This is a genomic window from Methanobrevibacter sp. TMH8, assembly GCF_020148105.1.
Taxonomy (GTDB): domain Archaea; phylum Methanobacteriota; class Methanobacteria; order Methanobacteriales; family Methanobacteriaceae; genus Methanobinarius.
In genome coordinates this window covers 1-57,671 of the sequence record NZ_JAHLZE010000023.1, presented here as the reverse complement: position 1 = coordinate 57,671, position 57,671 = coordinate 1, and the positions used below count along the sequence as shown (strand labels likewise).

At 23.8% G+C, this 57,671-nt stretch carries 45 protein-coding genes; 17 read left to right on the top strand and 28 right to left on the bottom strand.

What is annotated here, in order from left to right; translation table 11 throughout:
- Window positions 1-129: 129 nt before the first annotated feature.
- Window positions 130-1,917: an excinuclease ABC subunit UvrC gene (gene uvrC, locus KQY27_RS05015; protein ID WP_224425481.1), complete on the top strand. Its 1,788-nt coding sequence runs from the start codon at window positions 130-132 to the stop codon at window positions 1,915-1,917.
- A 128-nt stretch (window positions 1,918-2,045) separates the two neighbouring features.
- On the opposite strand, the gene KQY27_RS05010 is transcribed toward uvrC, so the two are convergent.
- Window positions 2,046-2,738: a DUF169 domain-containing protein gene (locus KQY27_RS05010; protein ID WP_224425480.1), complete on the bottom strand. Its 693-nt coding sequence runs from the start codon at window positions 2,736-2,738 to the stop codon at window positions 2,046-2,048.
- 1,115 nt (window positions 2,739-3,853) lie between these two features.
- Between KQY27_RS05010 and csa3 the strand changes: the two genes are divergently transcribed.
- The 4 genes from csa3 (at window position 3,854) to KQY27_RS04990 (ending at window position 10,342) form a co-directional block, all read left to right on the top strand.
- Window positions 3,854-4,447 carry a CRISPR-associated CARF protein Csa3 gene (gene csa3, locus KQY27_RS05005; protein ID WP_224425479.1) on the top strand — a complete coding sequence of 198 codons (594 nt, stop codon included), beginning with the start codon at window positions 3,854-3,856 and terminating at the stop codon, window positions 4,445-4,447.
- 804 nt (window positions 4,448-5,251) lie between these two features.
- A complete protein-coding gene (gene uvrA / locus KQY27_RS05000; RefSeq protein ID WP_224425478.1) occupies window positions 5,252-8,221 on the top strand; it encodes an excinuclease ABC subunit UvrA in 2,970 nt (989 codons plus the stop codon).
- Window positions 8,222-8,282: 61 nt separating this feature from the next.
- Complete coding sequence (locus tag KQY27_RS04995; RefSeq protein ID WP_224425477.1) at window positions 8,283-8,963, top strand: DNA alkylation repair protein; 681 nt, start codon at window positions 8,283-8,285, stop codon at window positions 8,961-8,963.
- Window positions 8,964-9,523: 560 nt separating this feature from the next.
- Complete coding sequence (locus KQY27_RS04990; RefSeq protein WP_224425496.1) at window positions 9,524-10,342, top strand: DUF368 domain-containing protein; 819 nt, start codon at window positions 9,524-9,526, stop codon at window positions 10,340-10,342.
- 97 nt (window positions 10,343-10,439) lie between these two features.
- Here the strand turns inward: KQY27_RS04990 and KQY27_RS04985 are convergent, their stop codons facing one another.
- Together KQY27_RS04985 and KQY27_RS04980 are read right to left on the bottom strand one after the other, a co-directional pair.
- Window positions 10,440-10,910: a hypothetical protein gene (locus tag KQY27_RS04985; protein WP_224425476.1), complete on the bottom strand. Its 471-nt coding sequence runs from the start codon at window positions 10,908-10,910 to the stop codon at window positions 10,440-10,442.
- Between the two features lie 1,281 nt (window positions 10,911-12,191).
- Window positions 12,192-18,479, bottom strand: a complete 6,288-nt coding sequence (locus tag KQY27_RS04980) for a DUF4011 domain-containing protein (protein ID WP_224425475.1) — start codon at window positions 18,477-18,479, stop codon at window positions 12,192-12,194.
- A gap of 762 nt (window positions 18,480-19,241) precedes the next feature.
- Between KQY27_RS04980 and KQY27_RS04975 the strand changes: the two genes are divergently transcribed.
- Entirely contained in the window at window positions 19,242-20,315 is a 1,074-nt protein-coding gene (locus KQY27_RS04975) for a Coenzyme F420 hydrogenase/dehydrogenase, beta subunit C-terminal domain (RefSeq protein ID WP_224425474.1), read from the top strand.
- Window positions 20,316-20,650: 335 nt separating this feature from the next.
- On the opposite strand, the gene KQY27_RS04970 is transcribed toward KQY27_RS04975, so the two are convergent.
- The 3 genes from KQY27_RS04970 to KQY27_RS04960 all read right to left on the bottom strand — a co-directional run bounded on the left by KQY27_RS04970 (window position 20,651) and on the right by KQY27_RS04960 (window position 24,132).
- Window positions 20,651-20,989, bottom strand: coding sequence for a P-II family nitrogen regulator (locus KQY27_RS04970; protein WP_224425495.1), 339 nt, complete (start codon window positions 20,987-20,989; stop codon window positions 20,651-20,653).
- A gap of 281 nt (window positions 20,990-21,270) precedes the next feature.
- Entirely contained in the window at window positions 21,271-22,482 is a 1,212-nt protein-coding gene (locus KQY27_RS04965) for an ammonium transporter (protein ID WP_224425473.1), read from the bottom strand.
- 621 nt (window positions 22,483-23,103) lie between these two features.
- Entirely contained in the window at window positions 23,104-24,132 is a 1,029-nt protein-coding gene (locus KQY27_RS04960; RefSeq protein WP_224425494.1) for a M42 family metallopeptidase, read from the bottom strand.
- Between the two features lie 267 nt (window positions 24,133-24,399).
- Between KQY27_RS04960 and KQY27_RS04955 the strand changes: the two genes are divergently transcribed.
- The 3 genes from KQY27_RS04955 to KQY27_RS04945 all read left to right on the top strand — a co-directional run bounded on the left by KQY27_RS04955 (window position 24,400) and on the right by KQY27_RS04945 (window position 26,313).
- A complete protein-coding gene (locus KQY27_RS04955) occupies window positions 24,400-25,149 on the top strand; it encodes a 4-phosphopantoate--beta-alanine ligase (protein ID WP_224425472.1) in 750 nt (249 codons plus the stop codon).
- A 180-nt stretch (window positions 25,150-25,329) separates the two neighbouring features.
- The gene (locus KQY27_RS04950; RefSeq protein WP_342765743.1) at window positions 25,330-25,878 is read left to right on the top strand and encodes a nucleoside monophosphate kinase; all 549 of its coding nucleotides are present in this window, start codon (window positions 25,330-25,332) and stop codon (window positions 25,876-25,878) included.
- A gap of 153 nt (window positions 25,879-26,031) precedes the next feature.
- Window positions 26,032-26,313, top strand: a complete 282-nt coding sequence (locus KQY27_RS04945) for a DUF4491 family protein (protein WP_224425470.1) — start codon at window positions 26,032-26,034, stop codon at window positions 26,311-26,313.
- Window positions 26,314-26,394: 81 nt separating this feature from the next.
- On the opposite strand, the gene KQY27_RS04940 is transcribed toward KQY27_RS04945, so the two are convergent.
- The 15 genes from KQY27_RS04940 to hdrC all read right to left on the bottom strand — a co-directional run bounded on the left by KQY27_RS04940 (window position 26,395) and on the right by hdrC (window position 44,526).
- Window positions 26,395-27,075: a TIGR00289 family protein gene (locus KQY27_RS04940; protein ID WP_224425469.1), complete on the bottom strand. Its 681-nt coding sequence runs from the start codon at window positions 27,073-27,075 to the stop codon at window positions 26,395-26,397.
- A 2-nt stretch (window positions 27,076-27,077) separates the two neighbouring features.
- Entirely contained in the window at window positions 27,078-27,875 is a 798-nt protein-coding gene (locus KQY27_RS04935; RefSeq protein WP_224425468.1) for a hypothetical protein, read from the bottom strand.
- Between the two features lie 200 nt (window positions 27,876-28,075).
- On the bottom strand, window positions 28,076-28,438 hold the full coding sequence (locus KQY27_RS04930; protein WP_224425467.1) for a hypothetical protein: 363 nt from the start codon (window positions 28,436-28,438) through the stop codon (window positions 28,076-28,078).
- A 347-nt stretch (window positions 28,439-28,785) separates the two neighbouring features.
- Window positions 28,786-30,129 (bottom strand): A24 family peptidase, encoded by a 1,344-nt coding sequence (locus tag KQY27_RS04925; RefSeq protein WP_224425466.1) that lies wholly within the window; start codon window positions 30,127-30,129, stop codon window positions 28,786-28,788.
- Window positions 30,130-30,474: 345 nt separating this feature from the next.
- Window positions 30,475-32,079, bottom strand: coding sequence for a CTP synthase (glutamine hydrolyzing) (gene pyrG / locus KQY27_RS04920; protein ID WP_224425493.1), 1,605 nt, complete (start codon window positions 32,077-32,079; stop codon window positions 30,475-30,477).
- A 628-nt stretch (window positions 32,080-32,707) separates the two neighbouring features.
- Window positions 32,708-33,925: a cofactor-independent phosphoglycerate mutase gene (locus KQY27_RS04915; protein ID WP_224425465.1), complete on the bottom strand. Its 1,218-nt coding sequence runs from the start codon at window positions 33,923-33,925 to the stop codon at window positions 32,708-32,710.
- A gap of 32 nt (window positions 33,926-33,957) precedes the next feature.
- Window positions 33,958-34,977, bottom strand: coding sequence for a homoserine dehydrogenase (locus KQY27_RS04910; protein WP_224425464.1), 1,020 nt, complete (start codon window positions 34,975-34,977; stop codon window positions 33,958-33,960).
- 36 nt (window positions 34,978-35,013) lie between these two features.
- Complete coding sequence (locus KQY27_RS04905) at window positions 35,014-35,499, bottom strand: amino acid-binding protein (protein WP_224425463.1); 486 nt, start codon at window positions 35,497-35,499, stop codon at window positions 35,014-35,016.
- Window positions 35,500-35,747: 248 nt separating this feature from the next.
- Window positions 35,748-35,963 carry an Asp-tRNA(Asn) amidotransferase subunit GatC gene (gatC, locus tag KQY27_RS04900; protein WP_224425462.1) on the bottom strand — a complete coding sequence of 72 codons (216 nt, stop codon included), beginning with the start codon at window positions 35,961-35,963 and terminating at the stop codon, window positions 35,748-35,750.
- Window positions 35,964-36,268: 305 nt separating this feature from the next.
- Window positions 36,269-37,840: an asparagine synthetase B gene (locus KQY27_RS04895; RefSeq protein ID WP_224425461.1), complete on the bottom strand. Its 1,572-nt coding sequence runs from the start codon at window positions 37,838-37,840 to the stop codon at window positions 36,269-36,271.
- 89 nt (window positions 37,841-37,929) lie between these two features.
- Complete coding sequence (gene cysE, locus KQY27_RS04890; RefSeq protein WP_224425460.1) at window positions 37,930-38,571, bottom strand: serine O-acetyltransferase; 642 nt, start codon at window positions 38,569-38,571, stop codon at window positions 37,930-37,932.
- A gap of 171 nt (window positions 38,572-38,742) precedes the next feature.
- Window positions 38,743-40,212, bottom strand: a complete 1,470-nt coding sequence (locus KQY27_RS04885) for a homoserine O-acetyltransferase (protein WP_224425459.1) — start codon at window positions 40,210-40,212, stop codon at window positions 38,743-38,745.
- Window positions 40,213-40,666: 454 nt separating this feature from the next.
- Window positions 40,667-41,965 (bottom strand): O-acetylhomoserine aminocarboxypropyltransferase/cysteine synthase family protein, encoded by a 1,299-nt coding sequence (locus tag KQY27_RS04880; RefSeq protein ID WP_224425458.1) that lies wholly within the window; start codon window positions 41,963-41,965, stop codon window positions 40,667-40,669.
- A gap of 506 nt (window positions 41,966-42,471) precedes the next feature.
- Window positions 42,472-43,725: a methanogenesis marker 16 metalloprotein gene (locus KQY27_RS04875; RefSeq protein ID WP_224425457.1), complete on the bottom strand. Its 1,254-nt coding sequence runs from the start codon at window positions 43,723-43,725 to the stop codon at window positions 42,472-42,474.
- Window positions 43,726-43,938: 213 nt separating this feature from the next.
- Entirely contained in the window at window positions 43,939-44,526 is a 588-nt protein-coding gene (gene hdrC, locus KQY27_RS04870; protein WP_224425456.1) for a ferredoxin:CoB-CoM heterodisulfide reductase subunit HdrC, read from the bottom strand.
- A 351-nt stretch (window positions 44,527-44,877) separates the two neighbouring features.
- Here hdrC and KQY27_RS04865 point away from each other — a divergent pair, with 351 nt between their 5' ends.
- Both KQY27_RS04865 and KQY27_RS04860 read left to right on the top strand, forming a co-directional pair.
- Entirely contained in the window at window positions 44,878-45,630 is a 753-nt protein-coding gene (locus KQY27_RS04865; protein WP_224425455.1) for a HesA/MoeB/ThiF family protein, read from the top strand.
- 116 nt (window positions 45,631-45,746) lie between these two features.
- The gene (locus KQY27_RS04860) at window positions 45,747-45,947 is read left to right on the top strand and encodes a MoaD/ThiS family protein (protein ID WP_224425454.1); all 201 of its coding nucleotides are present in this window, start codon (window positions 45,747-45,749) and stop codon (window positions 45,945-45,947) included.
- 274 nt (window positions 45,948-46,221) lie between these two features.
- On the opposite strand, the gene KQY27_RS04855 is transcribed toward KQY27_RS04860, so the two are convergent.
- The 6 genes from KQY27_RS04855 to KQY27_RS04830 all read right to left on the bottom strand — a co-directional run bounded on the left by KQY27_RS04855 (window position 46,222) and on the right by KQY27_RS04830 (window position 51,061).
- Window positions 46,222-46,734: a ferritin gene (locus KQY27_RS04855; protein WP_224425453.1), complete on the bottom strand. Its 513-nt coding sequence runs from the start codon at window positions 46,732-46,734 to the stop codon at window positions 46,222-46,224.
- Window positions 46,735-46,927: 193 nt separating this feature from the next.
- Window positions 46,928-47,086 carry a rubredoxin gene (rd, locus tag KQY27_RS04850; protein WP_224425452.1) on the bottom strand — a complete coding sequence of 53 codons (159 nt, stop codon included), beginning with the start codon at window positions 47,084-47,086 and terminating at the stop codon, window positions 46,928-46,930.
- 142 nt (window positions 47,087-47,228) lie between these two features.
- Window positions 47,229-47,390 carry a rubredoxin gene (locus KQY27_RS04845; protein ID WP_224425451.1) on the bottom strand — a complete coding sequence of 54 codons (162 nt, stop codon included), beginning with the start codon at window positions 47,388-47,390 and terminating at the stop codon, window positions 47,229-47,231.
- Window positions 47,391-47,713: 323 nt separating this feature from the next.
- Window positions 47,714-48,250: an AbrB/MazE/SpoVT family DNA-binding domain-containing protein gene (locus KQY27_RS04840; RefSeq protein WP_224425450.1), complete on the bottom strand. Its 537-nt coding sequence runs from the start codon at window positions 48,248-48,250 to the stop codon at window positions 47,714-47,716.
- A gap of 469 nt (window positions 48,251-48,719) precedes the next feature.
- Window positions 48,720-49,115 (bottom strand): universal stress protein, encoded by a 396-nt coding sequence (locus KQY27_RS04835; protein WP_224425449.1) that lies wholly within the window; start codon window positions 49,113-49,115, stop codon window positions 48,720-48,722.
- Between the two features lie 179 nt (window positions 49,116-49,294).
- Entirely contained in the window at window positions 49,295-51,061 is a 1,767-nt protein-coding gene (locus tag KQY27_RS04830) for an ATP-binding cassette domain-containing protein (RefSeq protein WP_224425448.1), read from the bottom strand.
- Between the two features lie 444 nt (window positions 51,062-51,505).
- Between KQY27_RS04830 and KQY27_RS04825 the strand changes: the two genes are divergently transcribed.
- Both KQY27_RS04825 and KQY27_RS04820 read left to right on the top strand, forming a co-directional pair.
- Window positions 51,506-52,039: a nicotinamide-nucleotide adenylyltransferase gene (locus KQY27_RS04825; protein ID WP_224425447.1), complete on the top strand. Its 534-nt coding sequence runs from the start codon at window positions 51,506-51,508 to the stop codon at window positions 52,037-52,039.
- A 588-nt stretch (window positions 52,040-52,627) separates the two neighbouring features.
- Window positions 52,628-53,080, top strand: coding sequence for a molybdenum cofactor biosynthesis protein MoaE (locus KQY27_RS04820; protein ID WP_224425446.1), 453 nt, complete (start codon window positions 52,628-52,630; stop codon window positions 53,078-53,080).
- A 66-nt stretch (window positions 53,081-53,146) separates the two neighbouring features.
- Here KQY27_RS04820 and KQY27_RS04815 read toward each other — a convergent pair whose 3' ends face one another.
- A complete protein-coding gene (locus tag KQY27_RS04815) occupies window positions 53,147-53,356 on the bottom strand; it encodes a TOBE domain-containing protein (RefSeq protein WP_224425445.1) in 210 nt (69 codons plus the stop codon).
- Window positions 53,357-53,858: 502 nt separating this feature from the next.
- Between KQY27_RS04815 and KQY27_RS04810 the strand changes: the two genes are divergently transcribed.
- The 4 genes from KQY27_RS04810 (at window position 53,859) to KQY27_RS04795 (ending at window position 57,275) form a co-directional block, all read left to right on the top strand.
- Window positions 53,859-55,106: an HD domain-containing protein gene (locus tag KQY27_RS04810; RefSeq protein ID WP_224425444.1), complete on the top strand. Its 1,248-nt coding sequence runs from the start codon at window positions 53,859-53,861 to the stop codon at window positions 55,104-55,106.
- 176 nt (window positions 55,107-55,282) lie between these two features.
- Complete coding sequence (locus tag KQY27_RS04805) at window positions 55,283-55,831, top strand: UbiX family flavin prenyltransferase (protein WP_224425443.1); 549 nt, start codon at window positions 55,283-55,285, stop codon at window positions 55,829-55,831.
- 110 nt (window positions 55,832-55,941) lie between these two features.
- Window positions 55,942-56,502: a precorrin-6Y C5,15-methyltransferase (decarboxylating) subunit CbiT gene (gene cbiT / locus KQY27_RS04800; RefSeq protein ID WP_224425442.1), complete on the top strand. Its 561-nt coding sequence runs from the start codon at window positions 55,942-55,944 to the stop codon at window positions 56,500-56,502.
- A 14-nt stretch (window positions 56,503-56,516) separates the two neighbouring features.
- Window positions 56,517-57,275 carry a hypothetical protein gene (locus KQY27_RS04795; RefSeq protein WP_224425441.1) on the top strand — a complete coding sequence of 253 codons (759 nt, stop codon included), beginning with the start codon at window positions 56,517-56,519 and terminating at the stop codon, window positions 57,273-57,275.
- Window positions 57,276-57,671: the final 396 nt, after the last annotated feature.

Sequence of the window (57,671 nt, the reverse complement as noted above, 5' to 3'; positions counted from 1 at the left end):
TAATGTATAACTAGAATTTTTATTAATAAAAAATAATATAATATATAAATAAAGCATTTAACTAATTTTTTAAGAGAATAATACAATTAAAAATAAGATATCTGTATGGAATTATAAAAAAGTTAAATTATGTCAACTAAAGTTAAATCACCAGAAGATCTTCCAAAGAAACCTGGAATATACATAATGAAAAACTCTGATGATGAAATAATATACATTGGAAAATCAAAATCATTACAAAATAGAGTGAAATCTTATTTTAAAGATAAATATGATACTCCTAAAACAAAAATTTTAATGAGCCATTTCAATAGCTTAGAGTATATAATCACAGATAGTGAAAAAGAAGCACTTATTCTTGAAGCAAATCTTATTAAAAAACATAAACCTAAATATAACATCAGACTTAAGGATGATAAACGATATCCTTATGTTAAAATAACTAATGAAGATTTCCCACGTCTAATTATAACAAGAAACATAGGGAAAACAGGTAGCTATTTTGGACCATTTACTGATGTTGGTTCCGTTCGTCAAACTGTTAAATTTTTAAAATCATTATTTAAAATTAGAACTTGTCGTAGGATGGATGGTCCATGTTTAAATTGTCAAATTGATTTATGCTATGGTCCTTGTGCAGGTAATATTAGTAAAAATGAATATAAAAAATTAATTAATAAAATCGATCTTTTTTTCCAAGGCAAATATACTGAAATAATTAAAAACTTGGAAAAAGAAATGAAGGAATCATCCAAAAATTTTAACTTTGAAAAAGCAGCTGTACTTAGAGATCAAATAGCTTCAATAGCTGAAGTAATGGAAAAACAATTTGTTGATTTTGCAGATGAATTAGATCAAGATGTTATAGCTATGTCCTTTGATGGAGATTCAGCTATTGTTGTGGTTTTTTCAATTAGAAATGGGAAAATCAATGGAAAAGATGATTTTTTAATGAGTGGAGCTAAAAATAACAAATCTAATGAAGTTATATCTGCTTTTATACAACAGTATTATGGTATTAATAGGCATGTTCCTAAAGAAATTATTCTCGAAGAAAAAATTAAAAATAAAGAAGAATTCATATTAATTGTAGATTGGTTAAGTGATTTAAGAGGAGATAAAGTGGAAATTTCTGTTCCTTTAGAAGGAAGTAAACTTAGATTAATTCGAATGGTTGCAAAGAATGCTGAAATCATTAAAAAACAGAAGAAAAAAATGAAAAATGCTATGATCGAATTGAAAAAATATTTAAAACTTCCAAAACTTCCAAGAATAATTGAAGGATATGATGTATCAAATATTTCTGGAAAATTAGCTGTTGGATCAAAAGTTTCATTTTTAGATTCTAAACCTAATAAAAAACAATATAAAAGATTTAAACTAGAAACTCCAGGACCTAATGATTATGAGATGATGAGAGAATTATTAAGTAGGAGATTGAAACCTTTAGCTAATTGTACTGATGATGAAGAAGGAACTATAAAATGTGAAAAACCTGACCTTATACTTATTGATGGGGGTAAGGGCCAATTAGGGATAGCTACAGAAGTATTGAAAAAATACAATCTAGAATATATTCCTATAATTGGTTTAGCTAAAGAATTTGAGGAAATATTTGTTCCACAAAGTTCAAATCCAATTAAAATTCCTCAAAATAATGAAGGACTTCATTTACTTCAAAGAGTAAGAGATGAATCACATAGATTTGCTGTAACTTACCATAGAAAATTAAGATCAAAAAATATTGAAGGATCAGAACTTGACGATATTGTAGGTGTAGGAAAAACTAGAAAAATAAATTTATTAAAACATTTTGGAGATATAGAAAAAATAAAAAATGCTACTATTGAAGAAATATCGGCTGTTAAAGGACTTAATAAGAAAGTAGCTAAGGCAGTTTATGATAATTTTCATTAAAATAAATTAAAATATTAAAAAGGATTATTAAAAATAATATAAGCATTAATACTATTTAAATTAAGTAATAAAAATATTAAAAATAATAATAATAATAATATTTTTAAAAATATCTATTTATAATATAATTAAATACTATTTAAAGCATTTACTGTACAACCTAAATTTTCTCCATTTAATCCTATTATAAGTTCTTCATTTTTAATGTCTGCATTTTGTCTAGAACCACTACAACCCATAGTTATATTGGCTCTTTTACTAATAAAGGGTCTTGCAACAGCATCGGCACATACTGATTGAATTCCTGAAAAGTCGGATTCAACTCTTCCACCTAATGTGTAAACTATAGCCTGAGTAATTTTCATGGCTTGAACAGGGCTTCCAATAATAACAACCACATCTGGGATAAAATCAGCTTTTTCTAAAGGCATATAAATTATTGCATAAACATTGAGATTAATTTTAGGGACTGAATCAATGGTTCTTTTTGCAGATCCTAATGATTTAAATCTTCCTAAATTATAATAAAATTCTCCAGAATCGAGTTTTTCAGGTAATTTTTCTAATCCAATAGCTGCAGACCCTCCTTTACATAATTGTTCAGATGAAGTACTATAAAATATAGCTCCATTTGCAGCTTTTTGAACCATTTCACAATGTCTCATTTTTTCCCCAATTTTTTCAATTTTTTGTGGAATATCTTCTTTATGTAGTATAAATTTTATAGCTACAGGACTAGTTTTAATATTCAAATCTTCTTTTAACATTTGAGAAAAATATTGGTTATTTTCAAGTTCATTTGTTTTAATACTCTCTTCCATATCCATCACCTTAAAAATCAATAAAATATTATATTTTTAATTATTTATATTTAATTATTAATATAATTTCTAATTATTTTAAATTATATAAAAATGATTAAATTATTCTAATTAGTTATAGTTAGTTATAGTTAGTTACTATTAGTTATTTTTGTTATAACTTTTATTTGATTAAATTTTTTTAATAGTTTTTAATAATTCTTAATAATTTTTTATATTATTAATATTCAATTGTATATTTATTTGTTTTATATTTTAAATAATATATAATTTCAATAAAATGTATATATTTACAGAATATTTAAAAATTATCATATTAATTGATAAAAATTATATTAATATTTAGTTAAATCTTATTAATAAAGCATAAATTATATCAAATAATTTTATTTATTTAACATTATATATTTTACATTGAACAATAAATTTATATATTAAATAAAACAAACAAACTATCGTTATTATAGAATGTATATAGACTTATCAATTATTTTATTCATTATTTAATAAAAACAATTTACATTTATCGATAACAAATTTTATTAAATTGACAATATATTTTAACAAAAATAGGTTTTACTATAATCTTTGATTAGACAATATCTTTATATATGATTAAACTATATATATAGTTTAATATGTGGTCTGTGGGGGGTCAATATGAAGAATGAAAACATATATCTATTGACTTTAATATTAATATTAGGTAGTCTACAAAGTATTCTTAAATAAACAAAATGAAATTTTACGTTTATATATAAAATATCATTTGTTTAATTTATATATAATAAATTAAGATTAAATATTTAATATTAAGAATTAATATTTTATCAAGTCATTTATTAATACGGAGTTCTAATTTAAGAGATATTATAAAAATGATATATAAAATAGATATATTAATGAAGAAAAAGTATGGTAAACTAGTATAATACAACTTAAAAATGGTATTTAATTTAATTAATCTATTATATTATATATTAATTATATGAATTTTAGCTATATGATTAAATATTATAAGGTAATTTAGTAAAAATAAAAAATAATGAATAAAATATATAAAAATAATATTTTAAATATGAAAAATATTACAATAAAAATTAAGGGGTGGTAAGATGGAGACAACTCTTATATCCACAATATATGATGTAGAACCAGTAATGATATGTATAACTAAATTCTCTCCAAAAAGAGTTTTACTTTTAACTGAAGATAATGCTTCTGATGTCATGAAAGAAAGTGAAGAAACTTTAGCAAATGCTTTCGGAAGATTTATTGATATTAAATCACATGAAACCGATTCTAATGATCCAGTGAAAATTGCTGGAGCTGTTGCAACAACTATAGAAAAAGAAAAAGATCGTGGAAACAAAATTGTTGTTAACATTAGCGGTGGAGAAAGACCTCAAGCTTTAGGAACATTATTTGGAGCATATGGCAAACACCAATTTGTTGATAGGATTGTATTTGTAGATAATTCTAAAAAAGAAGTAATTGATTTACCTATTCTTAAATACGGAATATCTTCTACTAAAAAAGATATCTTAAAATGCTTAATAGAAGGTTGTAATTCAGTTAAACAATTATCAACTGAAATAGATATCAGTAGAGGCATGACATACAATCATATCAGAGAATTAAGGGATATGGGCCTTATAGAAAAAGATAATTTAGAAATTACTACAGCTGGAAGATTAGCTATTGTATAATCTTTTAATGATTAATATATAACAAATGGTTTTATTTAAAACCATTTGATTGCTTTTTTTAATTAAATAATAATTAATAATAAAAAATACTTTTTTATATTTTATATAAGATAAATACTAATTGATTCTTTGATTTTAATTCTATGCATTTTAACTTGATTTATTTAAATTTGATGTAATTAAATATATGTATTTTATTTCTATGTATTTTAATTATATGTATTCAATCAAAATTTTAATCCTTTGAATATCGTGAATTAAATTTTATTATATTACTTTTCATTAGCTACCTCAATATTATTATATTGAATAATATAAACTAATATTATTGAATATATAATTTGATAAACTTAAATTATTATAAATAAAATAATCTTAGATTAAATATTTATCAATTATTCACTTTATATAGAAAAGTTTATAATGTTTGTATTATATAATATTATATACTATTTTACAAATATTATTTTTTTATATTATAATTGAATATTAAATTATATATTATTTATTAATCGTTTAATATCCCTAATATCAATAAATTATATCATAAATTAAAAAGATAAGTTAAATTATAACTTAAATAATGAATTAAATAATAATTTTAATAAAAATTAAATTATATAATAACTGATTAAACATCTATAAATTACTTATATTTTTATTTTGAAAATGGTTTTTATTAATATAGGTTTTAGAATAATAATAATAATAATAATAATAATGGTAGAATAATAATATATTTTAATATAAAATCTTATAATAATTATATTAATAAGCTAATTAAGAAAAGGAAGGAGAAGAATAATGAATAAAAACTCAAATAAAAAGGAGATTATATTAAAAGGTGCTAGGGAGCATAATCTCCAAAATTTAGATTTATCTATTCCTCGGGATGAATTTGTAGTTATCACTGGATTAAGTGGTTCTGGAAAATCTTCATTAGCATTTGACACTATTTATGCTGAAGGACAGCGTAGATATGTTGAATCTTTATCTGCTTATGCAAGGCAATTTTTAGGACAGATGAAAAAACCAGAAATTGATTACATAGAAGGATTGTCACCAGCAATATCTATTGATCAAAAAACCACAAAAATGAACCCTCGTTCAACTGTTGGTACAATTACTGAAATATATGATTATCTTCGTCTTCTTTTTGCAAGAATTGGTACTCCTCATTGTTATAAATGTGGAAAAGAAATTGCTCCACAAACCATAGGTCAAATAGTTGAAAATATTATTGAAGAAAGTAAAGACTCTGAAAAAGTTAAAATTCAAGTTTTAGGTCCTATAATAAAAGATAGAAAGGGAGAACACAAAAAAATCTTTGAAAATCTTAGAAATAAAGGTTTTGTTAGAGTAAGAATTGATGGGGAAGTTAAAGATCTTGAAGATGATATTAAGTTAAATAAAAATACTAAACATACAATTGAAGTTGTAGTTGATAGACTAATAATTAGAGAAGATGTTGAATTTCAAAGACGTTTAGCAGATTCTTTAGAAACTGCACTTGAATTTGGTGAAGGTATCGTTAATGTTCTTTTTGATAAACAATCAGATATAGAAAATAATGATTCAAATGAAAGCACAAACAAAAAAACTAATTTAAAAACTCAAAAAAGTCATTACGAAAAAGTTTTCTCAGAACATTTTGCATGTGTTGATTGTGGAATAAACTTTGAAGAACTTACTCCTAGAATGTTTTCTTTTAACAGTCCTCAAGGTGCTTGTCCAGAATGTAAAGGCATTGGTAGTAAAATGGAAATGGACCCTGATCTTATTGTTCCTCGCCCTGAACTTTCTATAAATGAAGGAGCTATAGTTCCATGGAGTAGATCAAAGGGAAGTAAGGATAATTATTATCACCAAATGCTCTCTTCAGTAGCTAATCATCTTGGATTTTCGATGGACACACCATTTAAAGACTTAAAAAAAGAAGAACAAAATGCAATTCTTTATGGTACAAAAGATAAAATTTCATTTAATTTTAAACGAAGAAATAAATCATATAGGGTTAATAGGAAATTTGAAGGCGTAATTAATAGGATGGAAAGACATTATTTAGAAACTAAATCTAATTATTCTCGTAGTTATATCTCAAAATTTATGAGTGATCATGCTTGTCATGTATGTAAAGGAAAACGTCTTCGTCCTGAAGCTTTATCTGTAACAGTTGCAGATAAATCAATTTCTGAAGTAGTTTCTATGCCTATAAAAGATTGTTATAAATTCTTTAAAACCATAGAACTCAATGAAAGAGAGTTATATATTGCTAAAGAAGTTTTAAAGGAAATAAGAGAAAGATTAAAATTCCTTGTGGATGTTGGTCTTGATTATATTTCAATGGAAAGATCTTCAGGAACTTTATCTGGAGGTGAAGCTCAGAGAATTCGATTAGCCACACAAATTGGATCAGGATTAGTTGGGGTTTTATATATATTAGATGAACCTAGTATTGGTCTTCATCAAAGAGATAATGTTAAACTAATCGAAACCCTAAAAAGACTTCGAGATATAGGAAACACTCTAATTGTAGTTGAACATGATGAGGAAACTATCCTTTCAGCAGATTATATAGTTGATATTGGTCCTGGTGCAGGAGAACATGGTGGAAAAATTGTTGCTCAAGGTACACCAACTGAAATTATGGAATCTGTTGATTCTGTTACTGGTAAATATTTATCAAGAAAAGAAGCAATTCCTATTAATAATACTAGACGAAAAGGTAATGGTAAATTTATTTCAATTAAAGGTGCAACTGAAAATAACTTAAAAAATGTTAATGTTGATATTCCTCTTGGAGTATTTACTTGTGTAACTGGTGTTTCTGGTTCAGGTAAAAGTTCTCTTATTAATCAAGTTTTAAATAAAGGTTTAAATGGAATTTTAAACAATAAACATACTTATGCAGGAAAACATGATAGCATTGAAGGTGCTGAAAATATTGATAAAATAATTGTTATTGATCAAACACCAATTGGAAGAACACCAAGATCTAATCCTGCTACATATACCGGACTTTTTACACATATTAGAGAATTATTTGCAGAAACTCCTGAAGCAAAAGCTAGAGGTTATAAACCTGGAAGATTTAGTTTTAATGTGAAAGGTGGCCGTTGCGAAGCTTGTTCTGGAGATGGAATAATTCAAATCGAAATGCACTTTTTAGCTGATGTTTATGTTCCATGTGAAGTCTGTAAGGGAAAAAGATATAATGATGAAACTCTTGACATTAGATACAAAGGTAAAAACATATATGAAGTCCTTGAAATGACTGTTGAAGAAGCTCTTGAATTCTTTGAAAATATTCCTAAAATAAAGAAAAAACTTCAAACATTATATGATGTTGGACTAGGATATATAAAAATAGGCCAAGCAGCTACAACATTATCTGGAGGCGAAGCTCAGAGAATTAAATTAGCTAAAGAGTTATCTAAACAAAGTACTGGAAAAACTCTATATATTCTTGATGAACCTACAACTGGACTACATTTTGACGATATCAAAAGATTACTTGGGGTCCTTGGAAGATTAACTGATTCTGGTAATTCAATTGTTGTTATTGAGCATAATTTAGATGTGATTAAAACAGCTGATCATATTATTGATCTTGGTCCAGAAGGTGGAGATGGTGGGGGAGAAATTGTTGCCCAAGGCACTCCTGAAGAAATAGCTAAATCTGGAACATATACTGGTGAATTCTTAAAGGATATTTTAAATGAAAACATAACTCCTCTAGCTAAAGAATTAGTTGAAGAAAAAATGAGCAAATAAGCAATAATGTATTATAATAATTTTTTTTATTTATTATATCTGATAATAATAGAGGGATTTAATGGAAGTTTCAGAAATAATTTCTACATTTGAAAAGTTATCTAACCCTAATGAAATTGAAGGTATGAAAAGATTTGGAATAGATCCAAATCATACATATGGTTTAAGAATGCCTGTTATTAAAAAAATAGCTAAAAATTATAAAAATAATCATAAACTAGCATTAGATTTATGGAAAATAAATAATCGTGAAACTAGAATATTGGCCTCCCTTGTTGATGACCCTAAAGAAGTTACTTCAGAACAAATGGATCATTGGGCTAATGATTTTGATTACTGGGAAATTACAGATCAATGTTGTATAAATTTATTTAGAAAAACTGAATTTGCATATGATAAAGTGTATCAATGGACTGAAGAAGAAAAAGAATTTGTGAAACGTTCAGGGTTTTCTTTAATTGCTGTTTTAGCTGTCCATGATAAGAAAAAAACCGATGAAACATTCATTGAATTAATGGAATTAATTGAAAGAGAATCAACTGATAATAGAAAAATGGTCAAAAAATCTGTAAATTGGGCTCTTCGACAAATTGGTAAAAGGAATTTGAAACTAAATAAATTAGCTATTGAAAAAGCTGAAAAAATAGATAAAATTGATTCAAAAAGTGCACATTGGATTGCAAAAAATGCTTTAAAAGAGTTAAAAAGTGAAAAAATTCAAGAAAAACTAAATAATAAATAATTTTTATTTTTAAATTGACCATATTTATTTAATTTCATTATTAAGAATTCCTTGTATTTAATTATTCTAAATAATGAATTATGAATCTTTATTTTTCTATTTTATATATTTTAATATCAAATTTAACAATAATTGATATTTAGCTTGTTATTTAATTTATTATTTAGTTCATTATTTAATTTTTATAAATATTTATTATAATATATTAATTATTAACTTTCATATTTATTTTATACTCATATTTATCTAAAATAATTAATTTTAATGAAAATATATAAATATAAATTAATAAAAATAATTATATAAATTAAATAAATAAATTTTAGAGTTTATTATCTATCTATGACTAATTAATAGTATAGAATTAATATAATATTTAAATCAAAAAATAATTAATATATTATAAATTTAAGCGATAGAAAATATAAACAATAAATAATAATAATAATAATAATAATAATATTTATATGATGATATTAAATATAATACAATGATTAGTGAGTGTAACAATGAAGAATAAACTGATAGAATCTTTACTTATATTTTTAAGAGGATTATTTATGGGATCTGCTGATATTATCCCTGGAGTATCTGGAGGGACTATTGCATTAATTACAGGAATATACGAAAGACTTGTTCATGCAATTGGGAAAATTAATTTCAAATTCATTAAATATCTTTTTAAAGGAGATATATCAGGCTTTAAAAGAGAATTTCTTGATGAAATAGATTTTCAATTATTTATTCCCCTTCTCTTAGGAATAGCAATAGCTATGTTAACGTTATCTAAAGTAATTGGTATTTTATTAGAAGAATACACAGCTTTTACATTTGCTTTCTTTTTAGGTTTAATTCTAGCATCAGCTTATGTTTTATATACACAAGTTGTACATTTTTCTCCTAAAATTATAATAATTTCTATAATTGGATTTATTTTAGCATTTATTTTTGTAGGATTAAATCCTATTGCAACAAATCACACATTACCAATATTATTTTTCTCTGGTATGATAGCTATTTGTGCTATGATTCTTCCAGGAATTTCTGGAGCTTTTATTTTATTGTTGTTAGGACAATATGGATATATGTTAAATGCATTAAATACATTTAGTTGGACAGAAATCATAACTTTTTGTATTGGAGCATTAATTGGTATTTTAGGATTTTCTAAATTATTAGATTATTTATTACAACACCATGAAGAAATAACTTTAGCACTTTTAATTGGAGTAATGATAGGAACACTTAGAATACCTTTTAATCAAATAACAACAAATATCGGGACATCTCCTATTGATATAGCTATTTGCATTATTTTAATGATTATAGGATTTGTTTTGATTGTTTTACTTGAAAAGAAATTTAAATATATTGAATAATTAAATCAAAATTTATATTAGGACAATATATTCGGATATAGTATATTTGAGGTTATATATTTAGATAGTTTTTATTTAAATATAATTTCATTTGAATTTAAACTATCTTCAATTTTTTCCATAAAATTTTATTAGTGTTTGGAGTATTTGACATCAAATCATAGATATTATAAAGGTTCAGTTTTGAATTTTCATTTAATGGATTTAATTTACCATTTGATAATTGGAAAACCATTATATTAGAATCAATATTAATTTTGCCTTTATTTTTTATATTAATTTTTTTGAAATTATCAATTAACTGATAAAAATCTGATATTAATAAATCTTTCTCTTGTTTTTCTAAAAATTTAAATTCAACCTTTGATTTAATTTTTTTAAGATTTTTATTAATAACTTCTAGACTGTAATTTAAAGCAGCCTTATTATATGGATAGAAATAATTTTCATCAGGAATCCGTTTAAATATTGCTATATTAGGATTACTACTTTCTATATTAGTAGAAACGTCATCTATAATATTTTCTTTAATTTTTGTAAAATTTTCGATTTGTTTTTCAATGTTCATTATAATTCTCCAATATATTTTTAATTATTATAAGTTTTAGTTTTAAATAATATAGAAAATTTTTTATTTTTTATTAAATTATAATTATTTTTATAATATTAATTTATAATTTATTTTATTTTATTTTTTTGCAAAAAACATTTTTATCAATTATTATTTAAAATTTCATTTATTAATTTCATTTTAAAATTTCATTTTTTTTTAAAAAAAAAAAAAAAAATATTAAAAATATTAAAAAATTACATTATATGTTTATTTTTAAAATTTTATTATTATTACAAATTTATAAAAATTTATTAAATTTAGTTCGTTAAACCGTGGTTTAACGAAGTAAAATTAATATTCAATTAAAAATTGTTCAAAACATGCATAAATTGATGGGAACATATAGATATAAGATATAATTTATGCCATTTTTGACCTATATTATTTTATTTCAAAAAAAGATAAAATTTTACACTTGAAATTCATCTATAATACTTATTATAATTTTATTATTATATATTCTAAAAAAATCAATAGTATTACATAAAATAATTTTATTATTAAATTTTTTAGAAAATCTAATTAATACTTTATTTTTCATTTTTATTAAAATGATAATTTTTATAAAAAATTAATTTTAATATATTTTAAAAAATAATTAATAAAAAAATTTGTTAGAAATATATCAAATTAAAAAGTGAAAATATTATATAATAATATAATAAAGTTTAATGTAAATACTAACTATCAATAATTTATATAAAATTTATAATAATATATTTAATTATTAATATTTCATAATGTATATATACCATTCAGAAAATATCTATAAGGTTTATCTAACTATTGACATTAAACGAATTATCAACATATATAACATAAAAATAGCTAATGTGAATAATAAATGTATTAAAATCAAAAGATTTATATACTTAAACATTAAATTTAATAATGGGTTTGAAAACTTATTCAAATCTTTGGAACGAACTTAAGTTAATCATACATATTCACCCCCCCTTAAATCGTATGTTTAAAAAAGTAAAATAAAATTTTTTTTTATTACTTAAGTTTGTTCCATTTTTAAATTATTTTTTGGATATTAATCTAAACTCATTTTTATGTATTTTTAATAATTTCTAATAGTTTTTAATAAATCAAAATAATTTAATAATAATATATTTTATATAGTATAGTAATAATTATTTATTATTAATTTCATTAATATAAAATAAAATATAATTATATATTAAAAATAAAAAATATTAAAATAACTATTAAAATAAAAAATTAAAATTATTAACTAGAAATTTCAATTTTTCCATTAAAATTATTAATAGACCCATTAGCAAGCATATAATCTAGAACCGTGTTAATTTTAGTAGCTGTTTTTTTAGAAGTGGATTTAAATCCAAAATTTCTAGATACATTTTTTATAAGTTCTTTTGATTCAATAGGAGTTATAAAGTTTAAAATCAATTTTATATTTTCTTCAATTTCCTCATTAGAAATTAAATCAATATTAGGTGATTTTCTTTTTCTCACAGGAACACTTGACCAATTTAATGGGAATAAAAAGTCTTCAATGAGAATAATTTGTCCATTATTTTCAGCAAGAGATATTCCTTGATTAATCTTATCTTTAAATTTAGGTCCTGCTCTTTTAAGGTCACATGTTTCTTTAATTCTAATAATAAAATCTTTAATATGTATTGGACCTTCAAATTCAACAATTTTTATTATGATATCCATATAATCAGAATCTGTTAATTTATAAAATTCATCAATATTATCTAAAGGAATATTTTTTGTAGTTTCATAAGGAATGATTAAATCATCAATATTAACATTTTTACTAAGATTTTTAGTAGAATCAATCTCTTTCAATTTGTTTGATTCTTTGTTTCTTTCTTTTTCAATTTCAATATAATCGGTATTGAGATCTTGAATCATATCTTCTAAATCTTCATTTAAATCATTACTTAAATCATTGCTTAATTCTTTATTTAAATCTTTACTTAAATTTTTATTTAAGAATTTATTTCCATTAGAATCTAGATTTTCTTTATCATTATCAGCGTAATTGTTAGAAACAACATTAGAGTTAATAATATCTTCATCTAATTCAAAATCATCAGAAATATTTTTGGTTCGATCAATTACAACAACATTTTTTGGAGCAGTTGGATTTTCGATTTCCTTTAATGATTTATTAATATATTTTACTTCGTTTTTAATTTCATTAATAGATTCAGAAACAGATTTCATTCTATCTCTAATATTTTGAGATTGAAAATTATTATTATTACTATTATTTTTAATATAATTAAGAGTATTTCTCCTCAATGGATTGTCAAAATCAGATATCCCCTCATATACATTGATTCCATCTAAATCTTCAACAATTTCATTGTCATTTTCTTCGAAAGAATCAATATCTTGATAATTTCCGTTATTTTCAACATTAACAGTCTGATCATTATTATTATAATCATTATCAACATAATTATTTGAATTATCAAGATTATTATTGATATAATTATTATAACTATTACTATTATTTACATCTTTATTATTACTATTATTATTAGTTGAATTTTTTAATTCTATATCTTCGTATTCAGTAAAAACAGCACTTTCTTTAGTTTGAGAAATATTTTGATAATTATCATTAATTCCAATCACAGAATCTTCATCATTTTCTCCAAGAACTTTATTAATTTCTTTTTCAAGCTCATAATCAGATGTATCAACCATATCTTTTTGATTTTTAGATTCAGATTCTACTACTAAATTATTGGTTGAAATGTTATTTTTTTCTTCAATAATTGAATCATAATTAGAATTACTTTCTCTGTGTCTACCATTATCAGCAGAATCCAGGATTAAATCATCATTTAAGTGAGATCTAAACCTAATTTTAGGTTTTTTAGTTAAATTATTTAATTTATCATTATCAGAAGAAGTTTCAGTATTTCTATCAGAATTTTCATAAGAGATATCATTTTCTATATTTTTTTGTATTTTTTCTTCAATTTCTTTTTTAATGATTTCTTCATTTTTTTCTTCAATATCTCTATTAATTATTTCTTCATCGATTTTTTCTTCATTATTTTCATCATCATCTTCTTCATTTTTTTCAATTGAAGCAATTATAGTTTCTTTATCGAGATTGTCGTTGTTAAAATCCTGATTAGAGTTTATTTTTCTTTCATATTTATTTTCAATTCCATTTTTTTCATCTATTTCAATACTTTCATCAATTTCATTAATAATAGATGAATCTTGAATATTTGAATCACTCAAATTAATATCTAATTCATTTATATCTTCAGTATTATTTAGAATTTTAGTATCAATTTCTTCATCTTGAACTTTATCTTGAGATTCATCAAAATCATCATCAATCGGATTAACAATAGTTAAATCATCATTTTTTGAAGGTATTTTCTGAATTTTCATTGATTTAACTTCTTCAATAAATGAATTGATTTTAATTTTTTCAATACTTTTCAATAATTTCTCGCTGGTCAGATCTCTGTTTCTATACCAGTCAGTTGACCATAGGTGATATAAATTCCAACCTAATCCATTTAAAACTTGTCCTCTAAGACGATCCCTATCTCTAGCTACTTTTGATGAAGAATAATTTTTCCCATCACATTGAATACCAACAATATATTTACCAGGATTGTTTTCATCTACAATAGCTAAATCAACTCTGAATCCAGCACAACCTACTTGTTTATGAACTTCATAACCATTATCCTTTAAAAATTTGTAAATAGCATCTTCGAAAGGTTCTTCTGATTCAGTTTTCCTTAAATTATTTCCATAAGATATATTTTCTGCATATTCTAGAAATTCTTTTAAAGCTTTTACACCAAATGGAGGATTAGCTGTAAGATGCATATCATGGGCTTTGAAATTAGAAAATACAATACATTTCTCTCTTGCACGAGTTATAAGTACATTTAATCTTCTTTCTCCACCATCTTGATTTAAAGGGCCGAAATTAAGAGACATTCTCTGATTTTGGTCAAATCCATAACCTACACTAATTAAAATAACATCCCTCTCATCGCCCTGAATTGTTTCAAGATTTTTAACAAAGAATCTTTCTTTCATTTTATCTGAAAATAAATGTTCTAGTTCAGGATGCATTTTTCTTTCAATTTCTAGTTCTTCGAGAATGGCATTCATTTGTGCAACAGAAAATGTTCCAACACCTAAACTTTTAGTATCACCATATTTATTAAAATGTTTAAATATCTCTTTAACAACATTTCTTGCTTCAAGTGGGTTTGCAGAAGATTTTCCTCTTTCATATATAGTACTATTATCATGTTTAAATTTTAATCCTAATTCTTCAGTATTATGAGAAGGAGAAGGATAGACTAATAATTCATCATCATAAAATTCTTTATTTGAAACAGCTATAAGAGATTCATGACGACTTCTATAATGCCATTTTAACATTTTTACTGGAAAAGAAAGTTTACATAGATGAAGTATACTTTCCATATCTAATGCAGTAGCTACTTCCTCCATATCACCAATATCAGTCATCTGATCAAAAAAAGAAGTAGGAGGTAATTGTTGAGTATCTCCCATAACAACAGCACTTTTTGCTCTCATAAATGCTCCAAGAGCATCTTCTGGTTTAACTTGACTTGCTTCATCAAATATTACAACATCAAATTGTAATTTAGGATTAGTAGGATCTAAATATTGAGCAATAGATAATGGACTCATCATAAAACAAGGTTTAATTTGTTTTATAATTCCTCCAGATTTTTCAAGAAGAGTTCTAACAGGAAGATGTCCTCTTTTCCTAGTAAACTCTCCAGCTAAAGTTTTAGCTTCTGGGTTTTCAGCTGCTCCAAAAACCTTTGGAGTCTTTTTATTGAGTTTTTGAAAAATTCTTCTTCTATTAAGTTGTATTATTTTTGAATCTAACTCTTCAAATTCTGAAATCTTATTTTGATGTAATTCTCCAATAAAAGTAGCTAAAGGTTGATTTTCAGCAAAAATTATATTCAATAAGCTATCAGCAAAATTTCCTAAAACTAATGATTTTACATCATCTTTTTTAATATTTCTTTTTTCGATTATATCAACAAATAATTTTGCTGAAGTAGATAAGCATACATTTTTAGTATTTAAATATTGAGACCAAAGATGCAAACTTGAAATTTGACCTCTCCATAAATTTAGTTGTTTTTCCCATTTTTCAAGAGGAACATCTTTAGTTTCTTTTTTAAATATTAATTTACTTCTAGGATTCAATTTTGATTCTAATTTTGATAGATTTTTTACAAATTTATCTGCAGAATTGAGATAATCATTAATTTCACTTTTTGAATCTATATCAAATAGAGAATTTGAAAGTAAGTTAATAGTACTTTTATTATATATTCCTTCTTTCAATAGATGATTAAACTTTCTTATCCAATTACTTGCTTCTTTTAAATCAACTATTGAAGCATCTAAATGCCACAATTCACCAAAATACTCTAAACCAATATCATCTAATTTATGTATTTCTTTTCTAAAAACAATATGTTCTTTAACTAATTGAAGATCACTTAGAGCTTGTTTATTATTAGGAACATTATTTTTATAAAGATATTCAAGTTCATCTTTATAATTTTTACCTCCAAATAATTTAAACCGTTTATTAGTTTCTTTTTCAAGATCATTGATTAAATTATCTAAATTTTCTGTGAGAATATGATCATTAAATTTGTCAATAGCTCTTGAAGTCATTTGATATTCTTCTAATTTTTCAATAAGTTCATTAGCTTTCCGAGGTTCATCAATCCAAACTTTATTTGTTAGAACAGAACTATCTATAAGCTGAATATTCTTGTCATCTAATAATTTTAGAGATTCTAAAGCTTTGTCATATTCTCTTAAAGTATGAGGTGTTTTAATACCAAAATTCTCATGTAATCTTTCAGATTCAAGATTAAATTCATTTAAAGAATCTAAAGTATCACTGATAAGCATTTCAATTTCTCTTAAATCAGAGGGAAGTAGACTTTTAGGATTACATTTACTCCAAGGATTATTATTAGCTATAGTACCATAGAGCTCAGCTAAATTTTCAAGATCTATAATCATATCATCTAGATCTTTAATAGTGTAATCTTCAGGAGCTTTAAATCTAACAAGAGGTAATATATTACTACTGTCTGAATTTTTATTCATTTTTTTACTAGCAAAATGAGCTTCAGCAGATTCTTTCATACCATATAACTCATATGGTGACATTTTAACATCATATAAAGGCCTATGGATTATATCGGCATAATCATCTAGTTGTTTACGAAGAGTCTCTAATTTTCTAAGTATCTGATTAATGTCAAGATCATCCATTGACCTAACATTTAAACCTTTTTGAAGTTCTTTTAAAAGTTTTTTTCGTTTAGTTTTATGACTATGTAATTCAAGAACGAATTTACCAAGTCCAACACTATCAAGACGGCTTTTTACAACTTCTAAAGCAGCCATTTTTTCACTAACAAATAATACACTTTTTTCAGAAGCAAGAAGTTCAGCTATTATATTAACAATAGTTTGAGACTTTCCAGTTCCTGGAGGCCCTTCTACAACAAGATTTCTACCTGCTTTAACATCTTCAATAACAGCTATTTGAGAAGAATCAGCATCAAGAACTTGATACATATCTTTATATAATAATTCTCTATCAATATCTTCCTCTTTAAATGAAACCTCATGTTTATTTTTTTTAGGATCAAAGATAGCTTCAATAAGTTCTTGTTTTGTTAAATCAACATTATCTTCCCAACTTTCTGGATTTAAGTCATTATACATTACAAATTTTGTAAAAGAAAAAAATCCAAGAGATATATGTTTTGTAACTTTCCAATTACTTTTTTTGTTTACTGCGTTTCTAACATCTCTTAAATAGTGTTCAACACCTTCAATGTATGATGTTATTTTAAATTCAGGAATTTCAATATCTTCTTCAGCTAACTTAGCTTGAAGTGAAATATTTGTTTGTAAATCTTCTTCATTCCAATAAATAGAAAATGATTTTCCAACTTTTTTACGTTCTAATGTTACTGGAATTAAAATCAATGGAGCTGCATGAACATCATTAGGTTTAAAAGTATCTCTCCATTCTAAGAACCCTATAGCTAAATATAATATATTATAACCTTGCTCATGAAACATTGTATTAGCTTGTTGATTTATATAAAAAAGCCTTTTTTGAAGTTCATTTGGAGTTAAATCAGCTTTCAATGATTTATCTCCTTCAGAAAATATACTTAAATCAATTGGAGGATGTTCCCATAGAGCAGAAAATCTTGATTTCTTATTATCATTAGCTTCATCATTTTTTACAGATCTTCTATCTTTTTTATTTGGAACAAATTGCATCTTCTTTTTTTGTAAAATAAGTGTCTGATAAACAGACATAGGAGATTGATTAACTACTTCAATAGTTTTTGACCTAGGTTTAAAGTTTAGAAGCTGATTTCTCAATGTTAAATCGAGAAGATTATTTCTAAGATTTTCAAACTCCTTTTTTATATCATTTGAAGATGTTTTTCCCATTTATATCACAAATATTAAGAATTAAATTAAATTTAGTTAATTATAAATACATTATTTATTTATTTTCTCTATTATTAATAAACTTTTCTGATAATATTCATTTCAGCTTTATTTAAGCTAGATAAATATTATTAGTTCAATTCTATTATAATTTTAAACATTAATACCATTATATGTATAATTAATAAATATTTGATTTACATTTAATATATTTTTAATTTTAATTCCATATTTCTTATTAAATATACATATTATATCATCATATTTATTCCTCTGATGATTAATATCAATTTTTTAAGTTTTTGAAAATTATTCATTAAAATAACTTATAAATAGAAAAATTTAAATTATATAAAAGAGATATTAATTATTGCTTGAAATTGTTCATTTTTCAATTTGAGTAATTACTTTATTTGAGTAATTAATTTGAGTATTTAATTTAATAATTTATTAACCAATTTTATTAATAAATTCTATTAATTAATTTATTATTCATGAAAAAATAAAATATAAAAATATTCTCATTATTAAATTATAAAAAATTTATAAAAATATCAAAAATTAAATATAAAAATCATATTAATTTATATTCTTTATAATAGATATTATATTTACATTTAATTATTTAGTTACTGATTGATATATAAGATATAATTTTGTTTATATTATTTATTGATTATATTAATTTATGAATATATTCAATTATTGATTATTATATTGGTTATTAGGGTTTTAAGTATTATATGGGATAGAGGTGAAATAATGAATGACAAAAAAACTGCTATTGTTGGAACTCCTTGTCAAATTTTAGCTGCTACTAAGATTAATGAATATGATGAACAAACTGGTGGATCACCTATAGATTTAAAAATAGGCTTATTTTGTATGGAAAACTTTTCATATACTTACTTAAAAAAATTTTTAGAAGATAATAATATTAACTTAAAAGATGTTGAAGGATTTAAGATTGAAGAAAACAAATTTAAAGTTTTCTTAAAAAATGATAATCCTTTCATAGTTCCATTAAGTGCTACTGAATCATTTAAAAGGAAAAATTGTGATATTTGTACTGATTACACATCAGATATTTCTGATATATCTGTTGGTTCACTTGGATCTCCAAAAGGTTGGTCCACTGTTATAATAAGAACTGAAAAAGGGAAAGAAATTTTAGAAGATGCTGAGAAAGAAGGATATTTCGAAACTAAACATTTAACAGATGGAGGAAAAGGTCTTCTTGAAAAAATAGCTTCTAAAAAGAAGAAAGATAATCTCAACAATATTATGGAACGAGAAGTAGTATCAAGACCAGTATTATACAAAAGAAGAATAGCTGATGATGAAATTGAGAAAATATCTTATCAATGTCAATTTGAAAATCTAGAAAGTGATGTTATTTCTGAAGGAGCTTGTGTATTATGTGGAGCTTGTGAATATGTCTGTCCAACTAATATAATTCAAATTGATGATAGAAAACCTCAAAAATATGGAAATTGTGAAGAGGATTGTCATGCATGTTATTTTGCATGTCCTAGAACATATCTTAGTAAAAACATAATGAGTGATGATTTAGAAAATAAACCATTAGGTGATTATTTAGATATTATCTCTGTAAAATCTAATAAAATAGAAGGACAAGATGGTGGGGCTGTTACCTCAATTCTAATGTATCTGCTTAATAAAAAATTAGTTGATGATGTATTCATTGTAGGTGAAGATGAAGAAATTCCATGGAAACCTATATCTAAACTTACAAGTGATGTTCAAGAAGTTATTGATGCAGCTGGAACAAAATATAGTACTGCTCCAATTGGGTTTAAGGCTTTAAAAAACTAATATTTTTTTAAATAATAAATATTTTTTAAATAATATATAATACTAAAATAATATATGATCTTAAAATAACTTAGAACAAACTAGATAACTAAAAATAGATAAATTATGTTAAAATAGGTGAAAATAGTTTAAAATAAGTTAAAATAAGTTAAAATAAATTTGAATATATTAAATAAATAAAAAAATTTAAAAATTTGAAAAAATTTGAAAATGTTTTAAAATAAATTTAAAAAGATATTTAATTAAATATCTTTTTTATATAAATTTTTGAATATTTAAAATATAATTAAGATAATATTATTAAAAATTCAAATGTTTATAGTATAAATTTAAAGTTAAACTGCTTTTTCTCCTCTTTCACCAGTTCTTATTCTTATTACATCTTCAATATTTGAGATGAAAATTTTTCCATCACCAACTTCACCAGTTCGTCCACTATCAACAATTGTATCAACAACTTTATCTAAATCTTCATCATTTACTACAATTTCAATTTTGGTTTTTGGAAGAAATTCAATGCAATAATCTGAACCTCTATAAGATTCTTTTAACCCTTTTTGTCTACCCTTTCCTTTAACTTCAGATATATTCATACCATTACAACCAATTTTTACCAAGGAATTTTTAACATCTTCTAATTTTTCTAGACGAATAATAGCTATAATTCTTTTAATAAAAATCACTCCCATATAATTTTATATAAATTATCATTGTTTATTATTTTATTTTTATTGTATATTTCTTTTTTAATGATTTAAAGTTTTCATATTTTTATAAATAATTTTTCTAAATTACTATTCTAAATTATTATTCTAAATTAATATTCTAAATTAATATTCTAGATTGCTATTCTAAATTATTATTCTAAATTAATATTCTAGATTGCTATTCTAAATTATTATTCTAGATTATTATAATATTACTTTTTAATAATTTAAATATAAAGATTTATTGGTTATAATCTATACCCAGATTCTTCATGAATATGTGTATCTAAACCTTCGACTTCCTCTTTATCTGAAACTCTTAAACCAATTCCCCAATCAATTATTTTTCCTATAATCAATGTCATTATGAATGCATAAACCATAGTAACAATAGTAGCTATTATCTGAATCATAAGTTGATTAACATTACCTTCAATTAATCCTGAAACACCACCAATAGCTGCAACTGCAAAAATTCCTGTAGCTATAGTACCCCATATTCCAGAGACACCGTGCATTCCAAAAACATCCAATGCATCATCAAAATCAAAAAGAGGTTTAATATAACTAATAGCTATATATGAAAATACAGCAGCAAGAATACCAATAACTACAGCACCAGTTGGATTTACAAATCCAGCAGCAGGAGTCATGGCAACTAATGCAGAAATAGCACCAGAAATAGCTCCAAGAACTGTAGGTTTTCCTTCTTTCCAAATATCTAAACAAACCCAAGTTATAAGACCTATTGCAGCTGCAAGATTACTTACTAAAAGTGCAGAAGCAGCTAATCCTCCTGCTGTAAGAGCTGATCCTCCATTAAATCCTAACCATCCAAACCATAAGAATCCTGCACCTAAAATTGTGTAACCTAAGTTATGAGGCAATAGACTCCTATCTTTTCGTTTTCCAATGATTAATGCTAATGCTAGAGCAGACAAACCAGAACATATTTCTACCACAGTTCCTCCAGCGAAATCAATTACACCCATATCCATTAACCATCCGCCACCCCAAACCCAATGAGTTATAGGGATATAAACGCCTATTGTCCAAAAAATTACAAAAACTATCCATGCAGAAAACTTCATTCTTCCAACAATAGCTCCAGAAATAAGTGCAGCTGTTAAACCTGCAAATGTTAGCTGAAATGCTACATAGACATAAGTAGGTATTGTACCAGTAATTGAATTAATACCTATATTTTCCATCATAAAACTTGTTGGAAGACCTATAAATCCAGAAATTGATTGTCCAAAAGCAAGTTCATATCCAAAAGCTATCCAAATCACAGTTACTATTGAAAAAGATATTAATGTTAAAAACATTGTATTTAAAACATTTTTCTTTTTAGCTAAGCCACCATAAAAAAATGCAATTCCTGGAATACTCATTAATAATACTAAAATTGTCGAAATAAGCACCCAAGCAGTATCTCCAGAATTCAATATACCTTCCATAAAAAAATCACCCTTAAATTATATTAAGTTTTTAATATTAATTTAAAAAATTTAAATTAAAGTGTCTTGTTTAAAAATTATTTTTATATAATTTCTAAATAATTTTTAAATATATAAATTATAATATTAAGTTAAAATTTTCAATATATTATCTAAATATTTAAAATTAGATTATATTTTAGATTCATTTTTAATTTATATTTATAATTTCATTTAATTCATACATAAAAAATGTATAATAGATAAAAATATATTATATTTGTTCATATTTTTCTTTAAAAAATTGTTAGAATAATATAAAAAATTTCATATAATACTTTATATAGGAAATAGGTAACCTTATTCCTATTATATATCTTATATTATAATATATAAAACTTCTTATAAGTTTTATAAACCTAATAATAAATGTAAAAAATGTAGATAATTATTATAAAAATTAAAAAATAAACAAAGAATTAATAATAAAAATAAATAAAAAATATAATTTATTAGAAATTAATAAAAAACAAATAAAAAAAGACAAGTGAAAAAATAAATAAAAGAAATAATATTAACATATTAATAAAGAAAATAAATAAAGAAAATAAGTAAAGAAAATAAATCTATAAAAATTATCTATTATAATGAATCTATAACCTTTACAAGTAAATTGATAGTATTTTCAATATCTTTCATACTAGCTACACTTACAGTTGTGTGTATATATCTAGTTGGAACAGATAGAACACCTGTAGGAATACCTTCCCTAGTTAAATGGATAGCTGCTGCATCAGTAGTTCCACCTTCACTAACTTCAAGTTGGTATGGTATATCTCCTTCTTCAGAAGAAGAAACTAAAATATTTTTCACTTTTTCAGGAGTTAATATTCCTCTTCCACTTGCATCAGCCAATACGATAGCTGGTCCTTTTCCTATATCTACAGGAGCTTCATCAGGTTTGATTCCAGGATGGTCTCCAGAAATAGTAACATCAAGTGCAAAAGCCATATCAGGATCTATTTTAAATGAAGATGTTTTAGCTCCTTTTAAACCTACTTCTTCTTGAACAGTTCCAACACCAAAAACAGTCGCTTTTGAATTAACTCTTTTTAAAGTTTCAATCATAACATAACAACCAATACGATTGTCAAGAGCTTTTCCCATAATTAAATCATTAGGAAATTCTTCATAAAAACATTTGAAACTTATTGGATCCCCAATACTAACAAGTTCTTCTGCTTCTTCTTTAGAAAAGACTCCAATATCAATGAACATACTTTCATATTCAATTATTTTTTTTCTTTCAGATGCTTTCATGACATGAGGAGGTTTTGATCCAATTACACCAGTAATATCACCATTTTTTCCATGTATTGTGACAGTTTGGTTTAATAACATCTGGTCATTAATTCCACCAATTTTTGAAAAGCGAATAAAACCTTTTTTATCAATATAACGAACCATTAACCCAATTTCATCCATATGTGAAGCTAACATAACAGTAGAACCTTTTTTCTCACCTTTTTTAATAGCTATCACATTCCCCATTAAATCATCTTGGATCTCGTCAACATGAGGTTCTAACTCTTCTTTAATGATATCAACAATTTTTCCTTCAAAACCAGATATTCCTGGAGTTACTGATAATTTTTCCATTAGTTTCATAATTTCACCAAAATAAAAATAAATAATTAAATTATAATAAGTATTTAATCATCTATTAATTTATAAATTATAATATAAATAATTATATTATTTTTATCATTAAATTTAACTTATTATTAAATTAATAAATTATTAAATTAGATTTAATGTTAATAAAGAAAATTTCAATATAATAATTAACTATTTAATAAAATAAGTTTATTAATGAACCCAATATGATACATTTTCATCAATAAGTTTATAAACTTTGTATACTTATTTAAATTATATATGATACCTAAAAATCATCCTAGATATGAATCACTAGTTCTTAGAGAAAAAATAAAAAATGCATATAAAGAAGGATATTTAGCTGATTCTGGAATGATTGCACATGGAAGAGGAGAAACATTTGATTATTTAATAGGAGAAAAAACCAATGAAAATTCTATTGAAGCAATTAAAGCAAGTGTTGCTACTTTACTTTTAGCTAAAAATCCGGTTATATCAGTTAATGGAAATAGTACTGCTTTAGCTATAAAAGAAATTATTGAATTAGCTAATGTTACTAACTCAAAAATTGAAATTAATTTGTTTTATAGGACTAAGGAAAGAGTTAAGATAATAGCTGAATTATATAAAAAAAATGGATATGATGGAATTTTAGGTACTGATGATGAAAAATTGAAATATATTGATAATATTGATTCTCCAAGAGCTACAGCTAGTGAAGAAGGAATTTATTCTGGAGATGTTATATTGGTTTCATTAGAAGATGGAGATAGAGCTGAAGTTTTGGTTAATAGTGATAAAAAAATAATAGCTATCGATTTAAATCCATTATCAAGAACCGCTAAAATTGCTAATATTAGTATCATTGATAATATTGTAAGAGCTATCCCATTAATGATAGAATTTACAAAAAAACTAAAATCTAAAGATGAAAACTATCTAAAAAATATCATTAATAATTTTTCTAATGAAAAAAATCTTGAAAAATCATTTGATAATATTGATTTGCATAAATTAGCTGATAATTAATCTAAATAGTTAATCTAAATAGTTAATCTAAATAGTTAATCTAAATAGTTAATCTAAATAATAATCAAATTTAATAATTAATATAATTTAATAATTGATAAATATAAATAATATATTAAAGTATCTATAAAAATTATAAAGTATTATAAAAATTAAAAAATTAAAATGATTGTGACTTATATGAATGTTGTTGGTATTTCTGGTTTACCAGGATCAGGGAAAAGCTTAGTTTCAAAAATAGCTAAAAAAAGATCTAATATTGTCATTAACATGGGGGATTTAGTTAGAAAAGAAGCAAAAAAGAGAAATACTGATGTTGGAGAAACAGCTATTAATTTAAGAAAAGAACAAGGGGAGTATGTACTAGCTAAACTAACAATTGAAAAAATTAAAAATGAATCTTTAAAATTAAAGGATTCAAAAAACTCAATATTTTTAATTGAAGGAATTAGAAGCCAGTTTGAAGTTAAAATGTTTAAAGAAAACTTTAAAGATTTTATTCTAATTTCAATATTTTCATCACCTTCAACACGATTTGATAGACTTAAAAATAGAAAAAGAGATGATGATTCAGAAGAATATGAAAATTTTCTTAAAAGAGATCAAAGAGAATTAAATTTTGGGATTGGAAATGTTATTGCAAGTTCTGATTTTATTATTATAAATGAAAATGGACTTGATGAATACAAAAATCAGATTGAAGATCTTTTTGATAATATAATTAATTAAGCTTTTATTAATTAAAATTTATTCAATCAACTATAATTTTTATATTTAAAAAACTTGAATTTTTTATTAAATATTTTTCATGAAATTTATTATTAATAATTTTTATTGAATATTTTACATGATATTTATAATTAACACTAAGATTGATAATTTATGTATTTTGAAGGAATAATAATAGGAATGGGGGCATTTTTAATAATAGGAATATTTCATCCAATAGTTATTAAAGGAGAATATTATATTGGTAAAAAGATTTGGCCAATATTTTTAATTGGAGGACTAATCTCTATTGTAATCTCATTATTTGTAGGTAATTTAATTTTATCTGCATTAATTGGAGTATTAGGTTTTACATTTTTATGGAGTATCCATGAAATTATAGAACAAGAAAAAAGAGTAGAAAAAGGTTGGTTTCCAAAAAAACCAGATAAATAAGTAAAATAAGTTAAATTAATTATATAAAATATATAAATATAAAATAAGATTAAAAATGAAAATTTAAAATTAATTTTAAATCTATTTATCAACTAAAGAAGCTTTTTTAATATTATATATCCCATTATCAACATTCCAAATGATTTCAGCTTCATCAATTTTTATTTTTTTCTTAAAAATAGGTCCATTAATAGCTAAAGTTTCAGCTTCTCCTCCTTCAAAAGCTATGTTTATACCATATTTTTCCTTAATTGTTTTTAAATCCTCAATGAGATTTTTATCTATTTTTTTACCAAGCCATGATTCATCTAAACCATAAGCAAAAACACCTGAAATGATTATTTCAAAACCTAAATCAATAATTCTATTCATATATTCTTCTTCATTAACATTCCACAATGGAGAAATAGATTTAAGACCTAAATCTTCACAAATTTTGTCTATTCTAGATTTTTGATAAACAGAATAAAGTGCTCCAGTATAAATACCTTCAATACCCTTATCTTTAAGAATTGATAAATTATATTTAAGGTCATCCACTTCTTTTTCTTTAATTCCATGAGTTTTAGCTTTAATAATAGGAATATCAATAGCTTCTGCAATTAACTCTGTAAGATGTATATTAGGAACATGGAACATATAAGACTCTTTATTTTTAGATTCTATTGATAATAAATATGCAATCTCATCTCCATTATTAATGGCTTCATAACATGCCATTGTACTATCTTTTCCACCGGAAAATAAAACAGCTACTTTCATGTCTATCTTTCTTTAATTTTTTTAATAAATTTTTTAATTCCATCTCGAATTTTATCGAAAAATATACTAATTAAAGCTAATATGACTCCAAAAACTCCAGATAGTAATATAACAATATTATTATCAACCATAGAATTTTTTGTATTATTTATTGCATCTTCAACAGAACCATTTACTGATTTGACAACAATATCATTAGAATGCAAATATTCAACAACATCATCTGCTTTTGAAGGTTCGGCTGTAATTTCAATATTAACTAATGAATATCTAGTATTAATCCCACCAGTATACATTAACCAGTCAGATAATGTTTTTAGAGCAGTAGTTGGGTTGTAATTTTCTGTAAAATTTATAGATATTAATCCACTTTCATTTACAGAAAAATTTTCAAAGTTTTCATCAACTATTGGAATCTTTTCTTCAATAATTTTTTTACGGCTCGTAGAAAAAGAGTCTGTTTTTACAACAATCCCCTTATTAACTATTGATATAACTCCATCAGTTTTATTTAAATTTTTAGTAAGTTCATTGAGATTTACATATGGTGAAACTTCAATATTTATTGATGCAGTATCATTAGTAAATGTTTCATAAACTGCTTCAACTACATTAGGTAATTCTTGATAAACAGGAGTTACAAAAAAAGCACCGCCAACTAATCCAACTACAAACCCAATAGTTAAAACAGAGATAACATCTTTTTTTCCAATAATAGGAGTTAACAACCCCATAGAAAAAACAAATACCATCAATAGAATAAATAAAATAATATAAATACTTGCAGAAATAATATCCATTAAACCATCTCATAATTTAGAATATTAAATAATCAATTTATAGATTATTCTTAATCAATATAATAATATTAAATTAGTTTATATTATGGATAAATGTTTTGTTATTTTTCTAAACAAAACAACAATATTTTTCTATTTTTAACAAATTTTTATTAAATCTAAATACTATAAATGTTTTTTTAATAAATATCTATTCTTGTTTAAACTTTTATAACAATATTAGTTTCATTAATTGGCCATTCAATAATTACTTTTGTAAGAATTTTTTTTTTAAAATTTATTGAAGTTTTTACATTATTTGCTTTAAAACTATATTGAATTTGATAATTATAATTTGTATTATTAACCTCATTAACATTCGTATTATTAATCAAATTTAATTCAGCTATTGCTAACCCTTTATTTGAATAAGAATCTTTATTGAAATTAATTTCTAAATCTGTTGGAAATTCAATATATAAAATCCTTTTTGAACCTATTCCATCTGAATAAACATCATCAATAGAATTTATAATCTTTAAAAGTTCTGATTTACTCTCGATTGAATAGCTTACATCTATCATTGAATTAACTGCAATCTCACTCAAGGGTAGTGAAATGGAAATAAATATTAAAATAGCAATAAAGCTAATCAATATAAATTCAAGAGATAGTTGACCCTTATTATTTTTATTATTTTTTAATTTTAAAAACTTTAAATTCTTTGATATATTCTTAATTATAGATTTATTTGATAAATTTTTAATATTAAAATTTTTTATTAAACTTTTTAAAATACCTAAATGTTTAAGCAAAATAAAAAATATTAAAAGATTAACTCGTAATTCCTCAAATTTCTCTTTAAATTTTTTGATTATAAATATAACCTCCTTTTTTTATTAATTTGATTTAATAAATAAAAATTAGATTTTTATATTAACAAATTTACTCCATTATAAATGAATAATGAAAGATCTCCAATAAATAAAGTTATGAAGAATCCAATAGCAATTGATGGTGCAAATGGAATTCCTAACTTAATAGGGATTTTTTCTGGAATTATTTCGATTTTAGCTAATTCTTTTAATAATTTTAAATCATTTTTTGATAATCCTCCAGCAGTTTTTGATTTCAGTATATGATTATCCTTATTTTTATAAATATCAATGTTAATATCATCATTATTAGTGTAATTAGTATAATCAATATAATCACTATACTCCATATAATCAGTAGAATCATTAGTACCGATATAATTAATATAATCAGTACAGTCACTATAATTTTTCTTATATAATCCAATTTTATTGATTATATTTAAATTAACCTTGTTTTCTTTAATTAATCTGTTTAAATCACTTATATTTATTAATATATCACTTAGAATCATATTTTCTTTCAAATTATTAATATCTACAAGTTTATATGAACCTTTTTTAACAAAAATTTTAAAATTTAAAATAAAAAAGTCCAGAAATATAGAAAAAGTTAAATTAATAAACATTCCAACTATTAAAATATAAAAAATTGAATTTATTGAATCAATATCATATCTTTTAAAAAATAGAATGACAATTAATAAAATTAAAGAAGTTAGTAGTGATTTAATTAATTTATTAAATATTAATTTCTTATAAATACCAATTTTGATATATTTAAATAAATCAAATAGATGATTATTATTACTATTATTAATATTAATATTATTGATGATAATATTAATAAATTTATTAAATAATATTAAAATCAAGTTTTTTTCAGATTTATTCCTTTTAAAATTTTTATTATTAGCAATTTCCTCATATTTGATATTATTTAGATAATTAAGTATTACACATATTAACAAAAACGGGAATGAAACAAGAATACTATTAAATATCACTGTAAAAGGAAATGGATATATAGCTAGTATAGGTAGATTGATATTATTAATATTAAATCTAAAAATCTCACTTAAAACTGCTGGATGAATAGGCATTGCTAGAGTTATTCCAGTAATTAATTTTACATCTCCACCACCCCATAATCTTAGTTTCCACAATATATATGATAATGAAAAAATTATTATAGATAATATTATTGAAAACAATATTGGATATATTTCCATAATCAAAAATGAAATAGCTAAATTTGATATTATCCCAGTTAAAATTAATAAATAACTTAATTCATTAGGAATGATTTTATATTTTAAATCATAAAATCCTGCAATTATTACAGATCCACTAAGAATCAAAATTACCAATAAATGTATATAAACTAAGTGATTTTCCATTTTAGCTCCTCTTATAACATTATCTATTTTTAAATTTTCATTTTCATATGTTAATATTAATATGAACTAATATTTAAATTAATACTTTTTATGATAATAATATTACTAGGGGATTGAAAAATTGTCTTGATGATTAAAAATTGTTGTAAAATAAAATTTAAAAAAGATTGAAAAATTTAGAAAAAATATAATAAAATATAATAAAATATAGTATAGTAAAATATAGTAAAAATTTATTGAAAAATATGATAAATTAAAAAAAATTTAAGAATATAAAAAAATTTAAAAATAATTAATTAATAAAATAAAAAAGAAAAAAGGAAAAAATAAAAATAATTAATTAAATTATTTATTTTTAGAAAAATTATAAGCAGCATCCATAAAAGAAACAAATAAAGGATGAGCATTGTTAGGTCTTGATTTAAACTCAGGATGGAATTGACATCCTACAAACCATGGATGATCTTCGAGTTCTACCATTTCTACAAGAAAATCGTCTGGAGATGTTCCTGAAATAATTAGGCCTTTATTTTGAAGCTCTTCTCTAAAATCATTGTTTAATTCATATCTATGTCTATGACGTTCTTTAACAAGGTCTTGTTTATATAAATTGTGTGCTTTAGTATTTTTTATAAGTTTACAATCATAAGAACCTAAACGCATAGTTCCTCCCATTTGTTTGATCTCTTTTTGTTTTTCCATAAGATCAATAACAGGATACATAGTATCTAGATCAAATTCTGTACTATTTGCATTATCCATACTATTCCGCCTAGCAAATTGAATAACCATTGAATGCATTCCAAGACATATTCCAAAAATTGGAACATTATTTTGAATTGCATATTCAACTGCATCTAACTTACCTTCGACTCCTCTTTCACCGAAACCTCCAGGAATAAGAATTCCATCAAGCTCTTTTAATTCATTTTCATCGAGATTATCGACATCAGAACTTATATATTCAAGATTGAGCTTAACCCCAATTTTTGCAGCTGCATGTAATAATGCTTCTCTAATACTTATATAAGAATCTTCAAGTTCAACATATTTTCCAATTATAGCTATAGTAACAACAGGATCTTGTTTTTGGAGAGATTTAACAATAGATTTCCATTGATCTAAATCTGCAGATTCAACATCAACATCAAGTTTAATTCGTTCAGCAATGAATTTTCCAACATTTTCTTTATCAAGAGTTAATGGAACTTCATAAATAGAAGATGCATCTGGAGCATTAACAACAGCAGTAGGATCAACATCACAAAAATGAGCAATTTTACGTTTAAGAGCATCATCAATAGGATCTTGACTTCTACATACAATCATATCAGGATTTATACCAGTACTTCGAAGCTCTTTGGTACTATGTTGTGTTGGTTTTGTTTTGAATTCTCCAGCAGCATTAAGATATGGAATAAAAGTTACATGTACAAACATTACATTGTCATGGCCTTCTTCATTTCTAAGTTGTCTCAATGCTTCTAAAAATGGTTGACTTTCAATATCACCAACAGTTCCACCAAGTTCTATGAGAATAATATCATAATCATTGATTTCAGCTGTTTTTCTTATGAGTGATTTAATTTCATCAGTAATATGAGGAATTATCTGAACACAAGCTCCAAGGAACTCTCCTTTTCTTTCTTTATCAATTACTGACTGATAAACTTTTCCAGTGGTAATGTTAGAAACACCTGGAAGTTCAACATCTAAAAAACGTTCATAATGACCTAAATCAAGATCAGATTCCATCCCATCATGAGTAACAAAAACTTCTCCGTGTTGATATGGATTTAATGTTCCAGAATCCCAATTTAAATAAGGGTCTATTTTAATAGCTCCTACCTTTAATCCATAAGAACGTAAAATCCTTCCAATTGATGCTGAAGTAATCCCTTTACCAATTGAACTAACAACACCGCCGGTTATAATTATATATTTTGTCAGAACATCCTCTCCAGTATTTTATTATGTATTATATATAGATTATCAGATACAATATTAATTTAGAAATTTTATAAATAAAATTTATAATAAGATTATAAATATGAGTTATAAATAAAATTTTTTAATAACATTCTTAAATAATATTTTTAAATAATATTTTTTGAATAACACTTTGAATAAGATTTTTAAATAAATTCTATATTAAATTCTTAAATAAATTCTTAAATAAAATTATAAATAAAATAATTTAAAATAATTTAAAATAATTGCAATTGTTTTTATTTATAAAATTATTATTGATAACTGTAAATAATTTCTATAAATAAAATCATAATATTTTTAATTTTATTTAATTTAATATTATATAATATTATTTTTATTAGTATATAAAATTTATATTAAAATTAATATTCTTAAATCAATTACTTATAATAAATTATTATATATAATAATCTATATAATTTTTTAATTATTATTCTAGGTATTCAATATATTTTTATACATGAAGCTTTTTCTAAATAAAAATTGAATAAAAATAAATAATAATAATTTAAAATAAATAAATTAATTTAAAATAATATAAAAATAATTTAAATTAATTTAAAAAAATAAAAATAAACAGAAAAATTTAAATTATCATTTTTTTAACTAGATCATGAGCTTTATCTATACCTAAAGATCCATTAATAACAGATTTTTCTGTGTAAATATTAGCATCATCAGCAAAATCTTTTTTTAAAGAAGAATATATTGCGAGAGGAACAAGATCTCGAGTATGAGTTCTAACATCAATAGGCGTTGCATGATCTGGAAGAACAGCTATTTTATAATCTTCATATTGTGGTATTTCATCAAGAATTTGACCTAATACATACTTATCAATTCTTTCAATAGCTTTGATTTTTTCTTCAATATTTCCAGCATGACCCGCTTCATCAGGAGCTTCAATGTGAACAAATAAAAAATCATTGTCTTCAAGAGCATTAGCAGCATACTTGCCCTTAGCTTTATAATCTGTATCAAAATATCCAGTAGCACCAGGAACATTAATATTTTTTAATCCTGCAAAAACACCTATACCTTTTAATAAATCTACCCCAGTAATAACAGACCCTTCAAAACCATAAAGATCTTTAAATTTAGGCATAGAAGGCTTTAAACCTTGACCCCACAACCAAACCATGTTGGCTATTTTTTCTCCATTACTAAGTCTTTTTTTATTAATATCATGGTTTTCTAAAATCTCTTTAGATTTTAACATAATATTTTTTATCATTAATGAAGAAGGATCATTCCAATTAGTATAATCAGCTATTGATTCACCAACAATATCATGAGGAGGAGTAGTCTTTAATGAAGCTAATTCTGACCCTTTTTTAACAAAAAGATGCCTATAGCTAATTCCTGAGTAAAATTCTCCATCCATTTCACCAATATTTGGATTATTTTCCTTTGAAAATTCTTGATTAAGTGTATTGATTAAAATAGCTGCTTCTTTTGAAGTAATGTGTCCTGCATTAAAATCAGCTAATATTCCATTATCCTCAGTTATTAAATTACATCTAAATATAACTTCATCATCAGAAGTATTGATTCCCATACTTCCAGCTTCAAGAGGACCTCTACCAGTATAATATTTTTGAGGATCATAACCAAAAATACTCATATTAGCTACATCTGATCCAGGTTCAAGATTTTCTGGAACAGTTTGAAGTTGTCCAACCCTACCTTTTTGAGCAATTCCATCTATATTAGGTTTATTAGCTACTTCAAGAGGAGTTTGATTATTCAATTCTTTTAAGGGGTAATCAGACATTCCATCCCCTATTAAAATTACATATTTCATAATAATTCCAAAAAATAAAAAAATAAAATATATTAATATTTAGTTTTAATAATATTAATAACATCAGTCAACATTGCAGAAGCAGTTTCAATTGATCCTGCACCTTTTCCAACTACAGTAACTTCATCAGCAAGATCTGTTTTAATAGTTGCCATATTTAATGTGCCTTCAACAGCATAAGGACTATTTTTTTTAACTAATCGTGGAGAAACTTTTAATGCATCTTTTGATACTTCAGCAATCAATTTAATTAAATAACCTTCTTTTTTAGCTAATTCAATAGCTTCAGAAGTAATTTTAGAAATACCTTCAACTTCAACATCAGAATATGTTGCATCAATTCCAAGTAGAGAATTAGCTAATATAACAGTTTTACAAGCTGCATCAATTCCTTCAACATCTTGAGTTGGATCAGTTTCAGCAATTCCTAATTGTTGAGATTCTTCAAGTGTATTTTTATATGAAGAACCTTCAGTAGTCATTCTTGATAATATATAATTGGTAGTTCCATTTAAAATACCAATAATAGAAGATATATTTGAACTTGGAAGGGTTTCTTCAGCAAAATTTATAATAGGCATAGCTCCTCCAACAGATGCTTCAAACTTAAATTGAACATTATTGGCTTTAGCTTGTTCATTCATTTGAGAAAAGAAAAGAGCTAGATGACCTTTATTTGATGTTACAACATCTTTCCCACTAGCAAAAGCTTTTAATGTTAGTGATTTTGCAGGTTCTCCATCTTCAATATTAGTTGGTGTAGCTTCAATAAGCAAATCATAATCAACTGAATCAAGAACATCTTCTCCATTTGTATTAAATCCAAATTCTGGATAATTAGCTAATTTTCCTTGATTTTCTTTTGTTTCAATTAATAATTCTTCATCAAGTCCATTTGATGAAATAGCTGATGAAGATGAATCAGCTACAGCTACTAACTTTAGGTTTACACCATATTCATTTTGAATTTTATCTTTTTTAATAGAGATTGATTTAGCAACACCTTTACCAACAGCTCCAAACCCCATTAAAATAATTTTTATATCTTTCATTAAAAATTCTCCTGAATTTTTCTAATATAATCTTATTTAAACTTCATTAACAACTAAAAGACCTTTATCATCAGCTATTTCCTGAATTTTAGAGAGAACAATTTCTTTTTTATCAGGATCTGATTCAACAACAATCATAGCTGAAGATTCATACTCTTCTTCTAATTTAACATCTAATCCAACTACAGATACTCCTTCAATTGTGTTAATTTTATCCATAGTGTCCTTTATATCTGTATCAATAACATGTCCAATTAGTATCGTACTGAGTTTTTCTTTTACAACTACTCCATCAATCTCAAGAATAGTAATATTCATTTCATTTAACTTCTCAACAACTTCTTTAAGGTTGTTTCTTTCACCTTCTAAAGTTATTTGAACAGGAATCATACCTTTTTCATTTTTTGAATCCCTTTGGTGAATAACAGTTACTAAATTTGTACCAAAATCACTAATTGGTTCAAGAACAGATACAAGTTGTCCTGGAATATCTTGAAGTTCTAGAACTAAGTTCATTCTCATTTTATCCCTCAATTAATCTAAAATAAATTATAAAAAAAATATTATTAAATATTATTAGAATATTTTTAAAACATTATTAGAAATTTATTAGAATATTGTAAAATATTTTTAAATATTATAAAGAATATTTTTAAATATTATAAAAATATTTTAAGATATTATATATTTTAATATATTATAAAAATATTATAAATATCTTCAAATTGTTAAATATTGCATAATATTTATGAAATATTATTAATTTAATCTTAATTAATCCATTCTGCTTTTTTAACTAATAAATGACCCTCTTTATCAGTTCTAGCATTTCTCATTATTTTTTCTGGATTTTTCTCAATAGAAACATCTTTACGTGTGAGATTTACATTGTCTACTATATAATGAGTTTCTTCAAGGTCGGGAATACTTTCAAGTGTTTTAGAAAAATCTTTGAGAATTTTTTCTGCATCTTTTTCAATTTTCATTATAAATCTCCTTAAATTGTAAGTAAATAAAATTATTGATGATTTAAATTATAATAAATAAATTATAGTAATAGATTATAGTAATAAATTATTGTAATAAATTAAATTAGTAAATTATTGTATAAATATATAATAATATAAATATATTTTTCTTAGTATTAAAGCTTTATTTATTTAAAAATTATTTTAATTAAAATATAAAATATTTAAGAAAAATGATTAATAAAATAATGAAAAGAAGTATAATAATAATTTATTAAAAATTAATTTTATTTAAAGAATAATTTAATTAAATAATAATTAAATCAATTTTTATTGTTAGAATAAGAATCAATAATATTTTCCATGATTTTATTCAAATCAGTATCTTTTAAGATCTTTTTTCTGATAATTTTATCAATTCCAGAACCATATTGAGCTGCTTTTTTTGGACGCATAGCTATTTCTTCATCCACACCAATATCTAAAGCTAAATCTCTCAATATTCTTTTTCTTAAAGGATCTTCATTATTTTCATTTAATTTAATTTTATATTTGATAGGAATATTTAAAGCAAAATTAACAACTTTTTCATCTAAATAAGGAACTCTAAGTTGAACTCCATTTGAACTAGCTATCTTAGCATCTCTTTCAAGATTAACATCATAACAATATTTCATATCATGAATAAGTTCTTTTTGTAGTTGATCTTCTCCTTTTTGATTTAAAGTAGCTAAATATCTATAATAACCACCAAATAATTCATCAGCTCCCTGTCCGGCTAATACAACTGGAATATCATCATTAAATGCTAGCTTAGTTCCTAAATATAAGGTCATACCGACACCAACTTTCATAAGATCCTCTTCTTCAATAGCTTTCAATACAGGGTTTAAAGATTTTCTAACTAGTTCCTCATCTATGATCTGTGTTTTAAGAGTAAAATCTAATTTTTTTGCAATTTTTTTACTATATTTTAGATCAATAGAATTTTCAACACCTACAGTATATAATGTGACATCAATTTTAGAGGATTCACTATATTTTTTAAGGATGGTTGCAAGTATAGTACTATCTACTCCTCCTGAAAAAACTAATCCTACCTTATCAAGTCCTTTTATTCTATCATAAGTAGAATTCATTATTAGTTTTGAAAGGTAATTTTTAAATTTATAATAATTATCCTCTTCATCAGTATCTAAAACAAAATCATTATGATCACTATAATCAATATCCCATGGATTAGATTTAGAAGGAAAATCTTTCCAATTATATAAAATATGTCCGGGTTTTAAAGAAGAAATATCATTATTATTTATCCCTATTTTCCAAAGACTTTTCTTTTCAGAAGCAAATGAATTAAAATCATTAACATTGTAATATAGTGGATTAACACCTAAACTATCTCTTGAAATAGCTAAGTTAGTACCATCAAAAACAGCAAAAGCATAATCTCCATTAATAAGATTTTTTACTTTTTCTATAGATTTTTTTAAATCAGAAAATTCACTATAAAATTTATAAATAAGCTTAATAGCTAATATTTCACTAGAATAAACTACATCTTCATTATTAGAATTAGATAAAATAGAATTTATCTCATCTATATTATAAATAACACCATCAAAAACCAGTGTTAAATTTTTGTATTGAATAGGTTGCAATTCTTTATCATTAGGGTTAATAACACCTAATCCTATATTAAAAGAATTATTTTTATCATTTTGAAAAGAAATATTACAGAATTTATTATTAAAAATAGTGTTGTTTTCAGAAGAAAGAAAGATTCCTTTTTTAAATTTACTTTTAATTAACCTATCTTCATAGTTTATAGCTTTTAACATAGAATTTAAAAGATTTCCATCGAATTTTCCTTGAATTCCAATTATTTTACTCATAATATCCTTTTTATTAATGAATTTATATATTAAATATATAATATTACAATTATATCCTAATTATACCATATAATTTATATATAATTCATTTAATTTTTTTCATTTTTAAGTTTATTTATTTCTTCTTCAAGGATTTCTTGTTTTTCAATGAGATTTTTTAATGCTTCATCAATAGGATCTGGAAGTTTTTGATGCTCTTGATCCATTGCACAAGGTCTTTTCTCATGGACAATCTTTCCAGGAACTCCAACAATAGTAGCCCCATTAGGAACATCTTTTAATACTACAGAACCAGCTCCTACTTTTGAACCATTACCTAGTTTGATATCTCCAATAATAAGAGCTCCAGAACCTATTACAACACCATCTCCAATTGTAGGGTGTCTTTTTTCTCTAACTGTACTAGTTCCTCCAAGAACAACTCCTTGATATAATAAAACATCATTACCTACTTCAGTAGTTTCACCAATAACTACTCCCATTCCATGATCAATAAAGACTCTACGCCCAATTTTTGCAGCAGGGTGTATTTCAATTCCTGTAAAAAATCTATTAACTGTAGAAATCCATCTTGCTGAAAGACAATGACCATGTTTCCATAAATAATGAGCTATTAAATGATACCAAACAGCATGCAAGCCAGAATAGCAAAAGAAAATTTCAAATTTACTTCTTGCAGCTGGATCTCTAAGTCGGACCATAAGTAAATCTTCTCTAATTCTATCAAACATGAAATCAACCTTTAATAATAAAACTCATATCAATTAATAAAAAGCTAATAAAAGTTTAAAATATAAATTTTAAATAATGCAATTATATGGACTCTTTTTAAATAATTGAATTAAATGGATTTTTTTAAATAATACAATTAAATAGATGCTTTTATCATTTATATAATCCGTTTAATCACTTAATAAGTGACTAATTTGATCAGTGGTTATAATGCCTTCTAATTTATATTCATCATTAACAACAGGCAAACAAGAAATATCATATTTTCTCATTTTAGTAGCTATTACTTCAATAGTTTCATTAGATTTACAAGTTTTAACATCTTTAGTCATAATATCATTTAGTTTACTACAATTAACAGCTATTGATTTAGATAAATCCCATGCTGTAACAATTCCAAGTAACATATTATCATCAGTAATAACTGGAAGATGAGTTACATGTTCAGACATCATTAACATAGCTGCATCCTTAATTTCTGCATCTTTTTTAATAGTTGAGACATTTACATTCATGAGATCTTTAACTAAAGTATTTGTTAAAAAGTTAGATACAACATAATTTAGTTGTCCTCCTTCAAGAAGGAAAGCATCATGACCATAACTAGATTTTAATTCACTATAGCTAACTTCAATATCATTAGCATTTAAAGCCATAAGAATATCTTTAGATTGATCTGGTGGATATAACCAATCAGAATCAATAGCTATAATTTGAATTTTAGATTTGATATTTTTTAAACCTTCAATTAAAGAACCATTACTAGATAAATCGAAATAATCAATTGCTTTTGTTATATAAAGATATGAATTAGCATCAAATCGTTTAACAAATGTATCTCCTTGATAATGAAGATAGCTTTCTACTTGAAAATCCATTGAAAAATCATAGCTAACTTCTTTTTTATCCTTAAGATCTCTTCCAAATTTTTCATACATGGATTCATCACTAAGATAAGTGATATGTGCAACCATTCTAGCTAATGCAAGACCATTTCTAGGTCCAACTTCTTTATCATAATAATCTCCATTGTTCCAATTAGGATCTGTAATAATAGCTTGTCTTCCAACTTCATTAAAAGCTATTTGTTGTGGAGATGAGTGAGCTGTAGTAGCTATAGGCACGGCTTTTTTAACCATATCAGGATATGAAACTGCCCATTGTAAAACCTGCATTCCACCCATTGAACCTCCAACAACAGCCAATAGTTCACTAATCTCTAAACTTTCAATTAGCTTTTTTTGAGCTTTAACCATATCTTTGATTGTAATGACTGGAAAATCAAGATTATAAGTTTTACCAGTAGCTGGATTTATGGAAGAGGGACCAGTAGAACCACTACATCCACCAAGAATATTAGAAGAAATTATAAAATATTTTTCACTATCAAGAGCTTTTCCCGGCCCAATGAATATTTCCCACCAACCAGGTTTTCTATCACCTTCATGCCATCCAGCTGCATGTGCATCACCAGATAAAGCATGACAAACTAAAATAGCATTATTTTTTTCTTTATTTAATTTACCATAGGTTTCATAAGCAATAGTAACATCACTCAAAGTTTTTCCAGATTCTAACTTTAAATCCCCTTTAATATTGAAAAATTTTGTTTCAACAATACCTACAGATTCTCTTTTCATTTTAATTCCAGCTATTTAGTTTTATAATTTTAATATGTTTTTCAGTTCTTTAATTATTATTATTAATGATATTTTGTATTTTTATATATTTTATAATAATTGTTATTATTTATTTATATTTACTTACTAGATTAATATAATTTATTATAAAAATTGAAAATATATAATGATTTGAATTAATAATATAATACCTATTAAATAAATAATACAAAAATATAATGATTTATAGAAATAGTTAAAATTTTAATAATCAAATAAAAATAATAAAAAAATTAAATTGATTAGAATAATTAAATTATAAATTAATTAAATTAAATTTATAATAAAATTACATAATTTTTAAAAAAAATAATTATAAATTAATTATAAAAAAGTTATAAATTAATTATAAAAAATAATTATAAAATTATTATAAAAAATAAATTAAAATAAAAAATAAAAAATAAATTTTTATTTATTCAACTGCTTTTTTTAATGCCTGATCTATATCATCAATAATGTCTTCAGCATTTTCAAGACCAATTGAAAGTCTTATGAAGTCTTGAGAGATTCCAACTTCTTCTAATTCTTTTTTGGAAAGTTGAGAATGAGTAGTTGAAGCAGGATGAGTAACTAAAGATCTAGCATCTCCAATATTAGCTACATGAGATAAAAGTTCAAGATTTTTAATGAATTTTTTACCTTCTTCAAGACCTCCTTTTATTCCAAAAGCTACTAATCCACCATAACCATTTTTAAGATATTTAGTAGCTAATTCATGAGAAGGATCATTTTCAAGTCCAGGATAAATAACCCAAGCTACATCTGGGTGAGAATCAAGGAATTTTGCAACTTCAAGAGAATTTTCACTATGTTGTTTCATTCGTAAAGATAAAGTTTCAAGACCTTGAATTAATTGAAATGAGTTGAATGGGCTAATAGTGGTTCCAATATCTCGAAGTAATTGAGTTCTAGCTTTAACTGCAAAAGCAATCTCTCCAAAAGCTTCACTAAATATTAAACCATGATAACTTGGTTCAGGTTCACTAAATTCTGGAAATTTTCCATTAGTCCAATCAAATTTACCAGAATCAACAATAACTCCTCCAAGACTATTTCCATGACCTCCAATATATTTAGTAGCTGAGTGAACAACTATATCTGCACCATGTTCTATTGGTTTAACTAATCCTATACCAGTAGTATTATCAACAATTAATGGTATATTGTTTCTATGTGCAATTTCAGCTATAGCTTCAAAATCAGGAACATCTAATCTAGGATTTCCTATTGATTCAATAAAAATTCCCTTTGTTTTTTCATCAATAGCTTCTTCATAAGATGATAAATCATCATATTTAACAAATTTAACAGTTCTACCTAACTTAGGAAGTGTATAATTAAAAGCATTGAAAGTTCCACCATATAAATTATCAGCTGAAACTATATTATCTCCTAAGAGACTTATATTTAAGATTGATAATGTAATTGCAGCAGCTCCAGAAGATTGAGCAAGTCCTGCTGCTCCCCTTTCAAGTGCAGCTACTCTTTCTTCAAATACTGCAGTAGTAGGATTGTTCAATCTTATATAAATATTATCAAATTTTTCAAGGGCAAATCTCTCTCTAGCATCATCTACATCATCAAAAACATAAGCAGTTGTTTGATAAATAGGTACAGCCCTAGATTTTGAACTTCCAAGATCTTCATGTCCTGCATGAACTTCTAATGTTTTATCTCCATATTTTTTTTTGTTTGAATTATCTTTAGACATTATAACACCTTTGTAAAAATCAAGTATAAATTCATTATAAATTTATTTAAAATTTAATAAAATTTAATTAAATTAATTAAAAGTTGAGTTATAAACTTTTTAAAACATAGTTTATATAATGCTTAACTTATTAATAATGAGTATTTATTATAATTATTATATCTTGTTATTCTTTCTATTAAAATTTCTTATTATTTTTAATAAATTAATTACTATTATTAATTATTTTTATTATAGAAGTTCCTGAAAAAAATTATTTTTATAATTATTATTTTATTATTTTATTTTTTAATAAAAAATTATAATTTACTAAAATTATTAAAAAATATCAAAATTAGAAAAAATAAAAAAATATAAAAAGTCTAATAAAAAATCAAAATTAGAAAAAATAAAAAAAATATAAAAAGTCTAATAAAAAATCAAAATTAGAAAAAATAAAAAAAATATAAAAAGTTTCATAAAAAATTAAAAATTCAAATCAGAAAATTTAAAGAATTATAAAGATATTATAATTCAAATTCTTCATCTACAATTGATTGTTTTAGTTTAGAAGAGATTTTCTTGGCTCTTTGTATGTCAGATTGTCTGCAGGTTATTGGAATATTATAATTTTTATTATTAATTTCTGCATCAACTGATCCTAAATTCATTTGATATGTATCATTTTTAGTTAAATAAACACATAATCCACAACCAAAACATTTATCTCTGTCAACTGTTCCATTATCATTGATTGCATTAGTTGGACAAGATTTTTGAACTTCTATATTTTCTTCTTTAATGAAATTTTCACTTTTAAATGTTGGTCTTTCATCAAGTCCATCCCATACTTTATCATAGCTAGTTTCTGTTATTGGTAAATGTCGGCCGTGAATATCAGCTATAACTAGTGGAATATCATTATTCAATATTTGAACATCATTAAATACTTGTTCATTTAGAATTGGGATTGGGATAGCTACTGAATCATAAACTTCTGGACCGGATCCTGTTTTAAATCCTCCAATATATTCAGAAGACATTTTATGCATATCACCAGTTAACATTAAGTTTGGTTTTGCATCAGAACTTCTTGTTCCATCACCTAAGACTACACCAGAACCTCCATTAAATAAAATTTTAGTTCCTTCTTTTATTACATTTCTATTATAATCATTTTGTAGAGGATTTAAATCACCACATCCAGAGAACGTGAATTGATCTAAAGTTCCTTCCATAGGTATTGCATTAAATATTGATCCAACAACATCTTTTTCAGGATTAACGAAAGCAGTATAATTTCTAAATGCCATTCGAGTTCCAATTATTTGAGCTCGTGGAATTTCATCTATAGTGACACTAGTTTCTAATTTTTGACCTTCAATAGATTCAACTTCTACATCGATTTCTTTTCCATCTAGGATATCTTTGAATAAAAATCCTCCACCATATTCATGATCCTTTACACTATGTTCTGTACCATAAACTATAACATCTATTGAACCTAATAATTCATTTGGACATGGCCCTGGAAAAGCTGGAACTCCATTCAAATATACTTTTTTAGCTTTTTTAAATACTCCTGGTTCACCTACACCTATATGAAATATAGCTGCAGTTCCAGACATAATTCCACAAGTACCACAAGTTACAACATCAACATCTTCGAATTTTATATCTTCTTCATCTCTAATTGCTTCTTTTAATTCTTGTGCAGTGAATATATTTGCTTCACCATTTTTTATTTTCTTCTTTATATCATCTAAGCTTCTTTTTGTCAAAGAATCACCTTTTCTTAATTCTTTAAATTTTTTTGAATCTAATTTTCCAAATATTTTAAATATTTTAGATAGTAGTTTATTTTTATATTATATAAATATTACAATTGTTATATTTTTATTTATAATAAAATTTTAATAAATATTTTTCATGAATAGTAAATAAATAAAAATTCATCTTTATATAGTTAATAGGTTAATCTAACAATAAACAAGCTAATCTTCATCATCTTTCAATTTTTTAAGTCTTTTTTGAAAATTTGAATTTTTAAGTAATTCATTAACTTCTTTAATATATTTTTTTGGCATTTGGATAGGACCTAATGACAGTTCCTCTCTTGTTTTATCAATTTCAGATTTAATATCTAAATATCCTTCAATATCACGATTTAAATCAAAGAAAAACTTTTTAGGCATTCCTCCAATTCCAATTTCTAAAAATGTTTCACCATAAGCTACGAATGGTTCTACATGTTCTTTAGCTATTCCTTTATCTATAGCTTTTTGTCTGAGAATCTGATTAATGATACATGGGCTATTATTGACTGGACAAACACTATGACAACTATAACAATAGAAACAATGCCATATTTTATCATCTGAAATTATATCTTCTTCATTATCTAAAACTTTTTTTACCAAATCTCGAGGATTATAATCTGTGTGAGCTGCAGCAGGACAAACAGAAGTACACATACCACATTGAACACATTTTAACAATCCTAAATCACTAGGTGCTTTTATATCATTTTTGATGATATCATTGAGATTATGTGAACTTTTATCCTCTTTAATTTTACTCATTTTATTCATACTCCAATATTTTGAAGAATTATTTTTAATATTTATAATTTTTATAAAACAAATTACGTTTCATAAAAATATTTATATATAACTACTTCATAATATAAAAATATAACTATCGTTATATAACAATTGATATTAATTATAAAAATTATGATAAAAAATAAATATTCAATATAAAATTAAATTTTAAATATAAAAACAAATAATTCTATATAAAAATTAAATATTCAATATAAAATTAAATTTTGAATATAAAATTAAATAATTCTATATAAAATATATTAAATAATTAAAAATTATTAAAAAAATTAAAATATAATAAAAAAATAATATAAATAAAGTGATTAAATGCCAACAAGATACATCGGAATGGGATATTGGGAAATTGTAAGTCGACAAATGAGTATAGTGACTAAAAGTCAACAATCAAGATTTAAAGATGCTAAAGTAGCTGTAATTGGTTGTGGAGGTATTGGAGGATCTGTAATAGAACAATTAGCTAGAATGGGTGTAGGTAAGATAAATCTGGTTGATAAAGATATATTTGATTTATCAAATCTTAATAGACAATTAATTAGTGGACTAGATACTTTAGGTAAAGAAAAAAGCTATTCAGCTAAAGAAAGAATAAGAAATATAAATCCTTATGTTGAAGTTACAGCATTTAATGAAGAATTAAATGAAGATAATGTTGAAGAAGTTATTGGAGATTCTGATGTAGTGATTGATGCATTAGATAATTTAGTTACTCGTGTTATAATAAGTAGAGCTGCTAAAAAATTAGGCATACCTTATGTTCATGGTGCTATTCATGGTACTATGGGACAAGTAAGTGTTTACACTCCAGAAACAAAATCTTATGAAGAAATGTTCCAACTCCCATCTACTAACAAAAAATTAAATGAAGAAATAATAGAAAAAATTAAAGGATTGAATTATGGAGTTCCTCCAGTTATAGGACCTAATCCTAATATAGTAGGATGTTTAGAAGCTTTTGAAGCATTTAAAATTATAACTGGTGTTGGAGAAGTAACTTATTCCCCAAAACTTTTAACATTTAATATATTAGATTTATCTTCATTTAATATTGTAGAATTATAATATTTTTATAATATTTAATTATAATATCAATGAAGAAAAAATACCTAAAAATACCTAAAAATAGCTAAAAATAGCTAAATAAAATATAAAATAAAATATAAAATGAGGAGTTTAATATGAGTTTTACATTAATTTTTGAAAATAAAAAAGAAGAAAAAGATCTCAAAGAAGATAGAAAAATAAAAGATATTCTAAGTGAGTTAGATGTTTATCCTGAAACAACTATTGTTAAAAGAAATGGAGAACTAGCTGATGACGAATCTTTAATAAAAGAAGGAGATGAAATCCATATAATTCAAATAGTTTATGGAGGATAAGTTTTTTATTTAATTTAAATTTATATTCATAAATTAATTATCCTCATTTATTTTTCATTTATATATTACATTAAACTATTTTTCAAATATAAATATATATTCTTTAATCATATTTTTAATTAAAATTTAATTTAAAAAAGCAATTAATAAACAATAATATTTTAAATTATTTTTATAAAAACTAGATAAATATATTTAAATAAAAAATAGCATATAGATTTTTAAATAATTAAAAAATATAAAAAATAAAAATAGCTAAAAACTAGCTATTAATTTATTTATCTGCAGTATCTGGGGTGTAAACCCTGGAACCAAAATCAGAATCAACTAAAAATAAGCCATTAGAAGCTTTACTAGCTAATTTAACTTTACTTAAAGCATCACTAGCAGATTCTTCTTCTTCAACTTGTTCAGCTACAAACCATTGTAAGAAATTATTAGTAGAGTGATCTTTTTCTTCAATAGCTAAATCCACTAAATCATTGATTAATCCTGAGACTACTTTTTCATGGGATAAAACATGCTCAAATACATCAACTGGAGAATCCCATTGAGATTGAGGTTTTTCAATTTCAGAAAGTGAAACTCTTGCACCTCTTTGAACAATATAATCATAGAATTTCATTCCATGAGATAATTCTTCTTGAGCTTGAACTCTCATCCAGTTAGCAAATCCACTTAAATCAGTATCTTCAAAATAAGCAGACATAGCTAAATACAAATATCCAGAATACATTTCAGCATTTAATTGTTTGTTTAATGCTTGTTCCATTTTTGCGCTTACCATATAAAACACCTCTTAGATGTTAATTAGTGATTTTCTTGAATTAATTAAAGTTAATAAAAAATAAAATAAAATAAAACAAATAAAATAAAAACCATTCATAAAATGGTTCAATTGAAATTAGATTTAAAAAATTTATAATAAATTAAAATTATTAAAATTTAAATACTATTTAAATTTATTTTTGTTAGACTTATTATTGTTTAGAAAATTGATCTTTTCCAACACCACATAATGGGCAAACCCAATCATCAGGTAAGTCTTCAAAAGCAGTACCAGCATCTATTCCATTATCTGGATCGCCTTCAGCTGGGTCATATACATATCCGCACATTTCACATACATATTTATCCATATTTCCACCTTTTTATTCTATTAAAATCTTTTAATTAAAGATTATATTTAGATTTTTTTAGATTTTTTAGATTTATTATATTTATTAAATTAAAATATTTATTAAATTTAAATAAATATTAAATTAAAAAATATTAAATTGATTACACTGGTTTAAACATTCTTTTTGGAGCACCACAAGAGGGGCATTTAAAACTTTCAGGAACATCTTCCCATTCAGTACCAGGTTCAACGTTTTGTCTAGATTCGCCTTTTTCTGGATCATAAATATATCCACAAACTTTACATTTCATTCTTCCACTCATTGAATCAATCTCCATTTAAAAAATATAATTAATGAATAATTTGTACCATTATATATGAATATTCTGATATTTATTATTATTGATATTATTTAAGTAGAAAAAATGTTTAGTATTCAAAAAATCTGATGAATAAATAAACAAATCGATTAATTATTTACCTAATGAATATAGTGAAATAAAGTTAGAAAAAATATATAAAAATATATAAAATTTACAAGAAATAATGAAAAATACTTGAAATTAAATAAAATAAAACAAAATAAATTAGCTAAAATGAACTAAAATATATAATTAATCTAAAAAATGAAATATAAAATTAAAATTTACCATTCAAAAGATTTTAAAAATAGCTTGAAACTATCATATTTTTGATAATGAGTTAAAAGCTGATCCAGTTCTTTATTTGTTATATCTCTATTTCTTTCCCTTTTCCAGAGCCAATTTAGTTTATTTTTCTCTTGTTTTGTGAATTCTTTTATTTCTTTTATATCATCTGTTTTAATATTTTCATTTGAAGATTCTTCTTCAACTTTTTGATTTTTATTTACATATTCAGGTGTTTCATTTTTATTGTTTTCAATTGCCTTATTATCTTGATCCTTTTCATAATTTATAGTATTACTTTTTGTTTCTAAGTTGTCTTTTTTGGATTGATTTAATTTTTTCAAATCCTCTAAATTTTCAGATTTTTTAATTGTTGTTATATATTCACCATCTATTTCTATTACTGAATAATCCACAACGTCTTTTTCTTTGATATTTAAAAAATCTCTTATTTCACTAGGTATTGTTATTTTTAAAGTACTAGAATTTTTATTTGCTTTATTTACATTTACACTGAATGTTTTTATAACCTTCATATAATCACACTATTAATTATTATAACTATTTGTAGTTACTGCTTATAAAGATTTCTATTTATAGTTAGTAATAGCTATTTATAACTATTAGTAACTACAAAATATATAAAAATATTATAAAAAAGAATAAAATAGTAACTACTAGTAACTATATATAGTTATAATGTTGAAAAATAAAAATAAAATAAAGTAACTACAAATAACTATTCTCATATAACTATAAAAAATAAAATAAGAAAAAAATAAAAATGAAAAACAAAGATCAATGTAAAATATCAATTTCTATCAAATTTTTTAGTAATACTTTTTATAAAAAATTCAATTAAATATCTAAAAAAATATAATTAAAATAATCAAATAAATAATGATAAAAATAATATTAATAATAAAAAATCTATTATATAATAAAAATCAATTCAATAAAAATTAGAATATAATATAAAAAAATAAAAGATAAAAAATTATTATATTATCTAACTAAAACAACAGGAATATCAAATGTTTTGATTATTCTGTCAGCTATACTTCCAATTAATACATTTTTAGAATTGTCTTTTCCTAAGGGTGTTATAACAATAGAGTCCACTTGAGTTCTTTCAGCTATAATTTTGATATCTCTAAGAGGATCAGCTGTAATCAAATGTTCAATTACCATAACTCCTTCTTTTTTTCCCTTTTCAGTAATTTTTCTAAGAATTTCATTACCTTCATCTTCTAAAGTATCATAGGAATAACTGGAATTCTGATCAAGAATATAAACTGCAGAAACTTTTGAGTTAAATTTCTTTGCAATTTCAATAGCTGCATCTACAGCTTTTTCAGAATGTTTTGATCCATCAGAAGGCACCATAATATTTTGAAACATCTAATCACCATTTTATTTTTAGACAATATTTTTTTAGACAAAATTTATTTTTTAGTTAAATATAATGTTTTTATTATAAATAATAATCATTAATTATCAAGTAAATAACCAACTTTACAGAATTCAAGCAAATATTAATTATCAAGTAAATAATCAGCTTTACAGAATTCAAGCAAATATTAATTATCAAGTAAATAATCAGCTTTACAGAATTCAACAAAGTCATCAGCTAATTTAACTGGATTGCCATCATCAATTATTTTACCTTCATCCATGAAAATAGCTCTTTTACTCAGTTCTTTAATGAAATCAATATTATGAGAAACCATTATAATGGTTGTATTAAATTCTTTATTTATCTTTTTAATAGAATTTGAAACAATTCTAAGTGTGATTGGATCTAAATCACCAAATGGTTCATCTAAAAAAAGAGTTTCAGGTTTAGAAGCTAAAGCCAAAGCTAACATAGCTCGAACTTTTTGACCACCAGACAATTCATATGATTTCCTATTTATAATATCAAGAGGTAAATCAAGTGCTTCAAATAGTGGTTTAACTTCTTCTTTAACAGCTTTTTCAGGGAATTTAGGGAATAATTCATCAAGAATATCTGGAAGAAGACCAATTTGTTCAAGTCGAGATTTTGCTTCACTTTCAGGTAAATCAGTAAGTTGATATAAAGCATCTAAGAGTTCATCACCTAATTCTAATTCTTTAGCTCTTTTTCTTGCTTCATCTACAACAAATTGATTTTTAAATCCAAGTTTTGTAGCTAACTGATCCCTTATAGTTGAATGATGTTGAAGTGCAAATTCTTGATACATAAAACCTACTTTTCTTCTAACTTTCATCCTATTAATACCAGGTTCATCAAGATCTACCCAAACACCTTTTTCTTCATCAGAATTAGATTTAGAATTAGAATTAGGTTCAGAATCATCAACTTCTCCATCAGAATCTAAGTAATAATAAACTTCTCCTTCTTCAGGATAATCTAAACCCGCTAACATTCTAAGAAGTATAGTTTTACCTGCCCCACTAGGACCAAGAATAGTTAAAATATCACGTTTTTTTACTTCAATATTGATATCTTCAATTTCAAGAACATTTCCACCTTTAAGAAGGAAAAATTTCTTTTCAAGATTATTAGCTTTAAGAATAGATAAATCATCAACAGTTGAATCCATTTCAACTTCAGGATCTAATTCCCCCAAGAAATCATCTGTAACAGTTTTAGGATCCCCTTCTTCAGCTATTTGACCATCTTTAAGGAGAATTACTCTATCAGCTAAATAATTGTGAACTTCAGGTAAATGAGAAACTAAAACTACAGTCACGCCCAAATCTTCATTAATCCTCTTAATTGAATCAAGAATAGCTTGTTTAGTTTTTGGGCAAGCCATAGTAGCAGGTTCATCTAATAGTAAAACTTTTGGTTTTTTAGCTAATTGTCTAGCCATTATAAGACGTTGTTTTTCACCACCACTTAGAACTGGAGCAAAATGTTCTGCCTTATCTTCAAGACCAACTATTCTTAAAATCTCCATAGCTTCTTCACCATACTGAGCTTCTGCAGATTCTAAATTAATATCCGCTTCATCACCATATTTAACACCATAAAGTTTTCTTATAACATTATTAATAGCTGTTTCTGGCCATAAACCAAATGATCTTTGAAGATGAATAGCTGTAGCAGTTCTGAGTTTATTATAATAATATTGGCTTGAATCATGAGAAACTTCAATATCATCAAGAGTTACTTTACCTTCATCAAATTTTTCAACCCCTCGAAGTATTCTAAGAAGACTAGTTTTTCCAGATCCACTCATCCCAATGATACCAAGTATCTCTCCTTGATTAACTTCAAGATTAATGTTTTTTAATGCAGATAATTCTTCACCATTATCTAGTTTGTAAGTTTTACTAAGATTTTCCACTTTTATCATGAATATCAACTTGATTAAATCCTATAATGAAGTAAATTTTTAATTTATTATATTAATATATTAATCTAATAAACATAATATTTTTAATATTGTTTTTTAATTTATATAACCTTATCATAATACATATCTTATTATAATTTTTTTAAGAATATCTAAAATTGCTTAAAACATAAATAAATCATACCTAAATCAAAACTAAATAGATCTAAAATTGCTTAAAACATAAATAAATCATATCTAAATCAAAACTAAATAGATCTAAAATTGCTTAAAACATAAATAAATCATATCTAAATCATATCTAAATTGTATCTAATTACTAAATATATTAACAATATTATATCAATTATATTAAAAATATATATAAAAATATATAAAAAATTTCTAACAAAAAACTAAAAAATATAGCTAAATTTAATAATAAGCAGATTTAATAATATATTAATGAAAGAAAGTCGCGGACTATTAATTGGAAGAATGCAACCTGTTCATCATGGACATATTCAAGTGATAAAACAGACACTTGAGGAAGTTGATGAGCTTATAATAGGAATTGGAAGCGCACAATTAAGTCATTCAACAACAGACCCATTTACAGCTGGAGAAAGGGTAATGATGCTCACAAAAGCATTAGCTGAAAATAATATTGATACAGCTAGCTATTATATTATCCCAATACAAGACATACAGATGAATGCAGTTTGGGTTTCCCATATAAAGATGTTAACACCTCCTTTTGGAAAAATTTTTAGTGGAAATCCGTTAGTTCAGAGATTATTCGAAGAAGAGAATTATGAAGTAGCTAAACCTCCACTTTTCAAACGTGAAAAATTGTCTGGAACCGAAGTTAGAAGGAGAATGTTAGCTAATGAAGATTGGAAAAAGCTAGTTCCAAAATCAACTGCTGAAATTATCGAAGAAATAAATGGAATCAAAAGAATCCAACATTTAAATCAAAAAGAAGATAGTGAAAGATAATTTTCTTAAAGAATGATTTATTTTATTGATATTTTTATTAAATATCATTATTTACTATTTTAATTTTAACTATTTTACAATATTTTATAAATTTATACTAGTTTTATATATTCTAATACTATTTTACAATATTTTATAAATTTATACTAGTTTTATATATTTTTATATATTCTATACCATTTTTACAATATTTTATACATATTTACTAGTTTTATATTTATTTTATAATAATCTATAATATTTTATACTATTTATTATACTTTTATATTATTTTATAATATTTTAAATTATTTTATAGAATTTTATAGCATATTTAATTTAATATATACATATTTAATGTTATTTTATATCAAATTATTTTAATTAATAATTATGATATTAACATACAAAATTATAACAAGAAATATTAATAATAAAAAAAATAATAACAATAGTTATATTATAAAAAATTGATATATTATAAATATAGCATATAATAAAAAAATAATTAAATATAAGTAATATTTAATAATTTAATTATATTAATGATATTTATTATATAATATATTTAATGAATAATAGAAAACAATAATTAATGAGGGAAAAACTATGGTTGTAAAAATTGTTGAAAAAGATGATGAGTATTATAAAATCCAAGATCTTGTTGATTCAATAAAGAAAAGTAGAAGAGTAGATGAAGCTGGAGCTATCTTTACATTTGAAGGTTTTGTTAGAGGAACTGAGAAAATTACTGAAACTGAAAAAATAGTTGATAAAATGATATTAACTACTCCAAATAAAGAAAAAGCAGCTGAAGATCTTGAAACTATTGCTGAAAGTGTAAAAATTAAATATGGAGTTTTTGAAGTAGCTATTGTTCATTTTATAGGAGAATTTTATACAGGAGATCCATTATTTTTAGCTGCAGTTCTCGGGCCTCATAGAAATGAAACTCTTGATGCATTAAAAGAAGTTATTGAAAGAACAAAATATGATATTGAATTCAAAAAAGAAGAAATATCTAATACTGGTAAAAAGATTATTATGGCCGGAGGCAAATAATCAATTTTTTTTAATAGTTTTAAAAAATATAAAAAATTATTTAATAAAAAATAATTAAGGAAAAGATTATTCTTTTCCAACCATTGTTTCAGTAGATTTAACAATTGCTGAAACTTTATCTCCTTTTTTAAGTTCTAAAGCTTCTGCAGATTCTTTTGTAATTAGAGCAGTTATAACAGTAGGTTTTTCAACTTTAATTTTAATGCTAGCCATTACAGCACCGATTTCAACATTTTCAATAGTTCCATCTAATTTATTTCTTGCACTAAGTTTCATATTAATCCTCCAAATTTCAAAATTTGATTATAAATATTATTTAGAAATTTAAAATAGTATGACTATAATCATTTTAATATACTTTATTATATCATTCATATTATATAAATATTACTAATTCATCAATAAAATATAAAAATAAGAATTTTTACATCGAATAAAGCAATTAATACAAATCAATAAATGTTATTTTTATATTTTATTACATAATATCAATTATTGCATTCAATACTATGATTGTATCTTATTGTATTTAATCGTATTTTGTATCCATTTCACACTATTATTTACAATATAATTTTGAATATAATTTTTCATATAATTTAATAATTATAGAGTATAATGCTTATCTTTATAGAAAAACTTATTACAATTCATTTAAATAAATATATTTTAATATAAAAATTTATTATTAATTAATAAATCAATAGAAAAATAGTAAAAATAAGTTTATAGAAATAACTTTAATAAAATAATTTAAAAAAATCAATGAAGTGTTAAAATGGATGATTCAACTAAATTTATTCGGGATAGTGTTCACGGAAATCTTTCTTTAAGTGAATTTGAAGTTGAAGTAATGGACTCTCCACAAATTCAACGATTGAGAAGAATAAATCAGTTAGGATTTATATCCTTAGTTTATCCAGGAGCTAATCATTCTCGTTTTGAGCATTCAATTGGAACTATGTTTTTAGGTTCAAAATTAGCTGATCATCTTGAATTATCTGATTATGAAAAGAATTTAGTTAGAATTGCAGCTTTACTTCATGATGCTGGACATGGCCCATTTTCACATGTATCCGAAGCTGTTTTAGATGTTAAACATGAAGAACTAACAGCTAAAGTTATTAAAGATACTTCTTTAAAGGACATAATTACTGAAGAATTTGATCCAAAAGAAATTATTGACATAATTAATGGGAAAGGACATTTAGGACCTATAATTTCTGGTGAATTAGATGTAGATCGTATGGATTACTTAATTAGAGACTCTCATTACACAGGAGTAGCTTATGGAGTTATCGATGTTGATAGAATTATAGCTAATCTCAAACTTAAACAATACTTAATTCTCGACATAAAAGGAGTTCAAGCAGCTGAAGAAGCACTTGTAGCTAGATATCAAATGTATCCTAGTGTTTACCAACACCATACCACACGTATTCTCAATGCGATGTTTAGAAGATGTTTAAAACGTGTTTTTGAAGAAAATATTATTAATAGTGAAAATATGTATAAATATGATGATTCTGATCTTATCTGCAAATGTAGAAATGTAGATGAGAATGAATCAAAAAACAATGCTTTTATTAAAGATATAATAACTAGATTAGACAACAGAAACTTATTAAAAAGTGTATGTTCTATTCGTTTAAATGAATTTGAAACTCCACAGGAAATATTTGAAATAAAAAAGAAAATTCTTGAAAAATCTGAAGAAGAAATAAGTGAATCTATGGGAATTGATCGAAACTATGTAATTCTAAACATGCCAGAATATCCAAGATTTGATGAAATGAAAACTCAAGTAGCTGTTGAAGACAAACTTTTTCACTTAAATGAAATTTCAAGTATTGTTAAAGCGTTACAGAGTGCTAGGTTCAACTATCCAGACATCTGTTTATATATTCCAAAAGAAGACAAAGATAAGTTTAAAAATTTCAAATTAGATGATTATTTAGACCTTCCAGAAAGATCAGAAAATAAGTTTGATACAGTACATTTGGAACAATCAAGGCTTTTTGAATAAAACTTATCAATCTAATAATTAACAATGACCCCGCATTAAATAATTGAATTAATTTAAATAAAAATAATACAATTAAATAAAAATAATAATAATAAAAATAATACAATTGAATGAATGATTGAATGAATGAATTAAAATATTAATGATATAGTAGTAATAATAAAAATAATGATAATATGATAATTGTAGCTATTACTGGTGCAAGTGGTGTTATTTATAGTTTAAAGCTACTTAAAGCACTTAAAGAACTGAAAATAGAAACTGGTGTTGTAGTAAGTAAACCTGCAGAAATAATTTTTGATTATGAATTAGGAATAAAATTAGATGAAATTAAGAATTTATCTGATTATTATTATGAACCAAATGACTTAACTTCCTCTATCAATAGTGGATCATTTAAATTCGAATCTCTTGTTATTGTACCTTGTTCTATGAAAACATTATCAGCTATAGCTAATGGATATGGAAATAATGCAATAACAAGAGTAGCCGATGTAGCTTTAAAAGAGAAAAGAAAAACTGTTCTAGTTCCTCGTGAAACTCCCCTTAGATCCATTCATCTTGAAAATATGCTAGAAATAGCTAAAGAAGGAGGAGTTATTTTACCAGCTATGCCTGCTTTTTATCATAAACCAGAAAATATTGATGATATGGTTAACTTTGTAGTTGGAAAAATATTAGATTCATTAAATATAGAAAATAATCTATTTAATCGTTGGGAATAACAAAATCTTCAAAAAAATAATAAAAAAATAAAAAGATAAAAAATAAAAAATAAATAAATATATAGAATTTAATTTATTATAAATTTAATAAAATAAAAAGAGGAAATTCAATGATAAAAGATTCTGAATTTATAACTTCTAATGAAGTTCCAGGTCCTACAAAGGAAGAAATAAGGTGTTTACTACTTTGTAAAAGTGAAGTTTCCTCAGAAGATATTGTGGTTGATATAGGTTGTGGTACTGGTGGAATTGCAACAGAATTTGCAAAAAGGGCTAAGAAAGTAATAGCTATAGATAAAAACCCTAAAGCAATCAAATTAACTTTAGAAAATCTTCAAAAACATGATGTGGATAAAAAAGTAGAATTAATAGAAAATGATGGAGTTTTAGCTGTTAAATCCATTGAAAATATAGACATAGCTATTATTGGTGGAAGTGGTGGAGATTTAGATCAAATTTTAGAAACAGTTTCTTCTAAACTAAACCAAAATGGAAGAATAATTATTAATGCAATTCTAGCTGATACTAAAGTTCAAGCTGTTAATAAACTAAAAGAATTAGGTTATAAACCAAATATCATTGAAGCTAATATTTCAAAAGGAAAAATCATTGAAAGAGGAATTATGATGATAGCTGAAAATCCAATAGCTATCATATACTCAAAGTTATAAATAAAGGGAAAATTATGAAAATAAACTGGAAAATTAAATTAGGAATCTTATTACTTTTATTATCATTTGCAATTTATACATTTGCTTACTTTAATTTCCATGAACCAGATAAAGTACTATTCTATATAGTTATTGATTTAGCATTCATGCCACTAGATGTTCTTTTAGTTGTTATTATTGTAGAAGGAATAATAAATAAAAAAGAGAAAGAGAATATTCTAGAAAAAATGGATATGATTATGAGTGTATTTTTCTCAGAAGTTGGTACAGAAATTTTAAATAAAACAAGTAAATTAGATCTCAATATAGAAAAAATTCATTATGTCTTAGATAATATAGAAACATGGACAGATAATGATTTTAAAAGATTTTTAAGAAAATTTAGAAAATCCGATTATAATTTTGATTTACATATAGACAATGAAGAAAGACAAGAATTTTTCATTGATTTACAACAATTTTTAATAGAAAAAAGAGGATTTTTAATAAGATTACTTGAAAACCCGAATTTAATGGAAAAAGACACATTTTCGACTCTTCTTTTAGGAATTTTCCATTTAGATGAAGAACTTGAAAAAAGAGACATTGGAGAAAAAATTCCTGAAACCGATTATATACATTTAATCAATGATGTTGATAGGGTTTATTCTAGTTTAATTTATGAATGGATTAATTATTTGCATTATCTTAAAGTTCACTATCCTTATATGTTATCCTTAGCTGTTCGTACAAATCCATTTAATAAAGAAGCTAATATTCATGTAACTGAATAGTTTATTTGAATAATTTAGTAATTTATTATTACTATTATCAAATTTGAATATGATTGTTTTATATTTATTTTAATAATTATATTCAATTTATTTTATTATATAACAATTAAACTTAAATCAATTATAGCTTTTTTATAATAAATTTATTATTAATATATTTTAATCTGTTATAATTTATTTATTTTAACTTATTTTAACTTAATTTTTTACCAATTTATATCAATTATAAAATAAATTTAGTTTTATTATAATGATAAACTACTATAAAAATATTATTTCAATTAATTTAATATCAATTATTGTATATAAATAAAGAAAACTACTATAAAAATATTATTTCAATTAATTTAATATCAATTATTGTATATAAATAAAGAAAACTACTATAAAAATATT

Bases quoted from the DNA above. Each gene is read 5' to 3' on its own strand.
- KQY27_RS04980 (WP_224425475.1), bottom strand. From the start codon at position 18,479: ATGGGAAAAACATCTTCAAATGATATAAAAAAGGAGTTTGAAAATCTT.
- KQY27_RS04855 (WP_224425453.1), bottom strand. From the start codon at position 46,734: ATGGTAAGCGCAAAAATGGAACAAGCATTAAACAAACAATTAAATGCT.
- KQY27_RS04795 (WP_224425441.1), top strand. From the start codon at position 56,517: ATGAAAATAAACTGGAAAATTAAATTAGGAATCTTATTACTTTTATTA.
- KQY27_RS05010 (WP_224425480.1), bottom strand. From the start codon at position 2,738: ATGGAAGAGAGTATTAAAACAAATGAACTTGAAAATAACCAATATTTT.
- KQY27_RS04810 (WP_224425444.1), top strand. From the start codon at position 53,859: ATGGATGATTCAACTAAATTTATTCGGGATAGTGTTCACGGAAATCTT.
- KQY27_RS04820 (WP_224425446.1), top strand. From the start codon at position 52,628: ATGGTTGTAAAAATTGTTGAAAAAGATGATGAGTATTATAAAATCCAA.
- cbiT (WP_224425442.1), top strand. From the start codon at position 55,942: ATGATAAAAGATTCTGAATTTATAACTTCTAATGAAGTTCCAGGTCCT.
- KQY27_RS04955 (WP_224425472.1), top strand. From the start codon at position 24,400: ATGATACCTAAAAATCATCCTAGATATGAATCACTAGTTCTTAGAGAA.
- KQY27_RS04940 (WP_224425469.1), bottom strand. From the start codon at position 27,075: ATGAAAGTAGCTGTTTTATTTTCCGGTGGAAAAGATAGTACAATGGCA.
- KQY27_RS04915 (WP_224425465.1), bottom strand. From the start codon at position 33,925: ATGAAATATGTAATTTTAATAGGGGATGGAATGTCTGATTACCCCTTA.
- KQY27_RS04830 (WP_224425448.1), bottom strand. From the start codon at position 51,061: ATGATAAAAGTGGAAAATCTTAGTAAAACTTACAAACTAGATAATGGT.
- KQY27_RS04965 (WP_224425473.1), bottom strand. From the start codon at position 22,482: ATGGAAGGTATATTGAATTCTGGAGATACTGCTTGGGTGCTTATTTCG.
- csa3 (WP_224425479.1), top strand. From the start codon at position 3,854: ATGGAGACAACTCTTATATCCACAATATATGATGTAGAACCAGTAATG.
- KQY27_RS04840 (WP_224425450.1), bottom strand. From the start codon at position 48,250: ATGAAGGTTATAAAAACATTCAGTGTAAATGTAAATAAAGCAAATAAA.
- KQY27_RS04995 (WP_224425477.1), top strand. From the start codon at position 8,283: ATGGAAGTTTCAGAAATAATTTCTACATTTGAAAAGTTATCTAACCCT.
- KQY27_RS04910 (WP_224425464.1), bottom strand. From the start codon at position 34,977: ATGAAAGATATAAAAATTATTTTAATGGGGTTTGGAGCTGTTGGTAAA.
- KQY27_RS04930 (WP_224425467.1), bottom strand. From the start codon at position 28,438: ATGATAGATGTAAGCTATTCAATCGAGAGTAAATCAGAACTTTTAAAG.
- uvrC (WP_224425481.1), top strand. From the start codon at position 130: ATGTCAACTAAAGTTAAATCACCAGAAGATCTTCCAAAGAAACCTGGA.
- KQY27_RS04925 (WP_224425466.1), bottom strand. From the start codon at position 30,129: ATGGAAAATCACTTAGTTTATATACATTTATTGGTAATTTTGATTCTT.
- KQY27_RS04905 (WP_224425463.1), bottom strand. From the start codon at position 35,499: ATGAGAATGAACTTAGTTCTAGAACTTCAAGATATTCCAGGACAACTT.
- KQY27_RS04885 (WP_224425459.1), bottom strand. From the start codon at position 40,212: ATGAAAAGAGAATCTGTAGGTATTGTTGAAACAAAATTTTTCAATATT.
- KQY27_RS04975 (WP_224425474.1), top strand. From the start codon at position 19,242: ATGAATGACAAAAAAACTGCTATTGTTGGAACTCCTTGTCAAATTTTA.
- KQY27_RS04880 (WP_224425458.1), bottom strand. From the start codon at position 41,965: ATGTCTAAAGATAATTCAAACAAAAAAAAATATGGAGATAAAACATTA.
- KQY27_RS04825 (WP_224425447.1), top strand. From the start codon at position 51,506: ATGAAAGAAAGTCGCGGACTATTAATTGGAAGAATGCAACCTGTTCAT.
- KQY27_RS04815 (WP_224425445.1), bottom strand. From the start codon at position 53,356: ATGAAACTTAGTGCAAGAAATAAATTAGATGGAACTATTGAAAATGTT.
- KQY27_RS04985 (WP_224425476.1), bottom strand. From the start codon at position 10,910: ATGAACATTGAAAAACAAATCGAAAATTTTACAAAAATTAAAGAAAAT.
- uvrA (WP_224425478.1), top strand. From the start codon at position 5,252: ATGAATAAAAACTCAAATAAAAAGGAGATTATATTAAAAGGTGCTAGG.
- KQY27_RS04935 (WP_224425468.1), bottom strand. From the start codon at position 27,875: ATGGATATTATTTCTGCAAGTATTTATATTATTTTATTTATTCTATTG.
- rd (WP_224425452.1), bottom strand. From the start codon at position 47,086: ATGGATAAATATGTATGTGAAATGTGCGGATATGTATATGACCCAGCT.
- KQY27_RS04835 (WP_224425449.1), bottom strand. From the start codon at position 49,115: ATGTTTCAAAATATTATGGTGCCTTCTGATGGATCAAAACATTCTGAA.
- KQY27_RS04845 (WP_224425451.1), bottom strand. From the start codon at position 47,390: ATGAGTGGAAGAATGAAATGTAAAGTTTGTGGATATATTTATGATCCA.
- gatC (WP_224425462.1), bottom strand. From the start codon at position 35,963: ATGAAAATTGAAAAAGATGCAGAAAAAATTCTCAAAGATTTTTCTAAA.
- KQY27_RS04895 (WP_224425461.1), bottom strand. From the start codon at position 37,840: ATGAGTAAAATAATTGGAATTCAAGGAAAATTCGATGGAAATCTTTTA.
- KQY27_RS04805 (WP_224425443.1), top strand. From the start codon at position 55,283: ATGATAATTGTAGCTATTACTGGTGCAAGTGGTGTTATTTATAGTTTA.
- KQY27_RS04990 (WP_224425496.1), top strand. From the start codon at position 9,524: ATGGGATCTGCTGATATTATCCCTGGAGTATCTGGAGGGACTATTGCA.
- KQY27_RS04950 (WP_342765743.1), top strand. From the start codon at position 25,330: ATGAATGTTGTTGGTATTTCTGGTTTACCAGGATCAGGGAAAAGCTTA.
- KQY27_RS04860 (WP_224425454.1), top strand. From the start codon at position 45,747: ATGAGTTTTACATTAATTTTTGAAAATAAAAAAGAAGAAAAAGATCTC.
- hdrC (WP_224425456.1), bottom strand. From the start codon at position 44,526: ATGAGTAAAATTAAAGAGGATAAAAGTTCACATAATCTCAATGATATC.
- cysE (WP_224425460.1), bottom strand. From the start codon at position 38,571: ATGTTTGATAGAATTAGAGAAGATTTACTTATGGTCCGACTTAGAGAT.
- KQY27_RS04945 (WP_224425470.1), top strand. From the start codon at position 26,032: ATGTATTTTGAAGGAATAATAATAGGAATGGGGGCATTTTTAATAATA.
- KQY27_RS04865 (WP_224425455.1), top strand. From the start codon at position 44,878: ATGCCAACAAGATACATCGGAATGGGATATTGGGAAATTGTAAGTCGA.